Source organism: Streptantibioticus rubrisoli (genome assembly GCF_024436055.1).
GTDB lineage: Bacteria > Actinomycetota > Actinomycetes > Streptomycetales > Streptomycetaceae > Streptantibioticus_A > Streptantibioticus_A rubrisoli.
In genome coordinates this window covers 1-52805 of sequence record NZ_JANFNH010000051.1, presented here as the reverse complement: position 1 = coordinate 52805, position 52805 = coordinate 1, and the positions used below count along the sequence as shown (strand labels likewise).

At 69.9% G+C, this 52805-nt stretch carries 41 protein-coding genes and 1 pseudogene; 31 read left to right on the top strand and 11 right to left on the bottom strand.

Features of this window, described 5'->3' with window-relative positions; translation table 11 throughout:
• Positions 1-1813: 1813 nt before the first annotated feature.
• The 5 genes from NON19_RS28860 to NON19_RS28840 all read left to right on the top strand — a co-directional run bounded on the left by NON19_RS28860 (position 1814) and on the right by NON19_RS28840 (position 9271).
• Positions 1814-2449, top strand: coding sequence for a DUF4291 domain-containing protein (locus NON19_RS28860; RefSeq protein ID WP_255932079.1), 636 nt, complete (start codon positions 1814-1816; stop codon positions 2447-2449).
• Positions 2450-2557: 108 nt separating this feature from the next.
• Positions 2558-3139, top strand: a complete 582-nt coding sequence (locus tag NON19_RS28855; protein ID WP_255932075.1) for a hypothetical protein — start codon at positions 2558-2560, stop codon at positions 3137-3139.
• Positions 3140-3203: 64 nt separating this feature from the next.
• A complete protein-coding gene (locus tag NON19_RS28850) occupies positions 3204-7922 on the top strand; it encodes a putative T7SS-secreted protein (RefSeq protein ID WP_255932074.1) in 4719 nt (1572 codons plus the stop codon).
• 96 nt (positions 7923-8018) lie between these two features.
• On the top strand, positions 8019-8597 hold the full coding sequence (locus NON19_RS28845; RefSeq protein WP_255932073.1) for a hypothetical protein: 579 nt from the start codon (positions 8019-8021) through the stop codon (positions 8595-8597).
• A gap of 131 nt (positions 8598-8728) precedes the next feature.
• Positions 8729-9271, top strand: a complete 543-nt coding sequence (locus NON19_RS28840) for a hypothetical protein (RefSeq protein WP_255932080.1) — start codon at positions 8729-8731, stop codon at positions 9269-9271.
• On the opposite strand, the gene NON19_RS28835 is transcribed toward NON19_RS28840, so the two are convergent.
• The gene (locus NON19_RS28835) at positions 9164-9598 is read right to left on the bottom strand and encodes an ATP-binding protein (protein ID WP_255932072.1); all 435 of its coding nucleotides are present in this window, start codon (positions 9596-9598) and stop codon (positions 9164-9166) included. The two genes, NON19_RS28840 and NON19_RS28835, sit on opposite strands and share 108 nt — an antisense overlap.
• 163 nt (positions 9599-9761) lie before the next feature.
• Here NON19_RS28835 and NON19_RS28830 point away from each other — a divergent pair, with 163 nt between their 5' ends.
• The 6 genes from NON19_RS28830 (at position 9762) to NON19_RS28805 (ending at position 17222) form a co-directional block, all read left to right on the top strand.
• Complete coding sequence (locus NON19_RS28830; RefSeq protein WP_255932071.1) at positions 9762-10616, top strand: helix-turn-helix domain-containing protein; 855 nt, start codon at positions 9762-9764, stop codon at positions 10614-10616.
• An 11-nt stretch (positions 10617-10627) separates the two neighbouring features.
• The gene (locus NON19_RS28825; protein WP_255932070.1) at positions 10628-10828 is read left to right on the top strand and encodes a DUF397 domain-containing protein; all 201 of its coding nucleotides are present in this window, start codon (positions 10628-10630) and stop codon (positions 10826-10828) included.
• A 140-nt stretch (positions 10829-10968) separates the two neighbouring features.
• Positions 10969-12492 (top strand): leucyl aminopeptidase, encoded by a 1524-nt coding sequence (locus tag NON19_RS28820; RefSeq protein ID WP_255932069.1) that lies wholly within the window; start codon positions 10969-10971, stop codon positions 12490-12492.
• Between the two features lie 446 nt (positions 12493-12938).
• Positions 12939-14327, top strand: a complete 1389-nt coding sequence (gene lpdA / locus NON19_RS28815; RefSeq protein WP_255932068.1) for a dihydrolipoyl dehydrogenase — start codon at positions 12939-12941, stop codon at positions 14325-14327.
• Between the two features lie 50 nt (positions 14328-14377).
• Positions 14378-16120, top strand: a complete 1743-nt coding sequence (gene sucB, locus NON19_RS28810; RefSeq protein WP_255932067.1) for a 2-oxoglutarate dehydrogenase, E2 component, dihydrolipoamide succinyltransferase — start codon at positions 14378-14380, stop codon at positions 16118-16120.
• 136 nt (positions 16121-16256) lie between these two features.
• On the top strand, positions 16257-17222 hold the full coding sequence (locus NON19_RS28805; protein WP_255932066.1) for a helix-turn-helix transcriptional regulator: 966 nt from the start codon (positions 16257-16259) through the stop codon (positions 17220-17222).
• A gap of 160 nt (positions 17223-17382) precedes the next feature.
• Here NON19_RS28805 and NON19_RS28800 read toward each other — a convergent pair whose 3' ends face one another.
• Positions 17383-18297, bottom strand: coding sequence for an SDR family oxidoreductase (locus tag NON19_RS28800; RefSeq protein ID WP_255932065.1), 915 nt, complete (start codon positions 18295-18297; stop codon positions 17383-17385).
• A gap of 169 nt (positions 18298-18466) precedes the next feature.
• Here NON19_RS28800 and NON19_RS28795 point away from each other — a divergent pair, with 169 nt between their 5' ends.
• The 3 genes from NON19_RS28795 (at position 18467) to NON19_RS28785 (ending at position 21500) form a co-directional block, all read left to right on the top strand.
• On the top strand, positions 18467-18985 hold the full coding sequence (locus NON19_RS28795; protein WP_255932064.1) for a DUF4240 domain-containing protein: 519 nt from the start codon (positions 18467-18469) through the stop codon (positions 18983-18985).
• A gap of 23 nt (positions 18986-19008) precedes the next feature.
• Entirely contained in the window at positions 19009-19902 is an 894-nt protein-coding gene (locus tag NON19_RS28790) for a TIGR01777 family oxidoreductase (protein ID WP_255932063.1), read from the top strand.
• 338 nt (positions 19903-20240) lie between these two features.
• On the top strand, positions 20241-21500 hold the full coding sequence (locus NON19_RS28785) for an NAD(P)/FAD-dependent oxidoreductase (protein ID WP_255932062.1): 1260 nt from the start codon (positions 20241-20243) through the stop codon (positions 21498-21500).
• A 42-nt stretch (positions 21501-21542) separates the two neighbouring features.
• Here NON19_RS28785 and NON19_RS28780 read toward each other — a convergent pair whose 3' ends face one another.
• Positions 21543-23030, bottom strand: coding sequence for an NsdA family TPR-like regulatory protein (locus tag NON19_RS28780; RefSeq protein WP_255932078.1), 1488 nt, complete (start codon positions 23028-23030; stop codon positions 21543-21545).
• A gap of 516 nt (positions 23031-23546) precedes the next feature.
• On the opposite strand from NON19_RS28780, the gene lipB reads away from it, so the two are divergent.
• From lipB to NON19_RS28760, 4 genes are all read left to right on the top strand, one after another.
• Entirely contained in the window at positions 23547-24329 is a 783-nt protein-coding gene (lipB, locus tag NON19_RS28775; protein WP_255932061.1) for a lipoyl(octanoyl) transferase LipB, read from the top strand.
• A 117-nt stretch (positions 24330-24446) separates the two neighbouring features.
• Entirely contained in the window at positions 24447-25400 is a 954-nt protein-coding gene (lipA, locus tag NON19_RS28770) for a lipoyl synthase (RefSeq protein WP_255932060.1), read from the top strand.
• Between the two features lie 233 nt (positions 25401-25633).
• Complete coding sequence (locus NON19_RS28765) at positions 25634-25855, top strand: SCO2195 family GlnR-regulated protein (protein ID WP_255932059.1); 222 nt, start codon at positions 25634-25636, stop codon at positions 25853-25855.
• A gap of 150 nt (positions 25856-26005) precedes the next feature.
• Positions 26006-26692: a DUF4191 domain-containing protein gene (locus NON19_RS28760; RefSeq protein ID WP_255932057.1), complete on the top strand. Its 687-nt coding sequence runs from the start codon at positions 26006-26008 to the stop codon at positions 26690-26692.
• Between the two features lie 62 nt (positions 26693-26754).
• On the opposite strand, the gene NON19_RS28755 is transcribed toward NON19_RS28760, so the two are convergent.
• Positions 26755-27222 (bottom strand): RDD family protein, encoded by a 468-nt coding sequence (locus tag NON19_RS28755; RefSeq protein WP_255932056.1) that lies wholly within the window; start codon positions 27220-27222, stop codon positions 26755-26757.
• Between the two features lie 200 nt (positions 27223-27422).
• Here NON19_RS28755 and glnA point away from each other — a divergent pair, with 200 nt between their 5' ends.
• A complete protein-coding gene (gene glnA, locus NON19_RS28750) occupies positions 27423-28832 on the top strand; it encodes a type I glutamate--ammonia ligase (protein ID WP_255932055.1) in 1410 nt (469 codons plus the stop codon).
• Between the two features lie 209 nt (positions 28833-29041).
• On the opposite strand, the gene NON19_RS28745 is transcribed toward glnA, so the two are convergent.
• A complete protein-coding gene (locus tag NON19_RS28745) occupies positions 29042-29494 on the bottom strand; it encodes an SPW repeat protein (RefSeq protein WP_255932054.1) in 453 nt (150 codons plus the stop codon).
• 344 nt (positions 29495-29838) lie between these two features.
• Here NON19_RS28745 and NON19_RS28740 point away from each other — a divergent pair, with 344 nt between their 5' ends.
• On the top strand, positions 29839-30153 hold the full coding sequence (locus NON19_RS28740; protein ID WP_255932053.1) for an antibiotic biosynthesis monooxygenase family protein: 315 nt from the start codon (positions 29839-29841) through the stop codon (positions 30151-30153).
• A 4-nt stretch (positions 30154-30157) separates the two neighbouring features.
• Here NON19_RS28740 and murJ read toward each other — a convergent pair whose 3' ends face one another.
• Entirely contained in the window at positions 30158-31741 is a 1584-nt protein-coding gene (gene murJ / locus NON19_RS28735; RefSeq protein ID WP_255932052.1) for a murein biosynthesis integral membrane protein MurJ, read from the bottom strand.
• Between the two features lie 60 nt (positions 31742-31801).
• Here murJ and NON19_RS28730 point away from each other — a divergent pair, with 60 nt between their 5' ends.
• From NON19_RS28730 to NON19_RS28715, 4 genes and pseudogenes are all read left to right on the top strand, one after another.
• Positions 31802-32398 carry a rhomboid-like protein gene (locus tag NON19_RS28730; RefSeq protein ID WP_255932051.1) on the top strand — a complete coding sequence of 199 codons (597 nt, stop codon included), beginning with the start codon at positions 31802-31804 and terminating at the stop codon, positions 32396-32398.
• 54 nt (positions 32399-32452) lie between these two features.
• Positions 32453-34411: a hypothetical protein gene (locus tag NON19_RS28725; protein ID WP_255932049.1), complete on the top strand. Its 1959-nt coding sequence runs from the start codon at positions 32453-32455 to the stop codon at positions 34409-34411.
• Positions 34412-34559: 148 nt separating this feature from the next.
• Positions 34560-35101 (top strand): annotated as a pseudogene (locus tag NON19_RS33950) (alpha-amylase family glycosyl hydrolase); the annotation flags it as partial.
• Between the two features lie 221 nt (positions 35102-35322).
• Entirely contained in the window at positions 35323-36210 is an 888-nt protein-coding gene (locus NON19_RS28715) for a phosphatase PAP2 family protein (RefSeq protein WP_255932047.1), read from the top strand.
• Positions 36211-36218: 8 nt separating this feature from the next.
• On the opposite strand, the gene NON19_RS28710 is transcribed toward NON19_RS28715, so the two are convergent.
• Entirely contained in the window at positions 36219-39218 is a 3000-nt protein-coding gene (locus tag NON19_RS28710; RefSeq protein WP_255932046.1) for a bifunctional [glutamine synthetase] adenylyltransferase/[glutamine synthetase]-adenylyl-L-tyrosine phosphorylase, read from the bottom strand.
• A gap of 234 nt (positions 39219-39452) precedes the next feature.
• Here NON19_RS28710 and NON19_RS28705 point away from each other — a divergent pair, with 234 nt between their 5' ends.
• The 4 genes from NON19_RS28705 (at position 39453) to NON19_RS28690 (ending at position 43461) form a co-directional block, all read left to right on the top strand.
• A complete protein-coding gene (locus tag NON19_RS28705) occupies positions 39453-40328 on the top strand; it encodes an alkaline phosphatase family protein (protein WP_443729345.1) in 876 nt (291 codons plus the stop codon).
• Between the two features lie 299 nt (positions 40329-40627).
• The gene (locus NON19_RS28700) at positions 40628-41731 is read left to right on the top strand and encodes a hypothetical protein (RefSeq protein ID WP_255932045.1); all 1104 of its coding nucleotides are present in this window, start codon (positions 40628-40630) and stop codon (positions 41729-41731) included.
• 138 nt (positions 41732-41869) lie between these two features.
• Complete coding sequence (locus NON19_RS28695) at positions 41870-42556, top strand: DUF488 family protein, N3 subclade (RefSeq protein WP_255932044.1); 687 nt, start codon at positions 41870-41872, stop codon at positions 42554-42556.
• Positions 42557-42648: 92 nt separating this feature from the next.
• The gene (locus tag NON19_RS28690) at positions 42649-43461 is read left to right on the top strand and encodes a DUF8757 domain-containing protein (protein WP_504979622.1); all 813 of its coding nucleotides are present in this window, start codon (positions 42649-42651) and stop codon (positions 43459-43461) included.
• Between the two features lie 208 nt (positions 43462-43669).
• Here the strand turns inward: NON19_RS28690 and NON19_RS28685 are convergent, their stop codons facing one another.
• From NON19_RS28685 to NON19_RS28670, 4 genes are all read right to left on the bottom strand, one after another.
• Positions 43670-43930 carry a DUF7660 family protein gene (locus NON19_RS28685; protein ID WP_303654455.1) on the bottom strand — a complete coding sequence of 87 codons (261 nt, stop codon included), beginning with the start codon at positions 43928-43930 and terminating at the stop codon, positions 43670-43672.
• 452 nt (positions 43931-44382) lie between these two features.
• Positions 44383-45039, bottom strand: a complete 657-nt coding sequence (locus tag NON19_RS28680) for a response regulator (protein ID WP_255932042.1) — start codon at positions 45037-45039, stop codon at positions 44383-44385.
• 418 nt (positions 45040-45457) lie between these two features.
• Positions 45458-46819: a gamma-glutamylpolyamine synthetase GlnA2 gene (gene glnA2 / locus NON19_RS28675; protein WP_255932041.1), complete on the bottom strand. Its 1362-nt coding sequence runs from the start codon at positions 46817-46819 to the stop codon at positions 45458-45460.
• 169 nt (positions 46820-46988) lie between these two features.
• Positions 46989-47891, bottom strand: a complete 903-nt coding sequence (locus tag NON19_RS28670; RefSeq protein ID WP_255932040.1) for an alpha/beta fold hydrolase — start codon at positions 47889-47891, stop codon at positions 46989-46991.
• A 610-nt stretch (positions 47892-48501) separates the two neighbouring features.
• Here NON19_RS28670 and NON19_RS28665 point away from each other — a divergent pair.
• The 3 genes from NON19_RS28665 to NON19_RS28655 all read left to right on the top strand — a co-directional run bounded on the left by NON19_RS28665 (position 48502) and on the right by NON19_RS28655 (position 52778).
• On the top strand, positions 48502-49248 hold the full coding sequence (locus tag NON19_RS28665; RefSeq protein ID WP_255932039.1) for a hypothetical protein: 747 nt from the start codon (positions 48502-48504) through the stop codon (positions 49246-49248).
• A gap of 84 nt (positions 49249-49332) precedes the next feature.
• Entirely contained in the window at positions 49333-50943 is a 1611-nt protein-coding gene (locus tag NON19_RS28660) for a multicopper oxidase family protein (protein ID WP_255932038.1), read from the top strand.
• An 80-nt stretch (positions 50944-51023) separates the two neighbouring features.
• Positions 51024-52778: an NAD+ synthase gene (locus tag NON19_RS28655; protein WP_255932036.1), complete on the top strand. Its 1755-nt coding sequence runs from the start codon at positions 51024-51026 to the stop codon at positions 52776-52778.
• Positions 52779-52805 lie beyond the last annotated feature (27 nt).

Here is a 52805-nt window from a genome sequence, read left to right as displayed (position 1 = left end):
CCGTACCACCAGCGCCACCAGCGCCACCAGTACCGGTCACCGGCCCAGCAGCAGGCGCACCGGCCCCAGGAGCAAGCTGCACGCCCGTACCACCAGCGCCACCAGCGCCACCAGTACCGGTCACCGGACCAGTAGGCGCGGGAGCCCCGGGAGTAACCTGCACGCCCGTACCACCAGCGCCACCAGCGCCACCAGTACCGGTCACCGGACCAGTAGGCGCGGGAGCCCCGGGAGTAACCTGCACGCCCGTACCACCAGCGCCACCAGCGCCACCAGTACCGGTCACCGGACCGGTAGGTACAGGAGTCCCAGCGGGGACCTTGACGCCCGTGCCACCAGGACCACCAGCACCGCCAGTACCGCTAATAGCAGTGTTGGTGATCTTTTGGATAATGGCTGGCGCTGCGGCAGCAACGGCGGGCGCCGGGCCGGTTAGCAGGACTACAGGCCTCACACACGGAATCCTGCGACCAAACCTGTTGAAGCAGAAGGCGGTGTGCACTTTCGGAACCGAACGGCTGATCGTTGCGCGGGTGTCGTGAGGAGTAGCACCGGCTACCCCCGCCGAAACACCATACAAACCCGATATCGCGCACGAGGCCGCAGCAACACAGACACTTCGTGCCAGAATCTTCTTCATGGTTCTCCCCTGAGGGGATGGGGGTGGAGTTCTGGATACTCAGAAACTCATTTCGCGTTGGGCGATGACATCACCGCCGCTGGATGCGCACCGCACACCCCTCTTGGATGCGCACCGCACATCCCCGGGTAACTACACGCATGTTCCCTTACTTCGACACTCGCTCCATGCCTGGCGCATGTCAAGTGGGCCGAACGGCCCGCAGTTTGTGGGGTGGAGATTGAAGCGTCCACAATTAGAACGGTACACGAGCTGACGGGGAGTCACCCCTTTCTGGCGAGGCGTCCCCGTAACACAAGTGCCAGTCAGCACATGGGAAACGAAGGCCCAGGTCAAGCCGCTCTCCATGACATCGCCGTCAGTAACCAACGGTGAACGGGCCTATCGGTCCGCCAACGAAGCAGATCGGACGGGTTGGAATCCAGACCCAGAGGAACCCCGGGTTGTTGCCGTACCACACCCTCCGCACCCAGTGACCGGGCGCTGGCAGGCATACGAGCTGACGGGGTGGCTGGTGCTGGATCCGTACGACCTGGTGGACGACGGGCGCCCGGGGGGTGGCAGAGGCGATTCCCGCGCCCGAGCCGAGGAGCATGGCGGGTAGCGCGGCCGCCGCGACGGCTGCTCTTGTGAGATGCGTACGCATGGACCGCTCCTTTTCTCATTCCGAAACCGGCTTGAGTTACCGCGGAAGCAAAGCTCGCACGTGGGCAGACACCCCGGCGGCGTCGAACTCCCCACCCGGTGGGACTCCAGTACCGGGCCACCCGGGCTACCGGGGATGACCCAGCGTCCCCACACCCGGCGGGGCCGACGTGGGCGGCTCCCTCATGCGGGAGCAGACGTATACCTCCAGGGTACGGGCACCCCCGTGCCGGAACGACCCGGAGCACCGCAGATGCCGCATGGACTGCCGACGGAGGCGGCCTGCGTCGCCATCGTCGATCCGGGTACCGCTCGGGCTCGCCGAGTCGACAGTTCGATCCACTTTCAACTACCCCTGGGCCGAGCCCGCGACGGCGACGCCGATCGAGGCCGTGACGACCGAACTCCCCGCAAGACGCGGCCGGTTGGGGCGGGGAGCGCGACGATATCGTGAACCGCAACGTCACCGCCGTCGCGCGGAGTTCTACACCGGGCCGTGAGCCGCTGATCGAGGGACTACGAGTAATGATGGGCACAAGTCGGCGGGGGATTCCTGAGGCCGGAGCGGAAACTCCCACGCGTACTGTGAGGGCTGTCTACGGCGAATGCAGCGTCACGGTCTACCAGGCATACCCGCAGGAGATCGCGGCGCGGGCCGTGCGGGCCGGGACCTTTGTGGCGCCGTTCAAGGTCGAGCGGATGACCTGGATCAAACCGTCCTTCCTTTGGATGATGTACCGGTCGGGGTGGGCGACCAAACCGAATCAGGAGCACGTGCTCGCCGTCGAGATCACCCGAGGGGGCTTCGAATGGGCGCTGGCCCACTCGGCGTTGAGCCACTTCGACCGTGCGGTGCATCCGGACGCGGACGCCTGGCGGCGGGAGATCAGCGAAAGCCCCGTACGCATCCAGTGGGATCCCGAGCGTTCACTCTCCCTCGCCCAACTCCCCATCAGAGCGATCCAGATCGGCCTCTCCGGCGAAGCGGTGGAACGCTACGTGCGCGACTGGATCGTCAGCATCACTGACGTGACCGAACTCGCCCACTCGATCCACTCCGACGTACGGCACGGCCTCACCGACGAAGCGACCCGGAAACTTCCGGCCGAGCGGCACTACCCACTTCCGGAGCACATCCGGCAAAGGGTCGGTGCGGACGGCTGAAACGCCTCACGGAAGGCGGGCGCGGCTCCGCCGCACGCCGCGAATTCCCTTGCCAGTAAGGTCAGATGACGTCCGAGGCGCATGTGGTGACCGGTACCAGGGGGTGTCATGGGTGGTAAGGACAAGGATCTTCATGTGGATCCCGAGGCGCTGCGGATGACCGCGGAGGGCCTGACAGCCACGCTCGGGGAGTTGAAGAAGCTGGGGATCGTGGAGTCGGCCGAGGTCGGCCGGGGCTTCTCCGGCATTGAACTGACCGGGCTGAAGTTGGGGCACGCCGGGCTGACCTCGGCACTGAAGGGGTTCGGTGACCGCTGGGAGTGGGGTGTGCGGACGCTGGTCCATGACGGGAACGAGTTCGCGGCGCGGTTGGGCCTCGCGGCTGGGAGCTTCCACGAGGAGGACCAGTACGTCCAGGGCAAGTTCAAGAACGTGGTGGCCGCCGCGGTGGGCAACCCGGACGCCTCCGATGAGCAGGTGTCGAAGGAGTCGTGGGGCCAGGTGTGGGCGGACAACCCCATCAACCAGATCCGGCACGCCGACTACAGCGAGCAGTCCTTGCTGAAGGCGAACACGGACGTCGAGAAGACCTGGAAGGCGGAAAGCAAGGACTGGCTGCAGTCGAACCCCGCAGCCGTCACGACGCGCACGATTGCCGACCTCACCTCTGATGACTCCGGCTCCAGGTAAGCGCTGGTACGTGGATGGCCCGGATGTTCGACAACGGGGGTGATGACCGCCCGTGAGCGGTTTCATGGACGACCTCAATCACTGGGGCGACAAGGCGGAGCATCTCCTCGACAAGGGAAAGAAGCTCGTCGGCAATGTGGTCGACGGAGCCGCCCACGGCGTGGGCGATGGGCTCAACGCGGTGGGTCTGCATTCGGCGGCTCGGGATGTGGACCGCCTCGGCGACCAGTTCGCCGATGGCCTGGGCGCTGATGTGCCGGAGATGGAGCTGGGGCAGACCAAGGACCCAAGGGACTTGATCCACGGCGATCCCAAGGCCATCCGTGATTCCGCGGAAGCGCTGGAGACGTTCGCCGGTGCGTTCCGGGAGACCGGTAACGGCTTGCAACGGCTGGATCCGCAGCACTGGAAGGGCCAGGCGGCCGACGAGTTCCGCAAGTCGTTCACCCCGCATCCGAAACAGTGGCTGACGGCCGCGGAAGCGTGTGAGACGGCGAGCAAGACCCTGCTGGGCTTCGCGCAAACAGTGGAGTGGGCCCAGGAAAAGGCCCGTCAGGCGCTGGAGACGTACGCGGCGGCCAAGAAGAAGTCCGAGGACGCGCGGGCCGCGTACAACAAGCAGGTCGACGCGTACAACGCCAGCCTGGGATCCCACGTCGATGCCGCGCACACACCGGCCAAACCCGGCACGTTCCATGATCCCGGCGAAGCGGGGATGAAGGCGGCCCAGGAGATCCTCGACGAGGCAAGGCGCCAGCGCGACGCCGAAGGCGACGCGGCGATGGCCAAGGTGAACTCGGCGGCCGAACTGGCCCCCAGAACACCGACGTTCGCCCGTCGGATGGCCGGTGACTACGAAGATGTGATGCTCGCTGGTGGGTTGACCTACGAGCACGTCGGCATGGGATTCCTGGGCGCGGGTGCGGACTTCCTGAAGTTCGTCCGCAGCGTGAATCCGACGGACCCGTACAACCTCACCCATCCGGCCATGTGGCTCGACCACACGAACGCGGTCGCTGCGGGGCTGCTGCACGCGGGCAACCATCCGATGGACCTGGTGAAGTCGGTGGTCGGCTCCGGCTGGGGTACCGACCCGGGAGACGCGTCCGGCAATCTGCTGTTCAACCTGACCAGCGCCGTCGCCACCGACGGCGCCAGCGCACCGGAGTCCGTCGTCCCCGATGTCGCGGAAAACATGACCCGGGACCTGACCGAGGCCGAGCAACGTGCCGCCGAGTCCGCGCGTAACGGTGCACACAACCCCGCCGAGACGACGCGCGGCTCGAAGGACATCACCGAGTGCAACGACCCGGTCGACATCGCGACCGGTGTGGTGTCGATGCGGCAGACCGATGTCGAACTCCCCGGCGCCCTACCGCTGTTGATCAACCGGACGCATCTGTCGTCATACCGCGCTGGCGGCTGGTTCGGCACTTCCTGGGCCTCCACCCTCGACCAGCGGCTGGAGATCGATGGGGAGGGCGTGGTCTATGCCGCCCCGGACGGCAGGCTGGTGCCCTACCCCGTACCGCAACCGGGCGTTGCCACCCTGCCGATCACCGGCCCTCGCTGGCCGCTGACCTGGGACGGCGGCTCGGGCGGCGCGATGCGCATATCCGTGCCGGAACGCGGCCAGACCCTGGAATTCGCCCCACTCAGCGCGGCGCCAGCAGGCACCGGGTCTTACGTCCGACTGCCGGTGCGGGCCATCGATGACCGCAACGGCCACCGCATTGACTTCGGCTACAACGAGGACGGCACACCACGGGAGATCGTCCACAGCGGTGGCTACCGCATCGCGACCGACACTGAGGCTGGTCGCGTCACCGCGCTGCGCCTGCTGCACGGCGACGGCACGGACACGGTGCTGATGCGCTACGGCTACGACGCGGCCGGTGACCTGGTCGAGGTGTTCAACTCCAGTGACACGCCACTGCGTTTCGGCTATGACCGCGACGGCCGTCTGACGTCATGGCAGGACCGCAACGGCACGGCGTACAGCTACACCTACGACGAGCAGGGCCGGTGCGGGCGCACCGACGGCTCGGACGGCTTCATGTCCGGCGAGATGGCCTATGACGAGCAGAGCCGTACGACCGTCTACACCAACTCGCTCGGCCAGACCACTACATACCGCTACAACGCGGCCTACAAGCTCGTCGCCGAGACGAACCCGCTGGGGCACACCTCGTACCGGGAGTGGGACACGGATGGCCGCCTGCTGTTGGCCGAGACCGATCCCCTCGGCCACACCACCCGTTACACCTACGACGCCGACGACAACCTCACCACCATCCAACTCCCCGATGGCAGCGAGGCACACGCCACCTACAACGCGCTGGGCCAGCCCGTCGAGGTCACCGAGCCCGACGGCGCGGTATGGCGCCACACTTACGACGAAGTCGGCAACCGCCTCACCACCACCGACCCGACAGGCGCCGAGACCCGCTACACCTACGACGCCCACGGCCATCTGGCTTCTGTCACGGACGCCCTCGGCAACACCCAGCGCATCACATGCGACGCCGCGGGGCTGCCCATCTCCATCACCGATCCGCTGGGCCACAGCACAACACTGCGTCGAGACTCATTCGGCCGGGTCATCGAAGTCACCGATCCGCTGGGCCACACCACCCGCATGGGATGGACCACCGAGGGCAAGCCCGCATGGCGCGAACAACCGGACGGCGCGCGTGAGGAGTGGAAGTGGGACGGCGAAGGCAACCTCCTCGCCCACACCGACCCAGCGGGCAACACCACCCGGCACACCACCACCCACTTCGACCTGCCCACGTCGCGCACCGACCCTGACGGCACGGTCTACGACTTCGCGTACGACACGGACCTCCGGCTCACCGGCGTCACCAACCCGCAGGGCCTGACCTGGTCATACGAGTACGACGCGGCGGGCCGCCTGGTCGCGGAGACCGACTTCAACGGCCGCAGGCTGTCGTACGCCCATGACGCGGCGGGGCAGTTGGTGTCACGCACCAACGGTGCGTGCGAGACGTTGACGTTCACCCGGGACACGCTGGGCCGGACAACGGCCAGCCGTGCGGACGACGGTACGGAGACGACATTCGCGTATGACGCGTCGGGTCGTCTGACGCGTGCCGTCAACCCCGACGCGGAGGTTGTCTGGCAGCGCGACGCGTTGGGCCGCGTCCTGACGGAAACCACGAACGGCCGCACGATCCGGTACGCGTACGACGCGGCGGGGCGCCGCACGGAGCGCACGACGCCCGGCGGAGCCGTCTCCCACTGGACGTACGACGCGGCGGGGCGGCCGACGGAGTTGCGCACCGACGCCGGAAAGCTGGCCTTCGTCTACGACGCGGCAGGCAGAGAGGTCCAACGCCGCATCGGCGACGACGTCCACCTCACCCAGGCATGGGATGCCGCCAACCGCCTCACCACCCAATCCCTCACGGCCCAGGCGCAAGGCGAAGACGTACTCCTTCAGCACCGAACATACGCCTACCGCCCCGACGGCCTACTAACCGAGATCCGCGAACTGACCTCTGGCACAAGGCACTTCACCCTCAACCGAACCGGCCGGGTAACGGCCGTAACGGCCCACGGCTGGACCGAGACCTACGCCTACGACGAAGCAGGCAACCTCACTAACGCAGAGGCCCCCGCCCACCCAGCCGCAGGCAATCGCGAGTTCACCGGAACACTGATCCGCAAGGCAGGCCGCACCACATACGAACACGACCCGCAAGGCCGCCTGGTCCGCAAAACCCGCAAACTCCTCAACGGCCAGACACGCACATGGCTGTTCTCGTGGAACGCCGAGGACCGTCTGACAGACGCCGTAACGCCGGACGGCGAACGCTGGCACTACTCGTATGACCCACTGGGCCGCCGCATCGCGAAACGACGCTTGGCGGCGGACGGCTCGGCAGCCGAGACAACCACATTCGTCTGGGACGACACCCGCATAGCCGAACAAACGCTAAACGACGGCCCCACAACAACCTGGGACTATGCTCCGGGCACCCACCGCCCAATCGCCCAAACCGACCGCGAAGCCCCCACAGACCCAAACTCCCTGATCGCGCGTCTGGGTGAACCTGCCCAATTCCATGCAGCGGTAACGGACTTGACGGGCAACCCGACGGAATTGATCACGGCTGACGGAACAGTCATCTGGCAAATCCGCACAACCCTGTGGGGCACACCACTTCCAGCCCCAACAGCCGACACCAACGTCGACTGCCCTCTACGGTTCCCCGGCCAGTACCACGACGCCGAAACGGACCTGAACTACAACTACTTCCGCTACTACGACCCGCAGACAGCGCACTATCTGTCACTCGACCCCCTGGGCCTCAGGCCGACCCCGAACCCTGCCACATACGTCCACAACCCGACAGCATGGATCGACCCGCTCGGTCTCACCCCCTGTCCAAGTCAGTGGACTCCCGACGAAAATTACTCACCGGAGGCCATTGCTAAACGAAGCGCAGCGAACAAGGCGTATTATGAGACACCGCAGGATATTCATGATCTCGTGAATGACGTGGTCGGCGATCCGAACTACCCACAGCGGATGACAGGCCCTGCAGGAAATCGACGACCCGACGTGTATGGCGCGATAGGCGCTCCCCGAGGCGCCCAAAGGTGGAGGGGGTCGGCGATTTATGATAACGGAGACCCGTTGAGTCAAGCACGGATTCTTGTTGATAGGGATGGGAACATCGCCTACGTCGGGAGAACCAAGACCGGCGCGCATAACTACAATCAGATCATCCCTTATCCGTGGGCTAAGCGGCCATAGCCGTGGCAGGGGAAACTTATTCCGCTGACACAGCGAAGCGGTCCCCTCACGCGCATCGGGCCACAACGGCACGAATTTAACCCTTGGAGCCTCACGATGAAAGAAGTCGAGTTGTCCGCCTCTCTCGCTGATGCTGGGCTCACCCTTCTCGGCATGATCGATCCGGCAACGCCGCTCATTCCGCCAACGCTCGCCACTTTTGCCAGCAGTTGCCCAGAAGAGGGCGGCGTCTCCTTCGTCACGGTGAGCTCCGCTGAACCGCGATTGCCTGAAGTGGCGAACTTCGAGTGGCATCGCCTCTCCCGCGAGGGCGGTCTCTTCGGAGAGGATAATGCAGATTTTCTAGTGGCAGTAAATTGCGCGGACGCGAACTCACCTAAAATTTGGCAGTGGGCGAAAGTGAGGCTGTCGGACGACTGGGACATCGTCGGCGCCGGTGCAGCCTCAGGCGTTCTCGGGAATGGGGCGTGTCACCCAGCGTTTGTTATGTTGTCCCTCGATGGCAACGTGATCGTCCGAGGGGACGAAGGGGAGACCTCGCTAGACTTCACCCTGGTACGCGATCCTCATCGCAATCAGACGCTCCGACGCCGTGGCGAGTGGATGGCTTCCCGACCTCGCACTGATGAGTTTACCCGCGCCGCCCTTGAACGTTGGCTGGGCAGCCAGAAGTGAACCTTCCCCATATCGCCCGGGTCCGACTAGCAGGGACTGTGTTAGCGAGGTTGCCCTCGGAATGCGTGCTACACGTGGGATTCGACCCCAACCCAACAGCACAGTGAGTATTACGGATCGGACTGATGCCCATGAGTCCTGGCACGCACCCAGAGATTGAAACATGGATCAAGAGCTACACCGGAAAGCTCAACTCCGTTGACTTTCTCACCGCCCACTGTACCGTCGGCATGTGGCTCGCCATGTGTCATCTCATAGCGCCAAAGCTCGTTGTGGTACGCGGGTGTGTGCTTCGGGAGCACGTATATGAGCCGCGGAACTTTGAGATCTGGTATCGAAAGTTCGACGGGGACCGCAGCAGGGTCGAGTTCTTCCTCAACCGGCTCGTCGTGGCGGATGTGATCCGGTGCGGCGACGCTCCGGAAGACGACCGCGCGCTGCGGGACATCGCGCAGACCCTCGCCCTGGGGTGGGAAGCGGCACTGACCCGTGAGTTCACAGAAGAGCGGTTTCACGTGGCCGCCTTCGAGTCCGACGACGGGCCGATCGTGAGCTTCAAACAAATCTCAACCAGTCAACAGCTCGAACCAGATCAGCTTTCCGCCCAACCCGAAGGGTTCCTTGTCGATGACGTAGCCGCCCCAGTTGTCGGAGAGGAGGTCGAGGATCAGTAGGCCTCGGCCGCCGAGCATGTCCTCCTCCGGGGTGGCGGAGAAGGGGGTTGGGAGTTCCGGGTTGGTATCGCAGACGCTGACGCGTAGGGCGGGGTGGCGCCAGTCCAGGGTTACTGAGACGGGGCCCTCGGCATAGCGGAACGCGTTTGTTGTCAGCTCGGAGGTCAACAGGGTTGCTTTGTCGATCAGTTGCGGCAACCCGTGGCGGGTCAGGACGGATCGCAGGGTGTCCCTTGCGATCCCCGGTGCGCGGGGGTCGCGGGGGATGTGGAGGCGGTACTCCCAGGTTTCCGACGGGAGTGGGGTTGATCGCGGCACGAGACTCATGTGCGGCTCCTGAGTGGCGAGTTCGCGAGTGGTGTGGCTCACACGCTAGCTCAGTTGGACTCACATGTGAGTCCAACTGCCCGTAAAGGGTGAACCGCATTTTGACTCACTGGACCGTCGCTGGCATCGCTGGGAGACTGGCGCGCGCAGCGAGAGAGGACTCATGGCACCAAGGAGCACACCCACGGGGCGTCAGCGCCGCCTGGCGAAGGAAGTTCGGCGACTGCGTGAACAGGCCGGGATCTCCGTGCAGGAGGCGGCCGCCATGCTCGGCGCGGACCGGACGATGGTGTCCAACATCGAGGCGGCACGTACTGGGCTCAGCGAGGAGCGCGTGCGTCAACTCGCCTGTCACTACAGGTGTCCTGATCAAGCTCTCGTTGACGCGCTTGCCGCTATGACCGGAGGACGACGCAACACGTTCTGGTGGGAGGAGTACCGCGGCAAACTACCGGACGGTTTCCTCGACGTGTCGGAGATCGAGTACCACGCCACCCGCATCCGCACCGCGCAGAGCGTCCACCTACCAGGGCTGTTGCAGACCGAGGACCACGCCAGAGCGATCTTTGACCTCGTAGTCCCGAAACTCCCGCGTCTGGAAGTCGAGTTGCGCGTTGCCCACCGGCTCGGTCGGCAGCGGATCCTCGACGGCGAGAGACCGACTCCGTACCTCGGGATCATTCACGAAGCCGCGCTGCGCATGCAGTTCGGTGGTCGAGAGGTCGCTCGCACGCAGCTCGAGTACCTGGCGGCCGCCTGCGAGCGCGACCACATCACGCTGCTGGTCATTCCGTTCAGCGCGGGTGGGTTCCACGGTTCCGGGCAATCGATCCTTTACGCGGAAGGCCCAGTTCCACAGTTGGACACCGTGCACCTCGATACACCGTACGGACCGTACTTCGCGGACTCCCCCACCCCACTCGCCAACTACCGGTCGCTACTGGACCTGATGGAACGCTCCGCACTGCCTCCCGACGAGTCCCGGGATTTCATCTGGTCCATCGCTCGCCACCTCTGAGAGGAACGGACATGTCCTGGCAGAAGGCGTCATTCTGCGGCGGCGGAGGCAACAACTGCATAGAACTCACCGCCACCCCCCACCACATACACCTCCGCGAGAGCACCGCCCCCGGCGTGACCGTGAGTACCACCCCCGCCCGGCTCCAAGACCTCCTCCGGGAGATCAAGTCCGGGCGGTACGACCACCCGCCGCGCAGCGTCCAAGCGTAGGAACGGGGCGAAGCGGACCAGCGCCGTATCACGGGCGTAGGCTCACGAGAAGCCGTACGGGGCGCGAGCCCCGTACGGCACCTCACCGGCAACGACGCCGTTGAGGCAACGGACCTCGACGGAAGAGGAACTTCAACACCGTGACTGCACTGACTCTCAGCACCTCCTCCGCCGCGGCGCTGCGTGCGGACGCCGTCGTGGTGGGCGTGGCCAAGGGACCCAAGGGCCCCGTGGTCGCTCCCGGCGCGGAGGCGGTGGACGAGGCCTTCAGCGGCAAGCTGGCCGCCACCCTGGAGACCCTGGGCGCCACCGGCGCCGAGGGCGAGGTGACGAAGCTGCCGGCGCCGAGTGGTGTCAAGGCCCCGGTCGTGCTGGCGGTCGGCCTGGGGGACGTGCCCGCCAAGGGAGACGGCTACGCCGCCGAGGCGCTGCGCAAGGCCGCGGGCGCCGCCGCCCGTGCGCTGGCGGGCTCGAAGAAGGCCGCGTTCGCGCTCCCGGCCGCCGAGGTCGCGGACGCCGAGGCGGTGGCCCAGGGCGCGCTGCTCGGCGCGTACGCGTACAACGCCTACCGGGGCAACGGCGACAAGAACGGCAACGGCGTCAAGGAGCCGCTCGCCGAGGTCGCCCTGGTCGGTGGCAAGCCGCGGGACAAGGCGTTCAAGGCCGCCGCCGCCCGCGCCGTCGCGCTGGCCGAAGAGGTCAACCGGGCGCGTGACCTGATCAACATGCCGTCGAACGACCTGTTCCCGAAGTCGTTCGCCACCATCGTCCAGCAGGCCGCCAAGGAGCACGGCCTCAAGGTCGAGGTGCTGGATGAGAAGGCGCTGGCCAAGGGCGGCTACGGCGGCATCATGGGCGTCGGCCAGGGGTCCGCCAATCCGCCGCGCCTGGTGAAGGTCGCGTACACCAACCCCAAGGCGAAGAAGCACCTCGCCTTCGTCGGCAAGGGCATCACGTACGACTCGGGCGGCATCTCGCTCAAGCCCGCCGGTCACAACGAGACCATGAAGTGCGACATGTCCGGCGCGGCGGCCGTGTTCGCCGCGGTGGTCGCCGCCGCGAAGCTGGGTGTCGAGACCAACGTCACCGGCTGGCTGGCGCTCGCCGAGAACATGCCGTCCGGCAGCGCCACCCGGCCGGGTGATGTGCTGCGGATGTACTCCGGCAAGACCGTCGAGGTGCTCAACACCGACGCCGAGGGCCGCCTGGTGCTCGCCGACGCGATCACCCGCGCCTCCCAGGAGAACCCCGACGCGATCATCGACGTGGCGACGCTGACCGGCGCGATGGTGCTGGCGCTCGGCCACCGGCACTTCGGGATCATGGCCAACGACGACGACTTCCGCACCGCCGTCCACGGCATCGCCGAGGAGGTGGGCGAGCCGTCCTGGCCCATGCCGCTCCCCGCCGAGCTGCGCAGGGGTATGGACTCGCCGGTCGCGGACATCGCCAACATGGGTGACCGGATGGGCGGCGGCCTGGTGGCCGGGCTGTTCCTGAAGGAGTTCGTGGGCGACGGCATCACCTGGGCGCACCTGGACATCGCGGGTCCCGCGTTCCACGAGGGCGCGCCGTTCGGCTACACCCCCAAGGGCGGTACCGGCACCGGCGTGCGGACCTTGGTGCGGATCGCCGAGCAGGCGGCCGAGGGAACGATCCTCTAACGGATCGGCAACGCTCAGCCAAGGCCCCGGGCAGTCGCCCGGGGCCGTTCCCGTTCGCCCCAAGCAGAGCAGTGGCGCGCAGCGCCTCGGTTGAGGGTGGTGGTGGGCGACGGGAGGGCAGAGCCGTGGCGCGCAGCGCCTCCGCTGAGGGTGGTGGTGGGCGACGGGAGGGCAGAGCCGTGGCGCGCAGCGCCTCCGCTGAGGGCGGTGGCGGGCGGCGGGCGGGCGGAATCCATTCCCCCTACTCACCAGTAACACGTGGCCGCTGCACGTACAGCGGTCGTACACACCGGCCCCGCGTCCCAGCAGCCGTCAACAAGTGCGAAGATGTTGTACCGGCACGACAGGGCCCATTTTGAACAAGCGTTTAAACAAGCGGCCGAACATATAGCCGCCGCCCGGTCACGTAGACCGGCTCCGGCGTACCCATGCATGGAGGACGTGACGTGGCGAACGACGCCAGCACCGTTTTCGACCTAGTGATCCTCGGCGGTGGAAGCGGCGGCTACGCCGCGGCGCTGCGAGCGGCTCAGCTGGGCCTGGACGTCGCCCTGATCGAGAAGGACAAGCTCGGCGGCACTTGTCTGCACCGCGGCTGCATCCCCACGAAGGCTCTGCTGCACGCCGGTGAGATCGCCGACCAGGCTCGGGAGAGCGCCCAGTTCGGTGTCAAGGCCACTTTCGAGGGCATCGACATCGCGGGTGTGCACAAGTACAAGGACGACGTGATCTCCGGCCTCTACAAGGGCCTGCAGGGCCTGGTGGCCAGCCGCAAGGTCACGTATGTGACCGGCGAGGGCCGCCTGTCCTCCCCGACCTCCGTCGACGTCAACGGCCAGCGCTACACCGGTCGGCACGTCCTGCTGGCGACCGGCTCGGTGCCCAAGTCGTTGCCGGGGCTGAACATCGACGGCGAGCGCGTCATCTCCTCGGACCACGCGCTGGTCCTGGACCGCGTGCCGAAGTCCGCGATCATCCTGGGCGGCGGCGTCATCGGCGTGGAGTTCGCCTCCGCGTGGAAGTCGTTCGGCTCCGACGTCACCATCGTCGAGGCCCTCCCCCACCTGGTCCCGGTCGAGGACGAGAACAGCTCCAAGCTGCTGGAGCGCGCCTTCCGCAAGCGCGGCATCAACTTCTCCCTGGGCTCCCGCTTCTCGGGCGTGGAGTACACCGCCGACGGTGTGAAGGTCTCGCTGGAGAACGGCAAGACCTTCGAGGCCGAGCTGCTGCTGGTCGCCGTCGGCCGCGGCCCGGTCTCGCAGGGCCTGGGCTACGAGGAGGCCGGGGTCGCGATGGACCGCGGCTACGTCCTGGTGGACGAGTACATGCGTACCAACGTGCCGACCATCTCGGCCGTCGGTGACCTCGTCCCGACCCTCCAGCTCGCGCACGTCGGCTTCGCCGAGGGCATGCTGGTGGCTGAGCGGCTGGCCGGTCTCAAGGTCGTGCCGATCGACTACGACGGCGTGCCCCGCGTCACGTACTGCCACCCCGAGGTCGCCTCGATGGGCCTTTCCGAGGCCAAGGCCAAGGAGCTGTACGGGGCGGACAAGGTCGTCACCCTGAAGTACAACCTGGCAGGCAACGGCAAGAGCAAGATCCTCAAGACCGCCGGCGAGATCAAGCTCGTCCAGGTCCGCGACGGTGCCGTGGTCGGCGTCCACATGGTCGGTGACCGCATGGGTGAGCAGGTCGGCGAGGCACAGCTGATCTACAACTGGGAGGCGCTGCCCGCCGAGGTCGCGCAGCTCATCCACGCGCACCCGACACAGAACGAGGCGCTCGGTGAGGCCCACCTGGCGCTCGCGGGCAAGCCGCTGCACTCGCACGACTAACCCCTCGACACGCCCGCAATCCGCACAGATCGTTAGGAGCAACCGAAACCATGGCGGTTTCCGTAACCCTGCCGGCGCTCGGTGAGAGCGTGACCGAGGGCACCGTCACCCGCTGGCTGAAGGCCGAGGGTGAGCGTGTCGAGGCCGACGAGCCGCTGCTCGAAGTCTCGACGGACAAGGTCGACACCGAGATCCCGGCCCCCGCGGCTGGCATCCTCACCTCCATCAAGGTGGCCGAGGACGAGACGGTCGAGGTCGGCGCCGAGCTGGCCGTGATCGACGACGGCACCGGCGCGCCCGCCGCTGCCCCGGCTCCGGCCGCCCAGCCCGAGCCCACCCCGGCCCCGGCCGCCCCGGCACCCGCCGCCGAGGCCCCGGCCGCGCCCGCTCCGGCCGCGGCCGCCCCGGCAGCCGCCCCCGCGGGCGGCGCCCAGGGCACCGACGTCGTCCTGCCCGCGCTCGGCGAGTCGGTGACCGAGGGCACCGTCACCCGCTGGCTGAAGCAGGTCGGCGAGGAGGTCGAGGCCGACGAGCCGCTGCTCGAGGTCTCCACCGACAAGGTCGACACCGAGATCCCGGCGCCGGTCTCCGGCACCCTGCTGGAGATCGTGGTCGGCGAGGACGAGACCGCCGAGGTCGGCGCCAAGCTCGCCGTGATCGGTGCCGCGGGCGCCGCTCCGGCCGCCGCACCCGCCCCGGCCGCCCCGGCCCCGGCTGCCGCTCCGGTCCAGGAGGCCCCGGCCCCCGCGCCGACCCCGGCTCCGGCTCCGGCTCCGGCCGCGCCCTCTGCCCCGGCTCCGGCGCCTGCCGCACCGGCCGCTCCCGCCGCACCGGCCGCGCCCGCCGCTCCGGCTCCGGCCGCCGCGGTGACCGCCGAGGCCGAGGGTGCGTACGTGACCCCGCTGGTCCGGAAGCTCGCCGCCGAGCACGGTGTGGACCTGTCCACGCTGAAGGGCACCGGCGTCGGTGGCCGGATCCGCAAGCAGGACGTGCTGTCCGCCGCGGAGACCGCCAAGGCCGCCGCTCAGGCCGCCCCGGCCCCCAAGGCCGCGGCTCCCGCCGCCGTCTCACCGCTGCGTGGCCAGACGGTCAAGATGTCGCGGATCCGCAAGGTCATCGCCGAGAACATGATGAAGGCGCTGCACAGCCAGGCGCAGCTGTCCACCATGGTCGAGGTCGATGTCACCAGGATCATGAAGCTGCGGGGTCGGGCCAAGGAGTCCTTCCTGGCGCGCGAGGGCGTCAAGCTCTCCCCGATGCCGTTCTTCGTCAAGGCGGCGGCCGAGGCCCTGAAGGCCCACCCGTCGATCAACGCCAAGATCAACGAGGACGGCACCGTCACCTACCACGACGTCGAGAACATCGGCATCGCGGTGGACTCGGAGAAGGGCCTGATGGTCCCGGTCATCAAGGGCGCCGGTGACCTCAACATCGCCGGTATCGCCAAGAAGACCGCCGAGTTGGCCAAGAAGGTCCGCGAGGGCGGCCTCAGCCCGGACGACATGTCCGGCGGCACGTTCACGATCAGCAACACCGGTTCGCGCGGTGCGCTGTTCGACACGGTGATCGTGAACTACCCGCAGGTCGCCATGCTGGGCATCGGTGCCACCGTGCGCCGCCCGGTCGTGATCGACCACCCGGAGCTGGGCGAGACCATCGCCATCCGCGACATGGTCTACCTGACCCTGTCGTACGACCACCAGCTGGTCGACGGCGCGGACGCCGCCCGCTACCTGTCGGACGTCAAGGCCCGCCTGGAGGCCGGTGAGTTCGAGGGCGACCTCGGGCTCTGAGTCGCGTGTGCCCCGTGCCGCGGGGCACACGAGGATCTCGACGAAGTACCGGTAGGTCGACCGGTGTGCCCCCGATCCCCGTCGTGTGGGGTCGGGGGCACACCCTTGCCGGTAGGCGGTTCAGGGGGAGGAACACATGCGCGCGGCACGTCTGATCCATCTGGTGCTGCTGTTGCAGTCGCGCGAGTCGATGACGGCGGCCGAGCTGGCGGCGGCGCTGGAGGTCTCGGAGCGGACGATCGGACGGGACGTGCTCGCGCTGTCCGAGGCGGGCGTCCCGGTCTACGCCGACCGTGGCAGAACGGGCGGCTACCGCCTGGTGGGCGGCTACCGCACCCGGCTGACCGGACTCGACCGGGACGAGGCGGAGGCGCTGTTCCTGTCCGGGGTGCCGAGCGCGCTGCGCGCCATGGGGCTGGCGGACACCGCCTCGGCCGCCCGGCTGAAGGTGTCGGCGGCGCTGCAGCCCGAGCTGCGGGACGCTTCGCGCTCGGCGGCCCAGCGCTTCCACCTCGACGCGCCCGCCTGGTACCAGGAGCCTCGGACCCCGGACGAGTTGCCGCCCATAGCGCAGGCGGTCTGGGACGACCGGCGGATCCGCGTCACGTACCGGCGTCAAGACGCCGACGTGGTACGGGAGTTGGAGCCGTACGGGCTGGTACTCAAGGCTGGCGTGTGGTACTTGGTGGCGCGCTCGTCGGAGCAGTTCCGGATGTACCGGGTGGACCGCGTGCTCTCGGTCTCCCCCGGTGCCGGGCGCTTCGAGCGGGACGTGGAGTTCGACCTGCCGGAGTTCTGGGACCGCCGGGCGGCCGAGTTCGCCCGCTCGATCCTGCGGGACGAGGTGGTGCTGCGGCTGTCGCCGGACGGGGTGCGCAGGCTTCCGTACGTGACCGACCGGGCGGCGGCCCGCTCGGCACTGGCGGCGGCCGGGCCGCCGGAGCGCGGGTGGGTGCGGGTGCAGTTGCCGGTGGAGAGCCTTGAGGTGGCGTACGAGCAGTTGCTCGCCCTCGGGCCCGAGGCGGAGGTCGTGGCCCCGCAGGCGCTGCGGCAACGGTTCGCCCGGGCGGCCGCGCGGGCGGCCAGCCTCTACCGGCCCTGAGACGCGGCCGGTTCTCCGGTCGGTCGCGGTCGGCGCGGGCCAAGGCGGCGGAGGCCCAAGCGGCACGAGCCCAAGCGGCGCGGGCCAAGGCGGCGGAGGCCCAAGCGGCACGGGCTCAAGCGGCGCGGGCCGACGAGGCCGGGACCGCGTCGGCGAGCCGCTACCGGTAGTCCCGCGCCGAGCCCGCCTTGCCCCCGAAGACCACGTCCCGGAAATAGCCGAAGGCGTCGGGGCGGGAGCCGTCCGCGTCGGTGAAGCCGTACGCCCTGGCGAGCTGGCCGGTCGACAGCGACCGGCCCGCCCAACGGGCCACGGCCGGATCCGTCGCCAGGGCCGCGACGGCCCGCCCGGCGTACGTCGGGGACTCGGCGATAGCGAAGTGCGGATCCACGGCGACCGCGTCGCGCCAGTTCCCCTCGCTCACGCCGAAGTGGTCCAGCATCTCCTCCGACCGCAGGAACCCGGGCGTGAGGGAGACCGCCGTACCGCCGTACCGCGCCAGCTCCTGTGAGAGGCCGAAGGCCATCCGGTGCGGCGCGTTCTTCGCCAGGTCGAAGAAGAGGTTCTCCCGGTACCTGCGGTTGAACTCCGCCGTACCGTCGGTCACTTCGACCACCAGCCCACCGGGCCTGCGGATCAGCAACGGCAGCGCGAGGTGGCTGGTGACCAGATGCGCCTCCACCCCGAGCCGCAGCATCCGCAGCCCGTCGGCCAGTCGGAGCTCCCAGACCTTCTTGCCGAACTCCAGCAGATGGTCGCCGCCCCACACTCCGTTCACCAGTACGTCCAGCCGCCCGTGCGCCCGGTCCACCCGCTCCACCAGCGCCCGTACCGCATCCGGCTGGAGGTGGTCGGTGGGCACCGCGATCCCGGTGCCGCCCGCGGCGGTCACCAACTCGGCCGTCTCCTCGATGCTCTCCGGGCGGTTCACCTCGCTGCGCCGCTCCCGTGTGGTGCGGCCGGTCACGTACACCGTCGCCCCGCACCGGCCGAGTTCCACCGCCGTCGCCCGGCTCGCGCCGCGGGTCGCCCCCGCCACCAGCGCCACCTTGCCACTCAGCGGACCGTCGTCCATCCGTCGGCCTCCTGCCTTCTCGTCGTCGTGAACGCGTCACCGACCCTCGCAGCGATACCCGACGTCTACTGTCGGGTTTTCCTACGAGTTCGGTCGCGCGTAACGACACGGGCGCATCCGGGGTACTCCGCGTGCGTGCCGGGGCGGCAGCCAGGATGCTGGAGCGGTGATGGACGAAACGGAGTTCTGGGAGATCATCGACGGTGCCCGGGAGAGCGCCGGTGGCGACCCCGACGAGCAGGCGGAAGTGGTTGTCGAGCGGCTGGCCCAGCTCGACCCCGAGGCCGTGCAGGACTTCGCCCGGCATTTCGACGCCCGCTTCCACCGCGCGTACCGCTGGGACATGTGGGGTGCGGCGGACATCATGCTCGGCGGCGCCGACGAGGACGCCTTCTCCGCCTGGCGCTGCTGGCTGATCGGACAGGGGCGGCGGGTCTTCGAGGGCGCGCTGCACAGTGACCCGGACGACCTCGCGACGCTGCTGGAGGACTTCGACGAGGACGTGGACGGCTACGCCGAGGACCTGGGGTACGCCGCCGACGAGGCGTACGAGCAGTTGACCGGGGTACGGCTGCCGGACCTGGATCTGGAGCAGCCCATCAAACCCGAGGGCGAGCAACTCGACTTCGACGACCCGGACCAGATGGCGGAGCGCTTCCCCAAGTTGTGGCAGCGCTTCAACGGCTAGTCGGACCAAGGCAGGATGTTCCCATGCGCATCGCAGTCACCGGCGCTTCCGGACTGATCGGCTCAGCGCTCGTCCGCTCGCTGCTGGCCGACGGGCACCAGGTGCACCGGCTGGTGCGCCGTGAGCCCACCGCACCGCGCGAGGTGCGCTGGGATCCCATGCGGCGGTACGTGGACATCAAGGGGCTGGCCGGATGCGAGGCGGTGGTCCATCTCGCGGGCGCCGGAGTGGCCGACCGGCGCTGGACGGAGGCGTACAAGAAGGAGATCCGGGACAGTCGGGTGCTCGGCACCGAGGCGGTCGCCGATGCCGTGGCCAAGCTGGACCCGCCACCGAAGGTACTGGTCAGCGGCTCGGCGATCGGGATCTACGGGGACACAGGGGACCGTGTGGTGGACGAGTCGGCGCCGCCGGGCCGGGGGTTCCTGGCCGAGGTCTGCCAGGAGTGGGAGCGGGCCGCCGCGGTGACGGCCGCGGCGGGGGTACGGACCGTTCTCGCCCGTACCGGACTTGTGGTGGCACGCGGCGGCGGGGCGTGGGGCAAGCTGTTCCCGCTGTTCAGGGCCGGGCTCGGTGGGCGGCTGGGGAGCGGTCGGCAGTACTGGAGCTTCATCGCACTGCACGACGAGATCGCGGCGCTGCGGTTCCTGATCGACAACCCCGGGCTGTCCGGGCCGGTGAACCTCACGGCCCCGGAGCCGGTCACCAACCGCGAGGTCACGGCGGCCATGGGCCGCGTACTGCACCGCCCGACGCTGGCCGCGGTGCCGGCGCCCGCGCTGCGGATCGCGCTCGGCGAGTTCGCCTCAGACGTCCTGGGCAGTCAACGCGTCGTTCCCCGGCGCCTGTTGGACGCGGGCTTCGCCTTCGAGCACCCCGAAATCGAGCAGTCGATCCGGGCGGCACTCGCCGACTAGGGGGTGTGGTGGGTTCGGCAGCACCGGACTCCACCGTCGTCGTCGCTCGCCGTCGCGGCGGTTTCTTCTTGAGGCCAGTTCTTCTTGAGGCCAGTTCTTCCTGAGTCAAGCCGCCAAACCCCCGGGAGGCGGCGGTGTCGAGCCCGTCGCAACCAACTGACCGCAAATCTGAGCGGAGTTGACGGTTTTGCGACACTTTCTGTCGGCGAAAGTCGCGAACTCCCGGGGTAACCCCCGGTATTGGACCGCCCGGATCCGGGCATGACCCCTCCAGCGCGGCGCGCGGCACGCGCCGCCGCGTCAGCGGGGAGCCTAATCCGACCCCATGGAGGGGCACCGTGCCGTTCCACGCACCCCACACGGACGTTGTCATCGTGGGCGCAGGCCTGGCGGGCCTGTCCGCCGCACACCATCTGATCAGCGCCGGAGTCACCGTCACCGTGCTGGAAGCCACCACCCGCGTCGGCGGGCGGATGGCGACCGAGAACGTCGGCGGCTTCCGCCTCGACCGCAGCAGCCATCTGCTGAACACCTCCTATCCCGAACTGCGCCGTACACCCGGACTGAGCGCGCTGCGGCTGCTACCGCTCACCCCAACCGTCGGCCCACCGGGCACCCGGCCACCGGCGGGGCGCGGCCACCGCACCGTGCATCCGCGTGGCGCCCTGGACAAGGCGCGGCTGAACGCGGCGCTGAGCAGGCTCGCACTGACCCCCGTCGAGCGGCTGCTGGCCCGGCCGGAGACCACCACGGCCACCGCGATGGCCGCCCGCGGCCTGCCGCCCCGGGTGGTGCACGGCTTCCTGCGGCCGCTACTGACCGCGCTGCTGCACGACCCGCGGCTGATCACCTCCAGCCACTGCGCGGACCTGGTGCTGCGCGGTTACGCACGTGGCCGGCTCGGACTGCCCGCCGGGGGCGCGGCGACGGTTCCGGAACTGCTCGCGGCCGCGTTGCCGCCCGGCACCGTACGGCTCGGGGTGCGCGCCACCGCCGTCGCGGCGAACGCCGTGAGCACCGCGGACGACGGTGAACTGCCGTGCCGGGCCGCCGTGGTGGCCACCGGGGCACGGGACGCGGCGGCGCTGCTGCCGGGTCTGCGGCTGCCCGGGTTCCATCCGGTGACGGTGGTGCACCACGGCACCGACCGGGCTCCCGCCCGCGAGCCGCTGCTGGTGCTGGACACCGAGCGGCGCGGACCCGTGGCGCACACCATGGTCGCCAGCGCCGTCGACCCCTCCCGGGCGCCCCTCGGGCGCACCCTGATCACCTCTACGGTGCTCGGCCCGCCGCCGTCCGACGTGGACGCCGCCGTCCGCCCACATCTGGCCGAGCTGTACGGCACGGACACCCGGCGCTGGGAACTGCTCGCCGTGCACCACGACCCGGACGCGGTTCCCGCCATGCCGCCGCCGCATGACGTACGGCGGCCGGTGCGGGTGTTGTGCGGGCTGTACGTGTGCGGTGACCACCGTGACACCAGCACGGTGCAGGGCGCGCTGTTCTCCGGCCGCCGCGCCGCACACCACGTGCTGCGGGACTTCGGGATCCGCCCCGGGTACGGCGACACCGCGCGCGATCTGCCCGCGGTGGCCTGACGACGCGGGCGGGCCGTACGTCGTATACGGCCCGCCCTTGGGTCAGCCCATCGGGACGCCGAGCGACGCGGCGCGCTCGTGGAAGGCCCGTACCGGGGGTGCGTCCCGGTACGGCTCGACCCGGCGGCCGAAGTCCCGTAGGTACTCCAGCGCCCGTACCGACCGCATCTCGGAGGCCTGTTGCAGCGCTTCCGAGGCGAGGGCGCAGGCCTGCTCCAGCTCGCCGAGGCCGAGCCGGGCGGTGGCCAGCACGGTACGGCAGAACACCCGGCTGCGCGCGTAGGCCGTCGCGCGCAGTTGCAGCGAGCGCTCGGCGTGCTGGGCGGCGGCCCGGTACTGCTGCAGGTCGCGGTGGCAGTGGGCGAACTCGTCGGCGAGTTGCGCCTCGTCGAAGAACCGCGCCCAGTACGGCGTCTCGTCCCCCGGCCGGGCCGCCTCCAGCGCCCGTTCGGCGCGGGCCAGCGAGGCGGCGCAGGCCCGCGCGTCGCCCAGCAGCCCGTGGCCGCGCGCCTCGGCCGCGTGCAGCAGCGCCTGGACGACCGCGGGCGCGCCGGTACCCACGCCCTGCTGGGCGACCCGGGCGAGTTGGACGGCCTCCCGGCCGTGGCCGAGGTAGACCGCCTGGCGGCTCATGGTGACCAGCACGTATCCGCCGTAGACTCGGTCGGCGGCGGCCTGCGCGAGCCGCAGCGACTGCACGAAGTACCGCTGGGCGAGCCCGTGCGCGCCGATGTCGTAGGACGTCCACCCGGCCAGCCGGGTCAGGTCGGCGGCGGCGGCGAACAGCCGACGGCCGAGCGCCGCCCCGTACGTGCCGCGCAGCATCGGCTCGGCCTCGTGCTCCAGGTAGCGCACCAGGGCCTGCCGGGCGTGGCCGCCGCCGTACGCGTGGTCCAGCGAGCGGAACAGCTCGCCCACCGAGCGCAGCGCGTGGATGTCCCCCGCGCTCACCCTGCGCCCCGGCTCACGGGCCGGTCCGCCACGTCCGCCCGGGCCCTGTCGGCCACGGGTCTGGGCGGGGACCCGGGCGGCCAGCTGCGGGCCGTCGGACGCGGTGTCCTGCCCGCTGCCGGGGCCGCGGGCGACCCGGTCGTCGGGGCGGCCGATCAGCCAGTCCCGGCTGGGTACGACGAGTCCGGCCGGGGTGAAGGCGATCCTGCGGAGTTCGGCCTGGCTGCCGGTGTCCTTGCGCCACAGGCCGCTGACGATGTCCACCGCCTCTTCCGGGGTGGCGGCGAACTCAAGCCCGGCGTACACCGGCGCACAGGCGTCCAGGCCGAGGTCCTGGGCGGACAGCCGACGGCCCAGGCGGCGGGTGAAGACCTCGGCGATCAGTGCCGGGGTGGTACCGCGCGGCTGTTGGCCGCGTAGCCAGCGGGTGACCGAGGTCTTGTCGTAACGCAGGTCGAGGCCGTGCTCGACGCCGAGCTGGTCGACCCGGCGGGCCAGGCCCGCGTTGGAGAATCCCGCCTCGGCGATGAGTTGGGCGAGCTGGCGGTTCGGTGGACGCTGCGAGGTTCGATCCGTCATGTGCAGTGCGGTCCCCTCCTCGGAGGGATGGCGGTACGCGGTCGGCGGTGGGTCTGGGTGCTGCGTGGTGTGGCGTTGTGTGGCGTGCTGGACGGTGCTGCGCGGGTGGTGTCGTGCGGTGCTCAGGCGGTGCTTGAGCCCGGCGCTCGGTCGGTCGTCGAGCGCCGGGATCGGCGCGAATGTAACTGTCCGCACCGCCCACTTCGCCGCACCTGCCCCGCATTCGCCGAAATGGGTGAACCACTCCGGTGCACCGCCCCGGAATCCATCCGTCCGCCCGGGTTGGCGTGGTAAAAGCGCAGCCGCCTCTCGGCCACGCGAGGCTCGGCCGTAGAGTGGCTTACGGCGCTTTGAGCCAAAACGGCTTACGGCGCTTTGAGGCAAAACCTGGGGAGCCGCTGTGAGCGACGCACGCGCGGAGACAGCGTGAGCGACGCACGCCCGGCCGACCAGCCGCACACGACCGCGAACGCCGCACCAACGCCGCGCGGGCGGAGAAGCGAACAAGGAGACAGCGTGAGTGACCTGCGCTTCGTCCACCTGGGATTCGGGCCGGACGCAGTCGAGTACCAGGAGGCCTGGCAGGAGCAGCGCCGGGTGCACGCCGCCCGTTTCGCGGACGAACTCCCGGACACCTGCCTGCTGCTGGAGCACCCGCCGGTCTACACGGCGGGTCGCCGCACGGAGCCGAGCGAGCGCCCGCTGGACGGCACTCCGGTGGTGGACGTGGACCGCGGTGGCAAGATCACCTGGCACGGTCCGGGCCAGCTGGTGGGCTACCCGATCCTGAAGCTCCCGCGCCCGGTCGACGTGGTCGCCCACGTACGGCGGCTTGAGGAGGCGCTGATCCGGGCCTGCGCGGAGTTCGGTCTGGAGACCACCCGTGTCGAGGGGCGCAGCGGGGTGTGGGTGCTCGGAGACCCGCTGGACGAGCGCCCGGCGGTTTCGGGGCTGACGTTGGACTTCGACCCCCGGCTGCACGACGAGGAGTTCGACCCCCGGCTCAGCGGTCCCGAGTACGCCCCGTCCAACGCGGGCCAGCGCCGGGAGGACCGCAAGCTGGCCGCCATCGGCATCCGGGTCGCCAAGGGCGTGACGATGCACGGCTTCGCCCTCAACTGCAATCCGGACAACACCTGGTTCGACCGGATCGTGCCCTGCGGCATCCGGGACGCCGGGGTCACCTCGCTCTCCAACGAGCTGGGCCGTGACGTGGCGGTGACCGAGGTACTGCCGGTGGTGGAGAAGCACCTGCGCGAGGTGCTGACCTCGGCGGTACCGCTGCCGCGCGCCGTATGAGCCCTTCCACCCAAGGGAATGCCCCCGCCAGGTCGCGGGTTCCCTAGGGCGGAAGGCGTGTAAACAACGGGCGTACCCTGGTGTACGCCGAAGAATCGAAGTCACAGGGAGCCCGCCGTGTCCGCAGTCGCACCCGACGGACGCAAGCTGCTGCGCCTGGAGGTCCGCAACAGCCAGACCCCCATCGAGCGCAAGCCCGAGTGGATCAAGACCCGGGCGAAGATGGGCCCCGAGTACACCGAGCTGCACAGCCTGGTGAAGCGCGAGGGCCTGCACACCGTGTGCCAGGAGGCGGGCTGCCCGAACATCTACGAGTGCTGGGAGGACCGCGAGGCGACCTTCCTCATCGGCGGCGACCAGTGCACCCGGCGCTGTGACTTCTGCCAGATCGACACCGGCAAGCCGCAGGCGCTGGACCGCGACGAGCCGCGTCGGGTGGGCGAGTCGGTGGTCACCATGGACCTCAACTACGCCACCATCACCGGTGTCGCCCGGGACGACCTGGAGGACGGCGGCGCCTGGCTGTACGCCGAGACGGTGCGCCAGATCCACGCGATGACCGCGGACCGCGAGAGCGGCCGCACCAAGGTCGAGCTGCTGATCCCGGACTTCAACGCGGTCCCCGAGCAGCTCGCCGAGGTCTTCTCGGCGCGCCCCGAGGTGCTGGCGCACAACGTGGAGACGGTGCCGCGGATCTTCAAGCGGATCCGGCCCGGCTTCCGCTACGAGCGCTCCCTGGAGGTCATCACCAAGGCGCGTGAGGCGGGCCTGGTGACCAAGTCCAACCTGATCCTCGGCATGGGCGAGACCCGCGAGGAGATCAGCGGGGCACTTCAGGACCTGTACGACGCCGGGTGCGAACTGATCACCATCACCCAGTACCTGCGGCCGAGCCTGCGGCACCACCCCGTCGAGCGCTGGGTGAAGCCCGCCGAGTTCGTCGAGCTCAGGGAAGAGGCCGAGGAGATCGGTTACGCGGGCGTCATGTCCGGCCCGCTGGTGCGCTCCTCGTACCGCGCGGGGCGGCTCTACCAGCAGGCGATCGAGCGCCGCAGCCGGGCCGCGGCGTAGGGCGAGTTGCGGACGCAGGGCGCGCGGGTGTGGTGCGCGCCACGGGCGTAGGACGCGTAAAGGGCGCGGCGCTCGGGCGCAAAGACCGTGCTAGGGATTCACGACCGTTTGACCGGTCCGTCACCGGCTGGTAACACAATGTGGTGATCCTGGGTACGAGCCCCGAACCCAGGCACGAGTCCTTGAGGTACGAGCACAGTCCTGCCGTTTCTCCGGCCCGAGGGAGACCGACCATGCAGGCGCACCCCGCGCATGCACATGCGAGCTCTACCGCCACCACCGCATCCGTCACCGGCGCGCTGCGCGCCGTGGAGGCGTTCCTGTTGCGCGGCGGCCAGCAGACCGCCCGGCGCAACGCCTGGACGGCTGTCCTGGAGGACCGAAGGCGCGCCAAGGACCGCCGCGAGGCTCAGCACGTCCTGGACGCCCTCGGGCGGGACGGCGCCGACGGTTGAGTCGGTTGGCGCCGACGGTTGAGTCGGTTGGCGCCGACGGTTGAGTCGGTTGGCGCCGACGGTTGAGTCGGTTGGCGCCGACGGTTGAGTCGATTGGGGCGTCACCATCCGGTGGCGCCTCAACCGTTCGAGCCACGTATCCTGTGCGGCATGGCGAGGGAGAAATCTGAGAACCCCGGTCGGCTGAAGCAGATCGGTCTGACCTACAAGATGACCCGGCGGGTCGACCCCAAGGTCGGCCTCATCGTGGCCGGTGTGGGCATCGTGACCTTCGGTGTGCTCCTCGCCATCGGCTTCTTGATCGGTCACCCCGTTTACGCGGGCATCCTGGGCTTCCTGCTGGCCTTCCTCGCGATGGCGATCGTCTTCGGCCGCCGGGCCGAGCGGGCCGCCTTCGGTCAGATGGAGGACCAGCCGGGCGCCGCGGCGGCGGTGCTGGAGAACGTCGGGCGCGGCTGGACGGTCACGCCCGCGGTGGCGATGAACCGCAACCAGGACCTGGTGCACCGCGCGGTCGGCCGGGCCGGGATCGTGCTGGTCGGCGAGGGCAACCCGAACCGGGTGAAGGCCCTGCTGGCCGCGGAGAAGAAGAAGATGGCGCGGATCGCCGTGGAAGCCCCGGTCACCGACATCATCGTCGGCAACGGCGAGGGCGAGGTGTCGCTGAAGAAGATCCGCACCACGCTGCTGAAGCTGCCGCGGGTGCTGCCCGGTCAGAAGGTCACCGAGATCAACGACCGGCTCAAGGCGCTCGGCGACCTGATGAGCAACATGCCGGTCCCGAAGGGGCCGATGCCGAAGAGCGCGCGGATGCCGAGGAACGGCAAGATGCGCTGACACAGCGGACGCGAAAGGGGTTCGGGGCATCCGCCCCGAACCCCTTTCGCGTGTCATCGGCGCTAGATCCGCACCTGTACGGCGCGCGCCGCCTTGTCGTGCAGCCCCCGGCTGTCCCGGTCCCAAACGGCCGCCGGTACGACCAGGAGCAGCAGCACGGTGCGCAGCACCACCGCCCCGACGCCCAGCCGTCCGCCGTCCTCCCGGACCACTCGCAGGCCCAGCAGTCGCTTGCCGGGGGTGCAGCCCACCGTTCCGACGGTGAGCAGACTGACCACCCCGAACAGGGCGAAGGTCCAGTTGCTGGCCGCCTGCGTGTTGCCGTGGGCCAGCAGGCCGTATGCGATCAGCAGGCACAGCGCCCAGTCGACACACAGCGCCGCGATCCGCCGACCGACCGGCGCGATGGAGCCGGGCCCCTCCTGGGGCAGCCCCAGGCGCTTGCCCCGGTAGCCGAAGTCGGCGCCCATCTGCTCGGCCGCCGCACGCGGGCCGGAGATCCACGATCCCAAAGCTTCCCGTTTGTCCACCCGTCCAAGGTACTGCCCCCGGCCAGGCGCCAAGTGTCGGCCCCATCGACCTGAGCATGCGGCGGTTAACGTCTGCGAAACAAATGGGTCATCCTTGAGAAATGCCGGATCCATATGGTCGGGACCAGCGTGCGCCACCGCACTGGTCGCACGGACCAGCAAGCCCCGAGCCACGCCAGGCCGGGCCGAGGAGGAGTTGGATGTTCCAGAACGCCGACGAGGCCAAGAAGTTCCTGCAGGACGAGGACGTCAAGTTCGTCGATGTCCGGTTCTGCGACCTGCCCGGCATCATGCAGCACTTCACGGTGCCGGTGGAGGCGTTCGACCCCGCCGAGGACCTGATGTTCGACGGCTCCTCGATCCGGGGTTTCCAGGCGATCCACGAGTCGGACATGGCGCTCCGCGCCGACCTGGCCACCGCACGCCTCGACCCGTTCCGCAAGGACAAGACGCTCAACATCAACTTCTTCATCCACGACCCGATCACCGGCGAGCAGTACAGCCGTGACCCGCGGAACGTGGCGAAGAAGGCCGAGGCCTACCTGGCCTCCACCGGTATCGCGGACACCGCGTACTTCGGCCCCGAGGCGGAGTTCTACGTCTTCGACAACGTGCGCTTCGAGACCAAGTCGAACGAGTCCTTCTACCACATCGACTCCGAGGCGGGCGCCTGGAACACCGGCGCGCTGGAGGACAACCGCGGTTACAAGGTCCGCTACAAGGGCGGCTACTTCCCGGCCCCGCCGGTCGACCACTTCGCCGACCTGCGCGCCGAGATCAGCCTGGAGCTGAACAAGGCGGGTCTGAAGGTCGAGCGCCAGCACCACGAGGTGGGCACCGCGGGCCAGGCGGAGATCAACTACAAGTTCAACACGCTGCTGGCCGCCGCCGACGACCTCATGCTGTTCAAGTACATCGTGAAGAACGTGGCCTGGCGCAACGGCAAGACCGCGACCTTCATGCCGAAGCCGATCTTCGGTGACAACGGTTCGGGCATGCACTGCCACCAGTCGCTGTGGAACGCGGGCGAGCCGCTGTTCTACGACGAGCAGGGCTACGCGGGCCTGTCGGACACCGCCCGCTACTACATCGGCGGCATCCTCAAGCACGCCCCGTCGCTGCTGGCCTTCACCAACCCGACGGTGAACTCCTACCACCGCCTGGTCCCCGGCTTCGAGGCCCCGGTCAACCTGGTCTACTCGCAGCGCAACCGCTCCGCCGCGATCCGCATCCCGATCACCGGCGCCAACCCCAAGGCCAAGCGCATCGAGTTCCGCGCCCCCGACCCGTCCAGCAACCCGTACCTGGCCTTCTCGGCCCTGCTGCTGGCCGGTCTGGACGGCATCAAGAACAAGATCGAGCCCGCCGAGCCGGTCGACAAGGACCTCTACGAGCTGGCTCCGGAGGAGCACGCCAACGTCCCCCAGGTCCCGACCTCCCTCCCCGCGGTCCTCGACGCCCTGGAGGCCGACCACGAATACCTGCTCCAAGGCGGCGTGTTCACCTCTGACCTGATCGAGACCTGGATCGACTACAAGCGCACCAACGAGATCGCCCCGATGCAACTGCGCCCGCACCCGCACGAGTTCGAGCTGTACTTCGACATCTAAGCCGCGCGGACTGACGCAGCATCAGCGTCATCCATGACGTCGAGGGCCGCCGCCCGTACCCGGGCGGCGGCCCTCGCGTATGTCTGGGGACGTGTGCCCGGGGCTACCGGCACTGAGGTCGGCCACCGCGCGGGCTCGCACCAAGTGTGCTGCGCCCGTTGCGGCTTGCCCCGGGAGGGGCCGCCCCCGACCCAGGGGGCGGCCGTGGGCTATCGTGCGGCCGTTGGTGCCCTGCCGCCCCGCATCACCATCCCCGCGGCTGCCAGGCCCAGCAGGCAGATGACCGCGCCGACGGCGACGTTGCTCGCGATCATGCCGGCGTCGGGCGCGCGGGTGACCACCCAGGGCGAGATGATCAGCCAGACCCCCATCGCGGCAGCGGCCCAGCTCAGGCCCGCCATCCTGGCCGGTGCCATGGTGAGGCCGAGGCCGATCACGGCGACGGTCAGGCCGATGATGAGGTTGTTGATCATGAGATCCGGACGGGTCGTGTTGAAGTGGACCGTCCACGCCGAGATGGCACACCACAGACCGGCCAGGAGCACCAGTCCGTCGACGGCGATCTCCCTCCGCCCGGCTTCCAAGCGCGCGTAGCGCTCCCGCATCTCGTGCACGTCGGGGTGCTGCGAAAGATCACCTGCGTGGCGTGAGACGTCGGCCATACGACTCATCTCCTTCACTGCGCACACAACTGCACCGCGCCTGACGACGCGGGGGCCGCACGTCCATTGTGCTCCCTTTCGCCGCTTTAGCGGAATGGAGCGTTCCTGGGTTCTTCCCCAGCGGGCCACCCGTTCTGCCTGGTCGGCGGGGCAGTGGCGGGACGGTACCGGGTCACCCGCCCGAAGGGCGTGCGCCGGTGCTTACTGGCCTATTCGGTGTGCCAGCCGCAAAAAGGACCGCGCGCCCGGGCGACGGCGGCGGCGGATGGCCGTAACGTCCTGATGAGGGGGTGTTCGCGGACCCGCCGGCCGACCCCGATGACTCAGCGAGAAGGGGAATCTCGATGATCGTCGAGTACATCCGCTACCGCATCGTGGACCACGAGCGCCGCATCGCGTTCGAGAAGGCGTACGCGGCGGCGGCCGAACAGCTCGATCTCGCCCCGCAGTGCCTGGGCTACGAGCTGATGCAGGGCGTGGAGGAGCCCGAGCGCTATGTGCTGCGCATCGAGTGGGCCTCGGTGGAGGACCACCAACGGGGGTTCCGCGGCGGTCCGTACTTCCGCGGGTTACTGGCGGAGATCCGCCCGTACATCGGCGACATCGAGGAGATGCAGCACTACCAGCGAACCGCCGTGGTCTCCCGCAGCCTACGGTAGCGGCTCAACACACCGCGTTCTTCAAGCTGTTCAACTCCCCGACCCGCAGCACCCGGGCGGCCAGCAGGAACAGCGCCGCCATCACCCCACCGCCCGCGGCCAGTTCGAGCACCGGGGAGGTGGCGGACGCGGCGTGCCCGGCCGCCCATCCGGCGGCGGACGCGACCAGCGCGGCGGCGCCCAGCTTGCCGTATGTGCGCAGCAGCCGCTGGCCGTCCAGCCGTCCCGCCAGGCGGCGGCGCAGCAGCGCGGCGGTGACCAGGAGCCCGACGCCGTAGGAGACGGCGTACCCGGCCGCCATCCCGGTCACCGCCCAGCGCACCGGCAGCAGCCAGTGGCAGGCGGTGGCCAGCGCGATGTTCACCGCGCAGATCAGCGCCGCGGTCCAGAAGGGGGTACGAGTGTCCTCGAAGGCGTAGAAGCCGCGCAGCAGCAGGTACTGGGCGGAGAACGGGATCAGCCCCAGGCCGAGCGCCTGCAGCATCTGGCCGCACGGCAGCGTCGCGGCGGCGCTGGCACTGCCGTGCGCGAACAGCAGCGCGGCGAGCTGCGGACCGAACGCCAGGAAGAAGAAGGCGGTGGGGACGATGGCCACGCCGGTGACCCGCAGGGCGTGGGACAGTCCGTCCCGTACGTCGTCCAGGCGCCGCTCGGCCACCGCACGGCTCATGTGCGGCAGGAGCGCGGTGACGATGGAGACGGTGACGACCGACTGCGGCATGGACCAGATGTTCTGCGCGTAGGTGTACGCGGTGCTGCCCACCCCGCCGTTGGGCGCCTGGCTGTCGGCGGCGATGGCGTAGCGGTTGACGATGACCATCGCCACCTGGTTGGCCAGCAGGTACAGCAACGTCCAACGGGCGGCGGCCACGCTCTTGCGCAGTCCCGCGCCCCGCCAGTCGAACCGCGGCCGGAACCGGAACCCCGACTCCCGTACGTACGGCACGAGGGATACCGCCTGCAGGACGATGCCGATCGTGGTCCCGATCCCGAGCAGCCGCACCTCGGCGGGGGTGATGTCCCGGACGTCGTCGGGGACGGTGAGCATGGCCAGGTAGAGGCCGAACATCGTGATCAGCACGACGTTGTTGAGGATGGGCGTCCACATCATCGCCCCGAACCTGCCGCGCGCGTTGAGGACTTGGCCGAGCATGAAGAACATCCCGTAGAAGAAGATCTGCGGGAGGAGGAAACGGGCGAAGACGACGGTGAGTTGGAAGGCCGCGTGGTCGTGCGGGGTGTCGCGGATGTAGACGCTGACGATCTGCGGCGCGGCCCACACGGCGAGCGCGGATCCGCAGGCGAGCACGCACAGCACCAGGGTGACCAGGCGCTGCTCGAACGACTTGCCGCCGTCGGGCTGTTCAACACGGGCGCGCACCAGTTGCGGTACCAGCACGGAGTTGAGGGCGCCGCCGATCAGCAGGAAGTACACACTGTTCGGCACGTTGTTGGCGGTGTTGTACGTGGTGGCCAGCAGCCCGGTGTGAAGGGCCGCGCCCTGCAACGACAGCCTGATCAGGCCGGTGGCGCGGGACACCACCGTGCCCAGCATCATGAGCGCGGAGGAACTGGGGCGCAGTCGCATGATCGTAGGGAGTGCGACCGCGGGCGAAACGGTTCCGTGAAGATCGCCGATGATGGACCCATGAGGTTTCCCTGGGCCGCGGCGGTGTACACGGGCGCGCTGGGGCTCGGTGCCCACGCAGTGGGGCGACTGTCCCCCGCGCGGCGCGAGCGGCTGCTGCGTGCCTGCTCCACCAATGTCGACAACCTGCGCGCCGGACGCTGGTACACCCTCGCCACCAGCGCCTTCCTGACCGAGGAGGTCCCCAGCCCGGCGTACACCGGGCTGCTGGTCGCGGCACTGGGCGGGGCGGAGACCGTCTGGGGCGCGCGCCGCACGGCGGGGGTCTTCGCGGTCGGCCACGTCGGCGCGAGCCTGCTGGTGTACGGCGGTCTGCGGGCGGTCGGCGCCTCGCCGGGCACCGCACGGGCGATCGACGTGGGGCCGAGCTACGGCCTGGGTGCGGTGCTGGCGCACGAGGCCGCGGCCCTCGCGCACCCCGCGCTGCGTACCGCCGCCAGCACGGTCCTGTTGGCCATCGGCGTAAGGCCGTTGCTGCGGCGGCGGCCCGGTTTCACCGACGTCGGCCACCTGGCGGCGCTGGCCCTCGGCTTCGCCAGCGCGAACCCGGTGCGAAACCGGCGCGAATCCCGCGTACCGGCACTGGCCGGAAGGTGATCCTCCGGTAAGTGATCACGGTGACCAACGTCTGGACGGCTCGTTTGACGGGGCGTGGATACGCAGCAGGCCACCGTGGCCGACACCGATGCCGTAGAAGCCGAGCCGGTCGAGGTGGATGACGCCGAGGCGGCGCTGGTCGAGCACTATCCGCGGCTGGTGCGGATCGCGTACGTCACGCTGCCCGCGGCGCTCGGGCGGCACCGACGGGTGCTGCTCGCGCACCGGCTGGCGCAGCGGGCGCTGCCGCGTACCCGGCGCCCGGTGAACGGGGTGCCCGAGGACGAGGACCCGGCGTACGTCCTGGTGCGCACCGAGGTGGTGCGCGGCGCGCTGGCCTACGGCAAACGGCAGGCCGGATGGCGGCGTTGGGCGCGTAGCGCGCTGGTGGCCGCACCGTTGCCGCCGCAGGTGATCGGGTTGCGGATGTACCCGCGCACCGGGGACCTGGACGACCTGGACCTGGACCGCGCCCTGTCCGAGCTGGACGCCCCGGCCCGGGCGGCGTACGCGCTGCGCGCCGTCGAGGGCATGGACGAGGAGCGTGCCACGGCACTGCTGGCCGCGGTCGGGGTGTCCGGGCCGCGCAAGGCGGTGCACGACGCGTCCACCGCCGCCCAGACGGTGCCCTTCCGCACCCTGGCCAGCAGCGGGTTCGACCCCTGCGTGGTGCACGCCCGGCCGACCGACCTGATGCGCAGGCGGCAGCACGCCCGGGTCGGTGCGGCGGTCGCCGCGGCGGCCACCGTCGCCGCCGCGCTGCTCGGGGTGCCGGGGGACGGCGACCACGGTGGTTTCGGGGCGGCCGGTCCCCTCGGGCCCCAACAGGCCGCGCTCAACCGGGTGTTGGACCCGGCCGTGGTGGTCCGCGCGGACGCCGACGCCTGGACCCGCACCTCCCGGCTGGACTTCGCCTCCTGGCCCGCGCGCGGCGACCGCACGGACGACCGGGGCCTGCTCCAGCGCGCGCTCGACGGGTGGGCGCGGCCGAGCGCCGCGGTGCGGGTCTCCGCCACCCCCGGCACCGCGCAGACCCCGCCGGTCACCGCGCCGCAGCTGCTGTTCGCGGGGGACGTGGACGGTGCGGGCGTGGTGCTGCTCTACGACGGGCTGCGGGTGGTGCGGTACGCCGAGCCCGCGGACGGCGGCGGCGCGCCGGTGCTGGACTTCGCGCGGGTCGACGGGGCGGCGGCCGCGACGGCCTCCGCGGTGGTGGTCGCCAGGTCCACGGACGGCAACGCCCGCTATCTGACCGCCCCTTGGATCGACCGCGTACAACTGCGCAACCTGCTCAAGCCGGACGCGGCGTCGCGCTCGCTGCGGCGCTCCGCGGACGGTGTCACCGACCCGGTGCCGGTGCCCGCCGCCAGCGGCTCGTGCGGCGCCGCCAACTCCTCGTGGACCGCGATGCAGTTCACCCCCGCGGCGGGCGCCCCCGACCAGCAGCCGTTCCTGCTGACCGACCTGGCCGAGTTGACCCCCGCGCACCTGACCCATGCCACCGGCCCCGGTGCCAGGCAGGGCGAGGTCAACGACGGGCAGGCGCTGGGCGATTGGGCGCACGCCGCCTGTCGGCTCGCCGCGGACCGCGGCCAGGGCGTGCGTACCGTGGGGAACTGGCAGTTCGCCGAGCAGCGGCTGCCGGACGACGCCGGTACCGCGAACTGGCTGTGCACCAGGGCCGACTCCTGGTCCGGCGCCGACCATGTCTCGGTGCAGTTCGTGCCGCCCGGCACCGCGCCGGGCACCCCGGCCACCGTGGTGGCGCACGGCCGGTCCACCGCGGCCTGCGGCCCGATGGCGCCGGGGGTGCTGTCGGGCGTGCTGTGGAAGTCCCCCGTCGGCCACTGGTACCTGGTGGCGGCGGGCAGCCCGGAGGTCGCCTCGATCACCGCCGGTGGCCTGGGCGGCTCCTCGGACGGCCATACCCTGGCGGTACCCGCCAGGCCCACCAGCCACCCGGAGTTGAGCGGCAGGCTACCGGACGGCAGCACCCTCGCCGCACTGACCTAGGCGCTCCGCCGGGGGGGGGCGGGGATGTGCCGTCGATTCGTCCGCGGCGCCGTTGTGGCTGGTCGCGCCCACGCGGCGGAGCCGCACATGAACACAGCCCCGCGCCCCTTCAGGGCGCAATGGAGGCGCCTCACGCCACTGCGACAAACTGCCCGGCACCGTGTACCTGTACCAGGGCGAGGAGTTGGGGCTGGCGGAGGTGACCGGGCTGCCGGACGAGGTACGACGGGATCCGGCCTTTTTCCGCGGCAGCGGCCAGGAGGGCACCAGGGACGGCTGCCGGGTGCCGCTCCCGTGGTCCGGCAGCGCAGCGCCGTACGGCTTTCGGCCCGGCGCCGGGCGGGCCGAGTTGGTTGCCGCAGCCGGAGCCCTAGGCGAAGCTGAGCGTCGAGGCGCAGACCGGTGATCCCCGGCTCCACGCTGGAGTTCTACCGCGCGGCGCTGGCGTTGCGCGCCCGGCATCCGGCGCTGGGCGCGGGGGACGCGGTGTGCTGGCTGGAAGCCCAGAGGGGTGCTGGCGTTCCGCCGGGACGGCGAGGGGGCGGCTTCGTGTGCGCCGTCAACCTGACGGGTCGCCGGGTGCCCGTGCCGGTGCCGGGTGGACTGCTGCTGGCCAGCGCGGACGTCCCGGCGGCGGGGCGCGGGCGGGTGGCGCTGCCTGATGACACGGCGGTGTGGTGGGGTGGGTGAGGCACGCTCATGGCGCGCGATTCTTCACCCGTTCAGGCGTATGGGATCATGATCGAACCCGCCTCGTAGGTTCCCACGATGGCGCACTGTTTCCGTTTTGTCGCGTCTGGCCGCTACGGGCTGAACGGTACTCACAGTCGGACCTGAGGCGTACTCGGGATGTCGAAGACCCGACCAGGGGATGATCTGTGACTCCAGAGCATCTGGCAGACTGTCCGCCTATGGGGGAACCGACAGCGAAGATCCTGGAAGGCCGTACGGCCGTCCCTCCGCGCTCCACCGGTTCCATCGAGGCCGATGGAGCAGCGCGTGAGGACCGCCGCACGGAGGTGCGGCACACGCTGATGTCCAGGGTCCGCAAACCCCGTAGACCACGGCTGTGGTTCGAGATCCTGCTGATCGGTGTCAGCTACTGGGTGTACTCGCTGGTACGTAACGCGGTGCCCGAGCAGGAGAAGGCCGCGATGCATCACGCGCTCCAGGTCTGGCACTTGGAGCAGAGTCTCGGCGTCGCGGTGGAGCAGCACATCAACCACGCCATCAACTCGGTGACGTGGCTGATCGTGGGGATGAACTACTACTACGCGACGTTGCACTTCATCATGACGATCGCGGTGCTGGTCTGGCTGTTCCGCCGACATCCGGGACGGTACGCGTCGGCCCGGCTCACCATCTTCGCCACGACCGGAATCGCGTTGGTGGGCTTTTACTTCTTCCCGTTGGCGCCACCACGGCTGATGCACGGCGGGCCCGGTTTCGTCGACACCGTCGCGGTGCACCACACCTGGGGTTCGATGGCGTCGGGTGATCTGGCGCATGTGTCCAACCAGTTCGCGGCGATGCCGTCGATGCACATCGGCTGGTCGCTGTGGTGCGGCATCACCATCGCGACACTGGCCCGCCCGTTGTGGGTACGGGCGCTGGGGGTGCTGTATCCGGTGGCGACGCTGGTGGTGATCATCTCCACCGCTAACCACTTCTGGCTGGACGCGCTGGGCGGGGTCGCCTGCCTCGGCATAGGGTTCAGCGTCTCCTACGCGGTGTACGGACGGCTGACCTACCGGCTGCCGCGGTATGTGGCGACGGCACCGGTGAAGGCCGTCGGATAACCGGGGCCTCATCCCTCGTACTCGTAGAACAGCCGCTCCACCACCGCCCTGGCCCGCCGGGTGATCCGGCGGTAGGCGTCGAGCATGGCGCCCACCTGGCCGGGCCCGTACCCGAGGTAGCGGCCGACCGCGGCCAGCTCCCGGCCGTCGTTGGGGAAGGTGTCGCCGGGGCGCCCGCGCACCAGCATGACCGCGTTGCGCACCCGGGTGGCCAGCACCCAGGCCTCGTCCAGCACGGCGGCGTCCTCGGCATCGACCAGACCGGTCGCGCAGGCGGCGGCCAGCGCCTCACGGGTGCGGGTGGTACGCAGGCCCGGCTCGGCCCAGCCGTGCCGCAACTGGAGGAGTTGGACCGTCCACTCCACGTCGGACAGCCCGCCGCGGCCGAGCTTGGTGTGGGTGGTGGGGTCGGCGCCGCGAGGCAGCCGTTCGGCCTCCATACGGGCCTTCAACCGCCGGATCTCGCGCACCGCCTCCTCCCCCAGCCCCTCCGCGGGGTAGCGCAGCGGGTCGACCAGCTCGATGAACCGGGCGCCCAGGTCGGCGTCACCGGCCGCCGGTGCCGCGCGCAGCAGCGCCTGGCTCTCCCACACCAGCGCCCAGCGCCGGTAGTACGCGGCGTAGGAGGCCAGCGAGCGCACCAGCGGGCCGCTCTTGCCCTCCGGGCGCAGATCCGCGTCCACCACCAGCGGCGGATCACTGGTGGGGATCTGCAGCAGCCTGCGCAGCTCGTTGGCGACCTTCAGCGCGGCCCTGGCGGCCTGGTGCTCCTCGGCGCCCGGCTCCGGCTCGTGGACGAAGAGCACGTCCGCGTCGGAGCCGTAGCCCAGCTCGCGCCCGCCGTACCGGCCCATGCCGATCACCGCGATCCGGGTGGGCAGCGGCTCCCCCGCGCCGACGGCGTCCACGGCGGCCCGCAGGGCGCCGGTGAGGGTGGCGGTGGTCAGGTCGGAGATGGCGGTGCCGACCGCGTCCACGGCGGCACCGGGATCCTCCTCGGCGCCGAAGCCACCGGTCAGGTCGGCGGCGGCGGTGCGGAACAGCTCGCGGCGGCGCACCCCGCGCACCACGGTGACGGCGGCCTCCGGGGTGTCGGCGCGCTTGGCGGCGGCCAGCACCTCCTGCTCCAGGGCGGGCAGCGCGCGTGGCCGCAGCCCCTCGGGGTCGCCGAGCAGCGCGACCGCCTCCGGGGCGCGCAGCAGCAGGTCGGGGGCGAGCCGCCCGGCGGACAGCACCCGGGCCAGGTTCTCCGCGGCGGCGCCCTCATCGCGTAGCAGCCGCAGGTACCAGGGGGTGCGGCCGAGGGCGTCGGAGACCTTGCGGAAGTTCAGCAGACCGGCGTCCGGGTCGGCGGAGTCGGCGAACCAGCCGAGCAGCAGCGGCAGCAAGGTGCGCTGGATCGCCGCCTTGCGGCTGACGCCGGAGGCCAGCGCCTCCAGATGGCGCAAGGCGGAGGCCGGGTCCGCGTAGCCGAGCGCCTCCAGACGCTGCCGGGCGGCGTCCGGGCTGAGCCGGGCCGCGCCGGGTTCGAGTTGCGCGAAGGCGTCCAGCAGCGGACGGTAGAACAGCTTCTCGTGCAGCCGCCGTACCTCAACGGCGTGCCGCCGCCACTCGCGGTGCAGTTCGGCCACCGGATCGGAGCGGAAACCCAGTGACCGGCCGAGGCGGCGCAGATCGGCCTCGCCCTCGGGCACCAGATGGGTGCGGCGCAACTTGTGGAGCTGTATGCGGTGTTCCATCGAGCGCAGGAACCGGTACGCGGCGTCCAGGGCGGCGGCGTCCGCGCGGCCCACGTAACCGCCCTCGGCGAGCTGGCTGAGGGCGGTCAGCGTGGTGCCGCTGCGCAGCGCCGGGTCGGTACGGCCGTGCACCAACTGCAGTAGCTGCACGGCGAATTCGACATCGCGCAGGCCGCCGGGGCCGAGTTTGAGTTCGCGGTCCAGGTGCGCGGCGGGGATGTTGTCCACCACGCGGCGGCGCATCTGCTGTACGTCGGTGACGAAGTGCTCGCGCTCGGCGGCCTGCCAGACCATCGGTGCCAGCGCGTCGACGTACGCCTGGCCCAGGGCCTGGTCGCCCGCGACGGGGCGGGCCTTGAGCAGGGCCTGGAACTCCCAGGTCTTCGCCCACCTGCGGTAGTACGCGAGATGGCTGCTGAGGGTGCGCACCAGGGGGCCGTTCTTTCCCTCGGGGCGCAGGTTGGCGTCGACCTCCCAGATGGTGCCCTCGGCGGTGGTCGCCGAGCAGACCCGCATCATGCGGGCGGCGAGCCGAGTGGCCGCCTGGAGCGCCTTGCCCTCGTCGCCGCCGTCCGGGGCCTCGGCGACGAAGATCACGTCCACGTCGGACTCGTAGTTCAGCTCCCGGCCGCCCGCCTTGCCCATGGCGATCACCGCGAGGCGGCAGGCGGCGGCGTCGGCGGGCTGGTCGGTCTCGGCGATGGCGAGGGCGGCGCGCAGGGTGGCGGTGGCCAGGTCGGCGAGTTCGGCGGCGGTCTCGGCGAGGTCGCTGGTGCCGCACACGTCGCGGGCGGCGATGGCCAGCAGGCAGCGCCGGTACGCGGCGCGCAGCGCGTCCTCCGGGGTGGCGGTGGCGACGTCCGCCATGCCCTTGCGCAGCCCGGTTTCGAACTCCTCGACGCCCGGGTGCAGATCGGTGGACTCATAGGTCACCAACGCGTGCCAGTCGTGCGGATGCCGGGCCAGGTGGTCGCCGAGCGCCTCGGAGGCGCCCAGTACCCCGAGCAGCCGGTCGCGCAGCGGCTTGGAGCCGGTCAGGGTGTCCAGCAGGGCCTGCCGTTCCTCGGGCTCCTGCGCCTCGGCCAGCCGTACCAGGCCGCGCAGCGCCAGATCGGGGTCGGCGGTCGCGCCCAGCGCGTCGAGCAGCACCGAATCGCCGCGCACCGCTGACAACTCGGGGCCGTCGAGCAGCCGCTCGGCCGCGTCCGGGTCGGTGAACCCGTGCCGCAGCAGCCTGCTGAACGTACTGCTGCGCCGCCCTTCCAGCATGGGCCTTACCTCCTGGTGGCTCCGGACGCGGTGCCGTGATCGCTCGCCGCCGAGCGTATCCGGCGCGGGCGCCGGCTGGTACGTAGCAGTCGTCGGTCGTCCGCCTCCGCCGTACCCATAGCGTTCCCCAGATCTTCACAGTCCGAGCACAGACCGGACGGTGGCACCGCTCCTAGTCTGGCGGAGCTCCGCACGCACAGCCCCGGTACTTCCCCACAGACACGGAGGCCAGCAGTGCCCAGCACCAATCCTCGTACGTCCCGCCGTGCCCTCACCGCCCTCGCGTCCGCCGCGGCACTGGCCGCGGCCTGGGCGGGCATGGGCGCCACCCCGGCGCACGCGGCGAACGGCGTGCCCACCCCCGACCACGTCGTCGTGGTGATGCTGGAGAACCACGGGTACGACCAGGTCATCGGCAGCTCCAACGCCCCGTACATCAACTCGCTGGTGAGCGGCGGCGCGAACCTGACCGACATGCACGCCGAGACCCATCCCAGCCAGCCCAACTACTACGCGCTGTTCTCCGGCGACACCCAGGGCATCACCGACGACTCCTGCGTCGACCCCGGCTCCATCTCCGCGGACAACCTCGGCTCCGAGCTGATCGCCGCGGGCAAGAGCTGGGCCAGCTACAACGAGTCGCTGCCCAGCCAGGGCGACACGGTCTGCCGCAGCGGCGAGTACGCCCAGAAGCACAACCCGTGGTTCGGCTTCGGCAACGTCCCGACGTCGACGGCCTACACCTTCGACCAGTTCCCCACGGACTACACGCAGTTGCCGCGGGTGTCGTTCGTGGTCCCGAACCTGTGCGACGACATGCACGACTGCGACGTCCAGACCGGCGACACCTGGTTGCAGAACAACCTGGGCGCGTACGCGAGTTGGGCGCAGACCCACAACAGCGTCCTCGCCATCACCTTCGACGAGGACGAGGGCACCGACACCAACAACATCCCCACCGTCCTGTACGGCCAGCCGGTGTCCCCCGGCAGCACGTCCTCCACGACGTACAGCCACTACGACCTGCTCCGCACGATCGAGGACATGGAGGGCCTGCCGTACGCGGGCAACGCGTCGTCCGCGACGGACATCACGGGGATCTGGCAGTAGGGCCAACCCGGTCCCCGCGGTAGGCGCTACCGCGGGGGCGGGAAGCCCGCGAACCCACTCTCCGTTTGCGTTACCAACGCAATGTTCTCCGCCGCCAGCAGATCGCGTATGTCAGCACTGGGCTCCTCTCTCGCACAGGACGGCAGCACAGCCGGTCCGTGGTGGGATCCGCTACGCACCGCAGCATTGATGTGTGCCGACCGACCTCCCCCAAGAGTCTCGACCGGTTGGCCGGACCACCGGGTAACGGATGAGGCACGACGGCACCCGGCAGCGGCAAGGTTCTTACTGTCTCTGGCATGGACGGAATCGATATTGCCAACGGAGTGGTGGGCGCCGTGCTCGGCATGGTCTGCGCCGTGCTGTTCCAGCAGCCGCTGCAGGACGCCTGGTACCGGCTGCGAAAGCGCTCCACGACCGCGATTCGCACCATGCGGCGGCAGGAGGAGTCGGGGCCCGCCTGGCAGACGTTCTCTCTAGGGCCTCTGCGGACTTCCGCACTGATCGTCGAGGGCGACGGGACGTCTCCGCTGCCTCCAGAAGCCATCGACATCCAGGTGCTCGACGATGAGGCAGTTCTGCCACCGGACATGGCCGACTGGCGGGACGAAATCGTCGAAGAGGGCGAGCGACTGCGGGCGGAGGGGCGCACGCCGCTGTGGAACGGCCCGCGCTACGCCGTCGAGTCATTCGACATCTCCCGTACCCCTCTCGACGAGACGCCCGAGATCCATCTGAGGCTGCGCCCTACTGACTACTACACGTTCCTCGCCGCTCAGCAACTGGACCGCAGGCTCTCCGACGGCACCACGCCCCGGACCCGCTATCTCGATCCCGATGACCCCCTGGCGGCTCCGTCTTTCCTCCAGTGCAGCCTCGCCGTCAACGTCGCTGTGGTCACCGCAGACGACATGCTCGTCGTGAGCCAGCGCAGCAACCAGGTGCGCATGGCACCGGGTGTCTGGAACTCCTCCATGAACGAGGGTCTTTCGAGGCACATCGACTCTTCGGGCAGGAGCGCACCTGACCTGCACGCGGTGGCCCGTCGCGGGATGCGGGAGGAACTGTCCCTGGAGCCCCACGAATACTCCCTCGATCTCCTGGCCTTCGTCCTGGACGTGGACAAACGCCACTGGAGCGGTCACTTCCACGCCAGGCTGAAGGACCTCTCGAGCGCGGGCCTTCAAGCCCGAATGAGCCGGGGTGTCGCCGATCGCTGGGAGCACCACACCATCGACTACGTTCCCTTCCGGCCAGCAACGGTGGTCAAGTACATGCTGCGGACCAACCGCATCCACCGCTGGGCACCGTTGGCACCGTCCCTCTTCCATCTCTCCCTCGTGCACGCATACGGGCGTACGCTCGTCGAGCGGGTGGAGGCACAGGTTCTGCGCCGCCTGTAAGAGGCCTGTCAGACTCGCCGGGCCAGCACGACGGTGCCTTGGCCCGCAGCCGGTCCAGAGGGCACAGAGATCGCCACTTCCGCCGCCGCAAGCTCACGCACTGGAACTTCCATTTAAATGGAAGTTAGGATCAAGCCCATGGCAGGTCGACCTCCAGCAGACCCTACCGAGCAGGCCAGAGCACAGCTTCTCGCCCGGCGGATTCGAGCACTTCGGGAAGAACGCGGCTGGACGCGAGAACGCCTGGCCAAGGAAGCCAACATCCACACACGGACACTTGTCCGACTGGAGAGCGAGGGACCGGTACAGCCCGGCTTCTTCACCGTCGGTGCACTAGCCGAAGCTCTCGGCACAACCCTCGACGAGCTGTACGCGGCAACGCGGATGCTTCCTGGCCTGTGGTCAACCGGATACGAGGGCAGGACGATCGAGTCCTTCGTTGCCGCCCTGGTGGAGGCAGAAGTCCAAGCGGTCGTCGATGTCCGCCTCACTCCCATCAGCAGGAAGCCGGGGTTCAGCAAGACGCGACTCAGCGTCGCCCTGGCCGATGTCGGCATCGCGTATCGCCACCTGCGCGAGCTCGGTAACCCCAAGGACAACCGCGCGCCGTTTTGGGAGGGGCGCCTCGCCGAGGGACGGTCCGGCTTCCGACGCGTCCTTCAGTCCGCTGAGGCCAACACGCAACTGGACGAGCTCGTCGAGCTCGCCCAGCGTTCACGGGTCGCGGTGCTCTGTTTCGAGCAGGACGAAGACCGTTGTCACCGTCAGGTCGTATTGGAAGCCGTGCGGGAACGCGCCGACGTGCCGGTGGCCAACTTGCCCTGAGCAACTCCGCGCCGCTGATGCGCCCTTGCGCTGCTTTCTATGCCTGCCGTGCAATCAGTCCTCAGACTTGGGGGCGCACGGGGAGGGCAGGCATGACTCAGCCATGGCAGCGGGCACGGATCCTGATCACGGTGAAGACCTATCCCGAGCTCTCGAAGAAGTACAGAGAAACTAGCTGCGTGGCTGGCGTCCGCCTCGACCAGGACGCCCCGCAGCACGTCCGGATCTTCCCGGTGCCGTACCGCCTCATGGAGCACGACAGTCAGTTCAAGAAGTACGCGGTCATAGAGGTCGACGTACGTCGACACGACGCGGACCGACGGCCGGAGAGTCTGCGCCCGAACCTGAACACTCTCAAGGTCGTGGACCACTTACCCTCTTCGGACGGCTGGAGGCGCCGACTGGAGCACATACAGCCGCTCATCGACCCTTCTCTGTGCGCCATCAAGAGAGCTCAGGAGCGTAACGGCACGTCCTTGGGCGTCTTCCGCCCCGCAGAGATCAGCGACTTCCGGCTCAAGCCCGCTGACCCGTGGACCGATGCTCAGATCGGCATCGCCAACCAAGTGGACGTCATTGACCAGGACCGCGCTCCCCTGGAGTGGGTGCCATACGAGTTCCGGTACCGATTCCGCTGCTCGGACAAGGAGTGCACGGGACACGACATGGCGTTGAAGGACTGGGAGGCCGGTCAGTCCTACCGCAACTTCGAACGCCGCTACCCCGCCACACAGCTCCAAGCCAAGCTCCGCGAACGCTGGTTCGGCACCATGCTCGACGCGAAACGGGCCGTCCACTTCTTCGTCGGCAACATCGCGGCCCACCCCAAGACGTTCATGCTGCTTGGGCTCTTCTATCCGCCTGCGGAGGTGTTGACGGAACCGGTGCAGACAAGCCTCTTCTGACACCAGCCGCATAGAGATGCTGAGGTCTGCTTTGTAAGCCTGGCGGTCGGTTGCGGGACGACTTCGCTGGGCATCAAGGGCGCCGAACCTTGTGGCCGATGAGGCAACGCCTGCCCCGTGATGCGCCCTCACTGACCGTGGTTGACCGCCCCTTCTGGCACGGATCTAGCACGCCCCTCCATCCCCACCTCGTCCGCGCCTCTAGTCGTCACTCGTACACGACCGCCGCGCTCAGCGCGCGAGCGAAGAGGGTCCAGTCGCCGCCGGTTGGCATCTCCTGGCCGAAGTTTCGGTACCAGTTAGGCGAGACCGCGAGCCACGACGCTAGTGCCTCCAGGTAGCGCTCCAGGGTGGGGTTCTCCCACTTGTCGCCTCGCTCAAGCAGATCTGCACGCAGGCTAAGGATGTGCTCCACCAGAGCCTCCCTGCTGTCGACTCTGTTCGCTGGATGCTCTGGCGGTCGCGTCATGATCGCACCATAACGGTCGACAGGGAGGCTGACCCCCACTTTACAAGTTCGATCCGGTGGCCGCTGCTGCCCTGCGCGCCGGTGGTTGGCTGGCGTTGGCGGTTCCGTGGTGAACCGCCGGGATGCGCCTACGTCCGCCCTCGTTGATGTCACCCGTGGATGTCAGCCACTTGCCTCCGCACGTAGGGGCTGGGGCCTTCGTGGACTGCCGTGGCCGGGCAAGTCAGCAACCACGAAGGCCCTGTAAGCGGGGCGGGGTCCGGAGGAGCCCCCGCTCTGTCTCCGCGCGGCGCGAAGCGCCAAACGGCGGCGCCACAGCGCGGGTACGGCGGTGCACAGGCACACCGTGCTGTCACGGCGCGGGTGCCAGCCAGGCGCGGCATTGCCGGTATCGGCCCGAAGGGGCGATGCACGCCTCACCGGCCACCAGCACGCGCGGCGTACCTGATTGATCAGCTCTGCTGGGCCGGGAACTCCCCGACGCCGCGCAGCAACTCGAACAGCTCTGTCGGAGAGGCGGTTACACCATCTCCGCCAGCTTCAAGGATTTCCCTCCGCCGAGAAGTTGTACGTGGACCCGCATAGATGAAGATGGGAATTGCCTCACCTCGGGCGCGAATTTCTCGGATTAGATCAAGCCCGGCATCACCGTTATTGCGCCCTGACTCTTTTCGGCCCATGTCTGAAATTACGACGTCGAATTCAGGGGCTGCACGGGAAAGGATTCGAAGGCCCTCGTCGGTAGCCGTAGCCAGCCTGACCTCAACGCCGAGTGCTCGCAATTGGGCTACCTCTGTGACGTTGTTCTCCGGATAGTCGTCAACCCAGAGAGCCCTCTCCAGCGTCCGCGCTTGAGGCTGCCGCGATCCGCCAGGCTCTGCTTGTGCTGCACTTACGGATGCGAGCCTACCTTGAATGTCAGCCGTAGCCTGGATAAGCTTCTCTGAATATTCTTGAACTGTAACCTCGGCCTCGCCGACCTTGATTGTAAATCCCCTGGATCGAGCGATTTCTTTAACCATGGGAAAGAGTCGCCAGATCACCACGCCTGCCATTAGCGGCCAGGCTAATCCGGTGAGGGCCTTGATCAACTCTGTTACGTCCTTCACGACACTCCCTCGCGGTCGACGTGCGCGTGATTCTTCCACGCAGACTGAGGCAGTCCTGGTCGTGAGGTCAGCGCACAGGATGACTGTTGCCGTTCGTCGCGCGCGGCACGGACGGCGGCCGGGACGGAGCGGGGCGAAGACAGGAGCGTCGGCCCGGCGGACGGCCGGGCCGCGCGCACGACGAGATCCACCTGCGCGCCGCAGTTGCGGCAGCGCGCCACCAGGATCGGCCGAGTGCGACCCGTCTGTTGGCCCGTGCAGAGGAACTCGCGGACGATCTCGGCTCGGACGAGAACCACTGGCTTCCGCGCCGGACGGCCCACAGACGGCCCAGGGAGGCTGAGACGCATCCGGGCCAGCGGATGGACTCCGCTGGCCCGGATGGCCGGTACGGCCGGATAGCCGCGCTGACCTGCGCCTACAGCACCGGCAGGCTCTTGCGGAGCTCGAACGGGGTGACCTGGGAGCGGTACTCCTCCCACTCCTGGCGCTTGTTGCGGAGGAAGAAGTCGAAGACGTGCTCCCCTAGCGTCTCGGCGACGAGTTCGCTGCGTTCCATCAAGGTGATGGCTTCGCCGAGGTTCTGTGGGAGGGGTTCGATGCCCAGGGCGCGGCGTTCGGCGTCGGAGAGGGCCCAGACGTCGTCGTCGGCGCCGGCGGGGAGTTCGTAGCCCTCCTCGATTCCCTTCAGGCCGGCGGCGAGCAGTACCGCGTAGGCCAGGTAGGGGTTGGCGCCGGAGTCGATGGAGCGGACCTCGATCCGGGTGGAGACGGTCTTGCCGGGCTTGTACATCGGGACCCGGATCAGCGCGGAGCGGTTGTTGTGGCCCCAGCAGATGTACGAGGGGGCCTCGCCGCCCGCGCCCGCGGTGCGCTGGGAGCCGCCCCAGATGCGCTTGTAGGAGTTGACCCACTGGTTGGTGACCGCGGAGATCTCACCGGCGTGGTGCAGCAGTCCGGCGATGAACGAGCGGCCCACCTTGGACAGTTGGTACTCGGCGCCGGACTCGTGGAAGGCGTTGCGGTCGCCCTCGAAGAGCGACAGGTGCGTGTGCATCCCCGAACCGGGGTACTCCGAGAAAGGCTTGGGCATGAAGGTGGCCTGCACGCCCTGCTCCAGCGCGACCTGCTTCATCACCAGGCGGAACGTCATGATGTTGTCCGCCGTGGACAGCGCGTCCGCGTACCGCAGGTCGATCTCCTGCTGGCCGGGCGCGCCCTCGTGGTGGGAGAACTCCACCGAGATGCCCATGGACTCCAGCATCGTGATGGCCTGTCGCCGGAAGTCCTGCCCGACGTGCTGCGGGGTGTGGTCGAAGTAGCCGGAGGAGTCGGCGGGGGTGGGCGGGGTGCCGTCCGACGGCTTGTCCTTGAGCAGGAAGAACTCGATCTCGGGGTGGGTGTAGAAGGTGAACCCGAGGTCGGAGGTCTTGGACAGGGTGCGCTTGAGGACGTAGCGCGGGTCCGCGTACGACGGGGAGCCGTCCGGCATCAGGATGTCGCAGAACATCCGGGCCGTGCCGGGCGACTCGGCGCGCCACGGCAGGATCTGGAAGGTCCCCGGATCGGGCTTGGCCAGCATGTCGGACTCGTAGACCCGGGCGAAGCCCTCGATCGCGGAGCCGTCGAATCCGATGCCCTCGTCAAACGCCTGCTCAAGCTCGGCCGGCGCCACCGCGACGGACTTCAGGAAGCCCAGCACATCGGTGAACCACAGCCGGACGAACCGGATGTCGCGCTCCTCCAGCGTGCGGAGCACGAACTCCTGCTGCTTATCCATGGGCTCTATCCTCGCAGGTCGGACGGGCAGGTCAGACGGCTTGCTCGCCGGGATCGGCGCACTGTAGCGGAGCGCTGCCCAGGGCACACCAGTATCACCAAGAAGGGTTTCCGACGCGTTACACCGAGCGTCACGCCCTCACCGCCATTGTGGAACACACAACCGCACTTCAGGTACGCGCCCTCCCCAGTGGAGTTCCCAGGTCGAGCAGCGCGGACGCCACCGCCCGCGGACGGTCGATCATGATCAGGTGCCCTGCGGGGGTGACGATCTTGAACCGGGCGCCCAGCGCGTTGGCCAGCCCGAGCTGCCGCCGCAGCCAGTACAGCGCCCGGCGCGAGCCACTGCCGTCGTACGCGGCCAGCACGGTCACCGGCACCGCGGGAAGCGGACGACGGGTGCGCAGCTCGAGGATCTCGGCCGCCATGTCCTGGTAGCGGATGTTCTCCAGCAAGGTGGCGCGCAGCATCCGCCCGGTGCGGTAGGTGCGCCGGACCAGTGCCGCGGGGGCCGGGTCGCGGCCGTCCAGGGTGGTGGCGGTCCACAGCAGTCGGCGGCCGGTCGGCCCGAGGGCGTACGGTACGGCGGCGGCGGTCAGCACGCTGGCCAGCGCCCAGGCGGCGGCGGTGCGCGGCCCGCTGGCCATGGGCGGCCGGGGCGCCTCCTCGACGCTGGCGTCCACCAGCAGCAGGGCGGCGGTGCGCTCGGGGTAGAGCCGGGCGAACGCCTCGGCGTGGAAACCGGCCAGTGCGTGCCCGACGACGGTGCACGGTCCGGGCAGCCCGAGCGCGTCCAGCACCTGGCGGATCCGTTCCGCCTCGGCGGTGGCGGTGGGCGCCGTGACCGGCGGGGCGCTGAACCCGTAGCCGGGCCGGTCGAACCGCACCACCGTGCGGTACGGGGTGAGCAACGGGATCACCGAGTCCCAGTCGAACCAGCTCAGCCCCAGCCCACCGCTGAGCACGCACACCGGTCCCGCGCCCTCGCGCAGCACGTGCAGCGGCACACCGCCGACGCGCAGGATCCGGCCGGGCGGCGCGGCGCCCGGCGCGGGGTGTGCGCGAGCGGTCATGGCGGCGGGGGCGTCGGGGGGCGAGCGAGGGAGGCGGCCGGTGTGCGGGTCCAGACGGCGGTCAGCGTGGCCTGGGGGCGCTGCGCCGCCCCCGGCGACCGTGTGCCGGGCGCGTTCTGGGAGGCGGCGGTGGCACCCAACACCCATGCGGGGGCGGCCAGTTCGGCGCGGGGCGACGGCGGGCCGGTGGTGCACGGCCGGGGCCACCAGCCGTACCGGCGTGCCGGGTGGGTGGGCGTCACCGGCGCGGTGCGGGCGGCGGTCCTGCTGGCCGCGTGCGTTACCGGGTGCGCGCAGGGGGCGTCTGCCTTGCCCTTGAGGCCAGGGGGAAGGGCGGCCGCGACTAGTGCGGCGGTCTGGCGGGCGGCGCGGGATCCGTTCCGGGGCGGTGCGCAGCGGGGCGGCGGCCGCGGGTCCGGCGCGGTGGCGGCCAGGGGCGGGGCAGGACGGTCGCGGCCCGGCCGCCGACGGGGGTGCGGGGATGGCGCCATGGGGATCCGTTTCGTCGCGCTCTGGCTCCATCGTCGGACGGTGGCGCGGGGGGCGCACCGCGGGGATGAGGCGTTGTCAGTGGCGGTGTGTAGGGTTCTTTGTCGAAGGTGCTGGGCGCGTGGCAGGAGTTGCGCAGGAGACACCAGGGGGGTGTGCGATGGTCCGCCGACTGCTGCTGATCGCCGCCCTGTTGTTCGGGATCTTCACCATGCACACCCTCGGGCATCCTGCGATGCCCGAGGGGCCGGGGATGTCCGCGACGGCGGGCGCGGAGGCGGGCGCGGGCGCGGAGGCGGGCGCGGGCGCGGCCCACGCGCATCCGGGATCGCCGCTGGGCAGGTCGGGCGCAGTCCGCTGCGGTTGCCGTCGATCGTCTGCGGCGTCGTTGTGGCTGGTCGCGCAGTTCCCCGCGCCCCTTCGGGGCGCTATGCCCATCGCCGCACTTCCAGCGGAGCGCCCAGGCGCGGCCCACGAGCGCCTGGCGCCCAACACCCGCCCGGCGACGGCATCGGCCGCGTTCCATGCCCACCTCGCGCACCCCGCACCCCCGCCCACCGCCGCACCCCCACTCACCCCACCCGCCGCGCCCGCCGCCGCGCCGGCGCCTGCCACCGCGTCCACCCACGCGTCCACCGCCGGAGGCGGTGCGCACCGTCAACCCGCGCATTCCATGGACCCGTTGTCCGTCTGCCTGGCCGTGCTGGGTGCCTGGGGAGCCGCGTTGCTTGCCGCCCTCGGACTGGCGCTGAGCCGGTCCGGGACCCGTGCCGCCGCCGTCCTCGCCGTGCTGCGCGCACGTCACGCCCCGGTGTCGCCGCCACGGATACCGCTGTCGCTCACCCAACTGTCGGTGTCACGCATATAGGCCCCGCCATCGGCCGCTCCCGCGCGGCCGCACGCCACCGCCCGTATGCACGACCATCCACCGACACCACGAGTTGCCTTCCCGATGCGTACTCACACCCGCCGCGCCGTGCTCGGCGCGGGACTCGGCCTGGCCGGAACCGGACTGCTCGCCGCCTGCTCGTCCTCCGGACCGGCGCGACCCGGATCGTCGACCGGCCCCTTCGTCTCCCCCGGTGGGCCGGAGGTCACCGCCGCCGAGCGGCGGCGCGGCAGCGGGCCGCTGCGCCAAGTCCGGCTCACCGCAACCGAGTCGACGCTTGACCTGGGCGGTCCGAAGGTCCGCAGCTGGAGCTACGACGGCCGACTGCCCGGCCGCGAGCTCCGCGTCACCGCTGGCGACACCCTTGAGGCCGTACTGGTCAACCACCTCCCCGAGCCGACAACGGCGCACTGGCACGGCCTGACGCTGCGCAACGACATGGACGGCGTCCCCGATGTCACCCAGCGCGCGATCGCGCCGGGCGCCCAGTTCACCTACCGCTTCACCGTGCCGCACCCGGGCACCTACTGGCTGCACCCGCACACCGGCGTACAGCAGGACCGGGGCCTGTACGCACCGCTGATCGTCGAGGACCCGAAGGAGCCGCTCCGGTACGACCGGGAATGGGTGGTCGTACTGGACGACTGGCTGGACGGAGTGGATGGTTCCACTCCGGATGCCGTGCTCAGTGAGTTGTCCGCCGGGATGCCATCGGGGGCACCCGGAGGGCGCGGCTCCGCCAGGCACGGCGACTCCGGCAGTGACGGCGGTACGCCCGACATGAGCGGTGCACCCGATATGACAGACATGCCCGGCATGGGCGCTATGGGGACCGCCACGCGCGGCCCGAGCCGCATGCTGATGGGCGCGGCGAGCGGTCTGCTCGGCGGCGACGCGGGCGATGTGGCCTACCCGTACTACCTGGTCAACGGCCGTACCGCGGACGATCCCCAGACCTTCACCGCCAAGCCCGGCGAGCGGCTGCGCGTCCGGATCATCAACGCGGGCGGCGACACCGCCTTCCGCGTCGCCCTCGGCGGCCACCGTATGACCGTCACCCACGCCGACGGCCTGCCGGTCGCGCACACCGCGGCGGACTCGCTGCTGCTGGGCATGGGCGAGCGGTACGACGTGCTGGTCACCGCGGGCGACGGCGCGTACCCGCTGGTCGCGCTGGCGGAGGGGAAGAACGCGGTGGCCCGCGCGGTGCTGCGTACCGCCACGGGCGAGGCCCCGGGCAAGGACGTGCGCCCGGCGGAACTGGCTCGGCCCCCGCTGACCGCCGGCCGGTTGCGAGCCGCGCCCTCGGTGGCACTGCCCGCCAGGCGGCCGGACACCACCGTCCCGCTCCGGCTGACCGGCGGCATGGCGGGGTACGACTGGGGCTTCAACGGCGAGAAGTACGACCCGGCGCGACGGATCGCGCTGCGCTCCGGTGACCGGGTGCGGCTGTCGTTCCGCAACGACACGGCGATGTGGCATCCGGTCCATCTGCACGGACACGCCTTCGCCCTGCCGAACGGCGGCCCGCGCAAGGACACCGCCATAGTGCTGCCGCGGCGGACCCTGGACGTCGACTTCGACGCGGACAATCCGGGGCTGTGGATGGTCCACTGCCACAACGTCTACCACGCGGAGAGCGGCATGATGACGCTGCTGGGCTACCGGCGGTAGCGGGCCCGGCCCGCGGGGTGTGAGCCAGCAGACGCACCCCGCGGGCCCCATAGCGTCGAACAGACGATTACGCTGGGGCCGTGCCTCAACTTCGTCTCGCCCTCAATCAGATCGACGCCTGCGTCGGCGACATCTCCGGCAACGCCGACACGATCGTGCGCTGGACCCGGCACGCGGCTGATCAGGGGGCGCATCTGGTCGCCTTCCCCGAGATGGCGCTCACCGGGTACCCGGTCGAGGACCTCGCGCTGCGCTCGTCCTTCGTCGAGGCGTCGCGCTCCGCGCTGACCGCGCTGGCGGCGCGGCTCGCCGCCGAGGGGCTCGGCGAGGTGCCGGTGGTGGTCGGCTACCTGGACCGCGGCGAGCAGGTTGAGCAACCGCGGTACGGTCTGCCCGCCGGGTCGCCGCAGAACGCGGCGGCGGTGCTGCACCGCGGTGGTGTGGTGCTGTCGTTCGCCAAGCACCACCTGCCCAACTACGGCGTGTTCGACGAGTTCCGCTACTTCGTGCCGGGCAACACGCTGCCGATGGTCCGGGTGCGCGGCATCGACGTGGCGCTGGCGATCTGCGAGGACCTGTGGCAGGACGGCGGCCGGGTGCCCGCCACCCGCACCGCCGGGGCGGGGCTGCTGCTGTCCATCAACGCCTCGCCGTACGAGGTCGCCAAGGACGACACCCGGCTCGACCTGGTGCGCAAGCGCGCCCAGGAGGCGGGATGCACGCTGGCGTACCTCGCGATGACCGGCGGGCAGGACGAGCTGGTCTTCGACGGCGACTCGATCGTGGTGTCGGCGGAGGGTGAGGTCATCACCCGCGCGCCGCAGTTCGAGGAGGGCTGTGTACTGGTCGACCTGGAGCTGCCCGCCGCCGGTGCGGTTCCGTCCGGCACGGCGGACGACGGTCTGGTCATCGACCACCGGACGATCTCGGCGGAGCCGCTGGCTCCGTACGAGCCGCAGGTGCCCGGCGAGCAGGCGCCGCGGCTGGGCGACGACGAGGAGATCTACACGGCACTGGTCGTGGGGCTGCGCGCGTATCTGGCGAAGAACGGGTTCCGCAGCGTACTGATCGGGCTCTCCGGCGGTATCGACTCGGCGCTGGTGGCGGCCATCGCCTGTGATGCGATCGGCGCCCAGCATGTGTACGGCGTGTCGATGCCGTCCCGCTACTCCTCGGAGCACTCCAAGGGCGACGCGGCCGAGTTGGCGCGGCGCACCGGGCTGAACTTCCGCACCGTGCCGATCGGCCCGATGTTCGACGCCTACATGGGCTCGCTGCGGTTGTCGGGGCTCGCCGAGGAGAACCTGCAGGCGCGGCTGCGCGGTACGACGCTGATGGGGATCTCCAACCAGGAGGGCCACCTGGTGCTGGCGCCGGGCAACAAGTCCGAGCTGGCGTGCGGGTATTCGACCCTCTACGGGGACGCGGTGGGCGGCTTCGCGCCGATCAAGGATGTCTTCAAGACCAAGGTCTGGGAGCTGGCGAGGTGGCGGAACGCGGCCGCCGTCGAGCGCGGTCAGGTCCCGCCGATCCCGGAGAACTCCATCGCCAAGCCGCCGAGCGCGGAGCTGCGGCCGGGTCAGGTCGACACCGACTCGCTGCCCGACTACGAGGTGCTGGACCGCGTCCTGGACCGCTATGTGGAGCAGGACCAGGGCCGCGCGCAGATCGTGGCCGCGGGCTTCGACGAGGCGCTGGTGGAGCGGATCGTCCGGCTGGTCGACACGGCCGAGTACAAGCGGCGGCAGTACCCGCCGGGCACGAAGATCACGGCGAAGGGCTTCGGCAAGGACCGGCGCCTCCCCATCACCAACCGCTGGCGCGAACGGAGCTGACGCCAGCCCGGTGGCGTAGCCCTCAGG

Bases quoted from the DNA above. Each gene is read 5' to 3' on its own strand.
- NON19_RS28860 (WP_255932079.1), top strand. From the start codon at position 1,814: ATGGGCACAAGTCGGCGGGGGATTCCTGAGGCCGGAGCGGAAACTCCC.
- NON19_RS28855 (WP_255932075.1), top strand. From the start codon at position 2,558: ATGGGTGGTAAGGACAAGGATCTTCATGTGGATCCCGAGGCGCTGCGG.
- NON19_RS28850 (WP_255932074.1), top strand. From the start codon at position 3,204: ATGGACGACCTCAATCACTGGGGCGACAAGGCGGAGCATCTCCTCGAC.
- NON19_RS28845 (WP_255932073.1), top strand. From the start codon at position 8,019: ATGAAAGAAGTCGAGTTGTCCGCCTCTCTCGCTGATGCTGGGCTCACC.
- NON19_RS28840 (WP_255932080.1), top strand. From the start codon at position 8,729: ATGAGTCCTGGCACGCACCCAGAGATTGAAACATGGATCAAGAGCTAC.
- NON19_RS28835 (WP_255932072.1), bottom strand. From the start codon at position 9,598: ATGAGTCTCGTGCCGCGATCAACCCCACTCCCGTCGGAAACCTGGGAG.
- NON19_RS28830 (WP_255932071.1), top strand. From the start codon at position 9,762: ATGGCACCAAGGAGCACACCCACGGGGCGTCAGCGCCGCCTGGCGAAG.
- NON19_RS28825 (WP_255932070.1), top strand. From the start codon at position 10,628: ATGTCCTGGCAGAAGGCGTCATTCTGCGGCGGCGGAGGCAACAACTGC.
- sucB (WP_255932067.1), top strand. From the start codon at position 14,378: ATGGCGGTTTCCGTAACCCTGCCGGCGCTCGGTGAGAGCGTGACCGAG.
- NON19_RS28805 (WP_255932066.1), top strand. From the start codon at position 16,257: ATGCGCGCGGCACGTCTGATCCATCTGGTGCTGCTGTTGCAGTCGCGC.
- NON19_RS28800 (WP_255932065.1), bottom strand. From the start codon at position 18,297: ATGGACGACGGTCCGCTGAGTGGCAAGGTGGCGCTGGTGGCGGGGGCG.
- NON19_RS28795 (WP_255932064.1), top strand. From the start codon at position 18,467: ATGGACGAAACGGAGTTCTGGGAGATCATCGACGGTGCCCGGGAGAGC.
- NON19_RS28790 (WP_255932063.1), top strand. From the start codon at position 19,009: ATGCGCATCGCAGTCACCGGCGCTTCCGGACTGATCGGCTCAGCGCTC.
- NON19_RS28780 (WP_255932078.1), bottom strand. From the start codon at position 23,030: ATGACGGATCGAACCTCGCAGCGTCCACCGAACCGCCAGCTCGCCCAA.
- NON19_RS28765 (WP_255932059.1), top strand. From the start codon at position 25,634: ATGCAGGCGCACCCCGCGCATGCACATGCGAGCTCTACCGCCACCACC.
- NON19_RS28760 (WP_255932057.1), top strand. From the start codon at position 26,006: ATGGCGAGGGAGAAATCTGAGAACCCCGGTCGGCTGAAGCAGATCGGT.
- glnA (WP_255932055.1), top strand. From the start codon at position 27,423: ATGTTCCAGAACGCCGACGAGGCCAAGAAGTTCCTGCAGGACGAGGAC.
- NON19_RS28745 (WP_255932054.1), bottom strand. From the start codon at position 29,494: ATGGCCGACGTCTCACGCCACGCAGGTGATCTTTCGCAGCACCCCGAC.
- NON19_RS28740 (WP_255932053.1), top strand. From the start codon at position 29,839: ATGATCGTCGAGTACATCCGCTACCGCATCGTGGACCACGAGCGCCGC.
- murJ (WP_255932052.1), bottom strand. From the start codon at position 31,741: ATGCGACTGCGCCCCAGTTCCTCCGCGCTCATGATGCTGGGCACGGTG.
- NON19_RS28730 (WP_255932051.1), top strand. From the start codon at position 31,802: ATGAGGTTTCCCTGGGCCGCGGCGGTGTACACGGGCGCGCTGGGGCTC.
- NON19_RS28715 (WP_255932047.1), top strand. From the start codon at position 35,323: ATGGGGGAACCGACAGCGAAGATCCTGGAAGGCCGTACGGCCGTCCCT.
- NON19_RS28710 (WP_255932046.1), bottom strand. From the start codon at position 39,218: ATGCTGGAAGGGCGGCGCAGCAGTACGTTCAGCAGGCTGCTGCGGCAC.
- NON19_RS28700 (WP_255932045.1), top strand. From the start codon at position 40,628: ATGGACGGAATCGATATTGCCAACGGAGTGGTGGGCGCCGTGCTCGGC.
- NON19_RS28695 (WP_255932044.1), top strand. From the start codon at position 41,870: ATGGCAGGTCGACCTCCAGCAGACCCTACCGAGCAGGCCAGAGCACAG.
- NON19_RS28690 (WP_504979622.1), top strand. From the start codon at position 42,649: ATGACTCAGCCATGGCAGCGGGCACGGATCCTGATCACGGTGAAGACC.
- NON19_RS28685 (WP_303654455.1), bottom strand. From the start codon at position 43,930: ATGACGCGACCGCCAGAGCATCCAGCGAACAGAGTCGACAGCAGGGAG.
- glnA2 (WP_255932041.1), bottom strand. From the start codon at position 46,819: ATGGATAAGCAGCAGGAGTTCGTGCTCCGCACGCTGGAGGAGCGCGAC.
- NON19_RS28670 (WP_255932040.1), bottom strand. From the start codon at position 47,891: ATGACCGCTCGCGCACACCCCGCGCCGGGCGCCGCGCCGCCCGGCCGG.
- NON19_RS28660 (WP_255932038.1), top strand. From the start codon at position 49,333: ATGCGTACTCACACCCGCCGCGCCGTGCTCGGCGCGGGACTCGGCCTG.